A 43386-nucleotide genomic window follows, 5' to 3' on the forward strand; every position below is an offset into this window, starting at 1 on the left:
AATTCTGCCTGGGTAGCTTTCCTGTCTTCATCATTTTCGGCATAAATCAGCTCATCCTTTCCGTTCAACGCGCGGATCCGGTAGGCAGAGTTATCATTAGTGTCCTTTAGTACAGGGATATCCGTAAAGTCGGCCGTCCAGCCATTGGCTCCTGTCAGTTCTTTTCTCCGTTCTATTACATTCCACTTTCCCTGGGAGGGATTGTAGATCTGCAGCTCCACCAGTATTCTCGAGGGCTTATCAACCCAGTCTCCAACACCCCATTCCGCGGCTGCGGTATATGTTTGTCTCTTCAGAGTGTTGGTGATCGTAGTGGTCCCTTCCCCGATCACATAGGCTGCCGTATACGCTGCCTCATAGCCCGCATTTCCCTTATTAAGGATAAATGCCGCGTCGGCAGACAGGTTTTCTCCGGGGAGAACCGTCTCATTCAGGCAGTCCTTTTCAATAAACCGGTATTCAGCACCAGGTACTGAGATCATTGTGATCGACTGCGACCAGTCGTTTTCCTCATTCAGGACCAGATCTTCTTTTCTGGTCGCCCAATCCTGGCCGTTTTTCCGCTCCTGAAGGTCTACTTTCACGTCTCTGTGTGTGTAGTTCTCCCCGTTGTCCGCCCAGTTCAGCCTGACCTCAAGCGTCGTTTCCATGGTAAATTCGGCATAGACCTTTACAACAGCGGGTTCCATTATGAACGTGTACTTGCCTTCTTTATCTTTTTCTATCTCAGCGCGATAGCTTTCTTCCTGATCATCAACAAAGGCTGTAAAATACAGTCTACTGAGCACATAACCTTCCGCCGCCTGTACATCGACCGTGACACGATCACCGTTGCAGGCTTTGTCTGTTTCCTGATTATCTACAAGGAAGAAAATCCCGCCCTTACTATTGTCATAATCAGAGAGTATATTGAATTTGATTTTCTCTGTGTAAACATGGATGGTCACGTCCCCAGAGGTATTCAGGGTGAATTCGCCCTCCCGGTATCCCTCCGGGTCGCCAGCTACAGTAAACTCAGTCTCTTCACCCTGCTCAGCCTGCCAGGTGACTCTACTGATCTCATACCCGGCTTTTGGAAGAAGCTTCACTCTAATCGTTTCTCCCAGCCTGGCCTGCCCGGCTTCCTCACCATTCACATAGACAGATGATCTGAGGAGTCCCTCCGATTCCTCAACCTGGATCCCATAATAAACGGCAGCAAAAACAGCCGACACCTCCACGGGGGAGGCCGGCATCGTGAAAGTATATTCATCTGCGTTATTTCCGCCGGGACCATTCCAGGCGACTTCACTGCCATCTTCATCGGTGATTGTCAGGCTGTCCATCTGATACCCGGGCTCCGGATGTACTATCAGAATGACATTATCGCCCCACCTTGCCGTATCCTGACCGTTTGCCGTACTGATCGTACCGTTGACGACCTGCTGGTCGATCGTGATGGCATAGTCGGTCTCGTCCGGAACGAAATTTCCCCTGACCGTCATATCTCCCCACTTGATCTCGAAGGTGTTATTGACAATGTCAGGGTATTCACTCGTTCCAGAACTGTCAGTCACCGTCAAATACCAGGAATCCAGAACATACCCCGGCTCCGGCTCTGCTGTAAGTTTTACCAGATCGCCCTCTTTTCCCTCCGTTCTGTCGGCGCTGATGGTGCCATGTTCACTCTGGACAAGGATAACCTTACGGTATGGTTCCGATTTTATATAAAGCAGAACATTCTGAGCTGGCATTTCAAAAGTAAGGCTATACGTGTTTTCATTGACCTCTACCGCATGGACCGGGCCGGCGTCAACATCATAGATTGCCTCATAGAAATAAAAACCATCTTTAATAGTTACAGACACAGTCACCTGATCCCCGGCCTTCGCGGACTCAGGCCCGCTACTTTCCTCGATGCCCTCATCATTATCCAGCTCAAGCGTGTATGTTTCGGCTTCTCCATTCTGCATGGCCGGGCTGTCCGTCACTTCCTCATCCGGGTATTCCTCAACAGCCTGGTCTCCTCCTGAAGGATCATCCTCATCGGTCTGGTCTCCGCCTGAAGGATCATCCTCATCGGTCTGATCTTCTCCTGAAGGATCATCCTCAACGGCCTGTTCTCCTTCTGAAGGATCATCCTCAACAGTCTGGTCTCCTTCTGAAGGACCATCCTCCAGGGATTGGTCTTCCTCTGCAGAATCCTGCTCCTCCGCGACATCTTCCTCCCCTGCAGCCTGCATCTGAACAGACTCCGGCTCTGAGGCCATTGCTGTCATCGGCACTGATTCCGTCAGCAGCGACAGACATAAAAACATTGCAAGAGTACGAATCCATATACTTGTTTTCATTCTCATGCCCTTCCCCTCCTATTTCTTGTTTTGTAAAGTCAGAAAAACATCGGATCTTTCGCAACAAACAGCATTTTCCCTTTATAATTAAGTGACTCAAATAAACTGACAATTGCAAAAAAATCCGATAACTTGTTTGTTTATGATTGTTTATTGCTATATTTTACTTGAGCATTGCCTTTTTATCAATTGAATTATGAATGAATGATAGTTTTATTCAGTCTGTTCACACTTTACAAAAATTCGAGAAATTTTAACGCGTTTCTCAGCACTAAGACCCGAGTTTTTCTCGTTTCAGGTTTTGCAAACTGCACTTTTCGCCTGCTGCAAGAACCCGGACCAGCCTGAAAAAAGCCTCGCCGATGCAGGACCGGCGAGGCTTTTTGCCTTTTGAAGACTATTTGTAAAGACTATTTGTAAAAAACTATCTGTAAAAACTATTTGAATCAGGATAAACAGAATCAGGTAAACATAAGAAAAGACGGGCAGCTGGTCAGAAGTTATTAAAGTACAGTTCCTTACATCAGAGGGGCCAGCCACTTGAGCAGGCGTCCGAAAAACTTGTAGGAAAACTTCTCATTTTTAATGGTATCCGGAGTCACTTCCCTGCATTTTGCCAGGGTCTCCCGGAAGTCCTTCTCGATGTCCGCGATACAGTCCGTCTTATACAGATAAGTCGCGCACTCGAAGTGATGATAGAGGCTCCTGTAATCCAGGTTGATGGTGCCGACCACCGCCTTAATGTCATCACTCACGAAAACCTTTGCGTGGACAAATCCCGGAGTATACTCATAGATCCTGACACCGGCTTCATAAAGCGATTTGTAGTGGGTTTTGGCCAGGGAGTATGCCGCCTTTTTGTCCGGGATCCCCGGGAGGATCAGTTTCACATCCACTCCGCGCTGGGCGGCGAAGCGAAGAGCCGTCTCCAGCTCACCGTCCAGGATCAGGTAGGGCGACATAATATGTACATAGTCATTGGCGCGGTTCAGGATGTCCATATAGACTGACTCTCCCGCTTTATACTCATCGAGCGGGCTGTCGGCATAGGGCATTACATAGCCTTTTGACTCCTCAGACGGGCAGTCCGGGACTGAGAGGAATTCCCCGTAATCCGGATTTTCGTAAGGCATGTTCCACATCTGCAGGAACATCAGGGTAAAGCTTTTGGCTGCCGGGCCTTTGAGCATGACCGCCGTATCCTTCCAGTGGCCAAAGCGCTCCAGGCGGTTGATGTACTCATCCGCCAGGTTAATCCCTCCGTTGAAAGCGACTTTCCCGTCGATCACCAGGATTTTCCTGTGATCCCGGTAATTATAGTGAGAGGAGACGACCGGCATGATCGGCGAAAATGCTCTGGCATGGATCCCCTGCTTTTCCAGCAGCTTAAAATAGCCGGACGGCAGGGAAGACGCTTCGCACATCCCGTCATAGGTCACGCGGACATCCACCCCTTCCTTCGCTTTCCGGATCAGGATCTCCAGGATGCGGCCCCACATATAGCCCTCGGTAATGATAAAGTACTCCATGAAAATAAACTTTTCGGCCTTCTCGAGTTCTTCGATCATGGCCGCAAACTTATCCTCACCGAGGGGGAAATAAGTCACCTGTGTTTTATTGTAGATTGGAAAGCACCCGCTGAGGTTCAGGTATTTTGCAAGGTCATCTGTTCCTGAGCCGTCATCCCGGATCTCTTCGATGACATCCGGCGGCTGTTTCAGCGCCTCTTTTGTGTTGTCGATCTGCCTTTTAACCAGCTCCGCTTCTTTCCGGTGTCCGATGTTGGATTGGGTGAACAGCAGTAAAAGAGCACCTGCCGCAGGCAGTAAAGACAGGATCAGCATCCAGGACAGCTTCGCAGAAGCGTCCATGTTATTGTTGAACAGGTAGATGACCATCACAAATGTGAAGACCCAGTACAAAGCAAGCAGGGCAGGATACTTGTTTGTGGCCCAAAGCCACAGGGCAATCAAAATGACGACCTGAATCAGAAGCAGCGCTATGACCAGAAATAACCTGCTGAATATAAAACTGCCAAGCCCCTTCTTAACCGGCTTCGCCAGTCTGATCACATTTTTCTCGTTATCCACGGACACTTCTCCCACTTGTTTTTTCTCCGGCAAATCAGATCAGTGATGACAGAGCACTCTTCTTCTCCCGCAGGACGCGCTTATTTACAGATCTTGCTTTTACTCTGTTGTTTTTTCTCTGACAGATCATGTTTCTTCAGCAGCATCTCATTTACGGCGCAGTATTTATCTGCAAGACAGACAAGCACAGCTTCCCTGCTCATCGGAGGGTGCAGAAACGTCATCGGCCACATATGGCTGCGGATGATATTTGTTTCCTTTTCAGTAAGGCGGTGGCGCTTCGATGCGTTTTTCAAAGCTGTCTCCGGATGGCTTATGCCATGCCGGTAGGGACTCATCTTCGTCTCCTTGAAAGTATAGAGATAATAATCGTGGAGCATGGCGCCCCTGGCCAGCGCTTTTTCATCAATATCGATCCCCAGTTTTTCAGCAATGCGGAAACTGACATCAGCTACGTTTTCAACATGCTGAAGTGTGGTATTTCCATTGTGCATCGTGAAAGAGGCCATCTTCTGTATCTCCGGATCTTCCTTCAGGAGCCGGATCTGTTCATCAAAAATGCTTCTGTCATTGTGTACTTTAGTCTTCTTCATAAAGCTTGCTCAGCCTGTCGATCATGATCTCATCAAGTTCCTCTGCAGTCCTGATCTCGCCCTCAAATTCAATTCCCTTCACCTCCGGATGTTCCTCCAGATATTCTTTCAGGTCATAGGCAACCATGATCCTGCTGGCCTCGAGATCTTCCTGCAATTCGTCAGAAGGGTCATCCATTTTAAGGTTTAATGCCTGTATGGATGAATCGTAGTTTTCACCTTTTTCCGCAAACTCAGCATCTGTGACAAGATAATTGCCGTCCTGATCCTTCTGATGCGTAAACAGGACAACATCCTCCGAGCTGCTCACAAGCCGCAGCTGGTTTTCTTCATCCATCCTGTAATTATTCTGGATCACACAGGCAAGTCTTCTGGCCTGGTCTTCATCGATCTCTTCGTCAGCGAGACTGTTGCTTGCTACGATCTGAACATCCCCGGCTTCCATAGATCCGGCGTTGCGTTCCCTGATATAGTCATCCTCCAGATTTTTGATGCCGTCATAAACCTCTAAGTACTCATCAAGGGAAGCAAAGGGAAGAGGATCATCCTTCTCAAAGTCTGCGGACCCCAGGATCCTTTCCAGAAGCGCTTCCGCATACTCTTCGAGCGTATCCTGTTGGACATTGGGGTCAATGCTGTCATTCTGTGCCTTTTCGGCGACCTCATCCAGTACCTGTCTGATCTCCTGGTCCGCCTGGCCCATCTGTTCCCTGGAAGTACCGACCATCTCGTCAATATTTGTTCCCTCCGGGAGGACACCAAAAAGAGGACCGCCCGCTCCAAACAGGGATTTCACAGCCTCAGCGTACATATCTTCCTGCTCCGGGGAAGCTTCCTCTGTGGCAGAAGCTGCCTCTCCCGCGACGGCTTCCTGCGCTGTGGTGGCTGCCACTTCCGTGGCGGCTTCCTGTGCTGCGACGGCTGTCCCGTCCGCGGCGGCTTCCAGCGCCGCGGCAGCAGTTCCCTGCTCAGCAGTCGCTTCTTCTTCCTGCTCCGAAGATGCTTCCTCTTCCACAGGCGCTTCTTCCTGCTCCGCGGATGCCTCCGGCTCTACGGACTCTTCCTGCTTTGCCGGCGCTTTCGCATCGTTCTGTCCGCCGTTCTTTCCGGCAGACCCACAGGATACAGCCACTGTCATCATCATTATGACCGCCAGTATAGCTATTAAACGTTTCATGGATAGGCCTCCTTCCTTCAGAACCTGCAGTTAAAATATGAATTCTGTCAGTCATTTACTTATGTGAGCTTTAAAAGAATCGTTAATATTATACCACACAACCTGCCTGAACGAAAACTGGGTATCAGCCCGGAGACCGGGGAATGGAACACCTCGTTATTTAACCTCGTTATTTAATTGTTCTCTTTTTCGTTATTGCTTTCCTTATCGCTGTCTTTCTTTTTCTCTCTTCCTGAAAAAAGCTTCACCTTCAGTTCTTCCGTAAGGGAAGTCGCTCCAGTCCTGAGGAATCTGCTGATCGCGTCCCGCAGCACACGTTTATCTTTTTTATCCATCTCAAGCCAGGACTTTACCAGTTCCGGAAGAACACGGAACTGGGCTTTGCCGATTTCAGACACATTTTCCAGGCCACTGTCCCCCAGGACAGAAAAAACGATGTTGACGAAATCTTTTCTCTCTTTCATACTCAGTCCCCGAAGCCAGGTCTCGAGGGTCTTTTCCGCGACCACACTTGCCTCGGACAGGCGGGGCGCCTCTTCGAAGCGGTTGCGCCTGACTTTCCAGGACAGGGCATCGTGCTGCATGATCCCCTTCCTGCTGCTCGTCACGACCTTATAGGAAAAATTGCTCTCCAGAATCAGGCCGAACAGCGATTCCTCCGGAAGGATGCTGTGAACGAGGGGAAGGATTTTTTGATACTCTGCTGTCTCCAGCACATTTTTCAAAAAGCCCGGGCCGTCATTGGTATAGACGTCGATGATCCTGCCTGCGGCTGCTCCCTCGCAGAAAGCAGCCGCATACACAGCGAAGTTTCCACCTTTGGAGTGGCCGCCGACCCTGACCGGACAGTCCGTGTTTCTGAGGATGGAGGAAAGGTACTTCGCAGCCCTCTCCTGTCCCGCTGTTCCTGTTTTGAAAGAAAAATAAAAATCCTCCTTCCAGCCCACCAGCGTGTCATCAGTTCCCCGAAAGGATACATAGACCGTTCCGTCACTCAGAAAACAGCAGACTGCCGACATCTGTTCATTATCTGTCTCCGAGACCCTGTTTACGAAGCCCGCCAGCTGCATGTCCCGGAACCGGGCGCCGCTGCAGAGCTTTTTCAAAATAAAGGGCGATTCTCTGTAAAAGGTCCCGCTTCCCCGCACTTCTTCCTCCGTATGCTTCTCCCAGAAACGGCTGCACACGTCCCCGATTCCGATGCGGGGGAGGAAACCCGGGTCCGGGATGGAGCGCTCTTCGCAGTCCCCGTTCCGCCCGGGTCCCGGTACGATCGAATCCAGTTCTACATAAGCAAGAACGGATAAAACGAGATTGTCTACTTCATTAAACGGATCCACCTGAAAGGGAACGTCGCCCCTCCAGTCCAGATAATCAAACAGATTAGACATAAGTCAGAATCCCCCTGCTCATCCCGGCGGTTACTTTTCCGGTAACACTGCGACAATCATTTGATGAATTTTTTCCTGTTTGCCCCTGTGTTATTGTGCATGTAAATCTGTGTCATTTTTGTAGTGCCTACATATTTCTTCAGGTTTTTGTAAAAAACGGCACTGGAGACCTTTTTCCGGGAATTGCCGATATAGAAGCCCCAGTTTTCCAGTCTGTCTTCTCCCTCGTTCAAGTCCTGATGCTGGATCTCCACTGATTTTTTCCCTGTCTGCAGTTTGTAATATTCTCTGTAGAAGGGAGATCCCTCTGTAGTGGCATTTATTCTGAATATTCCTTTCTTTTTATAATAGCCTACAGGAAAGTCATAGAAATCCCCCCACTGGAGGCAGCGGAAATATCCTCCTTTGAATGTCCAGACGCCAAACCCATATCTGGTGTCGTGGAGGATAAGCTCCGGAACATCGTCAGCGTCAATATAGGCGATGCTGAATTTCACATATTTGGAAGCGCTCGAATAATACCTGATCTCACGATAGTCATCACCCATGATTTTTTTTCCCTGCGGAAGGACGCTGATCCTGCTCTTACTTAAAAGCTGCCTGTACTTCGATAAAGCGACAGATTTTGCCGAAGCCTCGCTGGGAACTGCCGGAATCACTGCCACGATCATGACCATGAGCATCAGATAGCCGACCAGAATCCTCAACCACTTGTTCTTTCTGTTTTTGGTTTTCATAAAAAGACCTCCTAAATTATGACAAGTGAAAAATGCAAAATGAAACCACATCTTTCCAAAGCAGGCATGACAATTTTCTGACCGGTTCAGGATCCTATATGGCTTGGAGCAGATTATTATCGGGACGATCGCTGTTATGTCTGCCTGCACCTGACTCTAATTATAGTACCTGATTCCTGTTCCGTCCTCAGAAAATGACAAAATACAGATTTTCCTGACGAAACTACGTTTCAGGCGGGAAAAGGAAAATGGCATGTGCTGAAAAATGGTATGTACCGGAAAATGGTATGTACCGAAAAAATCAACCGCCTCCGGAACAGGATCACTCCTGGCCAAAGGCGGTTTTCATTCAATCCAATGAAAAAGCTGTCAGACAGCCTCTCATTTGAGTCTTGCAGTCAGCTGACGAATCTTGTTGTCAGTCTGGCAAAGACATCTGTCAGCTCTTGATCATTTGAAATATCTGTCCAGCAGTCCCTTGAAGCCCTGGCCGTGTCTTGCCTCATCGCGGGCCATCTCATGGATGCTGTCATGAAGAGCATCGAGACCCATCTCTTTGCACTTCTTGGCGAAAGCGGTCTTTCCTGCGCAGGCGCCGTTCTCAGCTGCTACGCGGACAGAGAGGTTTTCTTTAGTGGAAGCGGAAACCACCTCACCGAGCATCTCGGCATAGCGGGAAGCGTGGTCAGCTTCTTCGAGAGCTGCCTGGCGGTAGAAAGCGCCGACTTCAGGATAACCTTCGCGGATGGCGGCTCTGGACATAGCCAGATACATGCCGACTTCTGTGCACTCACCTGCGAACTCGGCACGCAGGAAGTTCTTCATCTCGTCGTCAAGATCGGAAGCGATGCCGATCTTGTGCTCGGATGCCCATGAAAGCTCTGCAGACTCGTCAACAGGCTCGAATTTGGACTTGGGCTGTTTGCAGATAGGACATTTCCAGTCAGCAGGAAGATCCGCAAACTTTACGCCTTCCTTCTCTTCATCATAGATATGACCGCAGACGCCGCATTTGTATTTCATGCTATTCTCCTTTCAGATAAAATCAAAAAATTGATAAATAATAGTTAAACAGCTGTTATAAGTGAACTTCTGTTCCCCATCTATTATGCATGGGCTGACGCTGATTAGTCAATGCTAAAGCAAGGGCTTCTGTACCCGGCTGCAGTCAGCTTTTATCAGCCTCCTCCATAGCGAGCATTGCATCGATATATCCTCTGAGTCTGTTCCTGTAGTCTCTTCCGAGAGTATTGTATGCTCCGATCATCTGCCCCAGTTCAGTGTCTCTGCCCACTACATACCAGTCCGACCGGACTTTCCTGGACCCGTTTTTCTCTATGCCGGAAAGCAGCCATTCCGGTGTGACATCCAGGACCTTGCAGATCACCATGATTTTTTCCGATGTCGGATTGGTCTTCTTCTTTTTCCACTCACTGATCGTGCTCTGGAGTATGCCGGTGCTCTCTGAGAACTGTTTCTGTGTCATACCCATTTGAGCCAGCTTTTCAAAAATTCTTTCGCTGATAGTCATTTCGATTTTCCTTTCCGTCCGGAATATGATCCTCTTTAATCTGTGTATCCAAATGTGTTTTTAATGCTTCCCTTCCGGTCTGATCGCTGTACTTATAATCCTTGTGAAAGGAGATGTTCGATATTGAAATGTTGGTTATTCATTTACGTGAAATTATACAACATCTGAGCCGGTTTGGCAAACCTCATTTATATTGTTTATATAAATCGTTACTGGTCGTTACATGTGACGTTGTATCAATAACGTTGTGTTAATAAATAGTACTTTTGCGGGTGTTCTCCATGGCAATATCCGCAGACTTGGGATATAATTAAGACAGTTACACACATCTGCCTAAATTTTCCAGCATAAGAGGAGGTTTATTATGGGTTGTTTTTACTGTGATGAACATCATGAAGTCCGTGATTCGATCATGTTCAAGGTAGGCGAAATGAAGGCCGGCGTCCTGTATCTGTTCAAGGATCAGGCACACAAGGGCCGCTGCGCGCTTGCCCTGAAGGCTCATAAAAAGGAACTCTGCGAGTGTGATGAGCAGGAAAGAAATGATTTCTGCGCAGATCTGGCTGCTGCTTCCGGAGCAATCAAGAAGCTCTGGGGATGCACCAAGATCAATCTCGGGTCCTTCGGCGACACGAATCCGCACCTTCATTTCCACATTGTTCCCAAATACGAGGGAGGTTTTGAATTTGGCGGCAGTTTTGAGATCACAAATCCCAATCCTGTTTTCCTGAAGGATGAGGAGTATCAGGAGATGATCGCTGCCCTGAAGAAAGAGCTCGGCATCTGATCCTTTTATCCTGATGAAATATTCTTTTGAAATATTCTTTAGTAAAATATCAGACGTATCTTCTGTAAAGGCAAAAGATATGCCGGACAAGGCATCCCCCGCGAAGTTTTGAAGCTCCGCGGGGGATGTCAGTTTTTAATATTTTTTAGTTAATCTCAGTCTTCTTCCTCTTTTCAGACAAGCTCAATCTCCCGTCTCATCAGCCCCCGCAGGAGTGTCTGCAGGATATGAGCCCGTCCGGCCGTAGCAGCTGAAGCCGCAGGGCCGGAAGCCGATGCATTGTCTGTTTTTCCTGAGGCCTTGTCAAAGACCGTCCTGACAGGATCTGCCCCACTCAGTCTGCGGACTGTGACCTCCCTGATGACCATTTCCTCCTGACCGGAAAGAAGGGCGCCAAAGAGGTCCGATACCTTCCCGGGTGTCTCGTAAGAATCTGCAGAGCCGTGTGCCGGGAGCGCGCAGAAAGGGGAGGCCAGCCATGAGATCCAGGCATATTCCTCTTCAGAGAGGATCCTCTCATATTCCTCATTTTGTCTGAAGAATTCATTTCCTGCTGTCGCGTCTTTGTGTCGGAGGACAGTCTTTCCGTCCCGTTTTTCAAACAGATAGACATATTCCCGGGCTCCGGCGGGGTAAGCCGCCGGCGACTGGACAAAGGAGATCGAAGCAAGCTCCTTTTTATCTGCAGGATCTTGCGCGATGCAGCCTGCAGAAATCTCAGGGAGGCTGACCTTCACGACCTCTTTCCAGGGAAGGAGGAGGTCCTGGATGCGGTTTTCAATGGCTTCCTTCCAGCCGGGAAGTCTCTCCAGCTCCTCTATCCAGTTTTCACAGGGAAGTTTTTCAAAGATCTCACTTTCCAGCGGTGCGATAGTCAAGCCGTGATCCCTGGCCAGGCGCAGGTAGCGGTGAATGAAATAATGTCCGACCTTCTTGCTGGACATATCATAATAATACGACAATCCCCCGCCGGTCTCGTTGTTTACACTGTAATAGACATTGCCTGTAAACAGGTCTATTTCAAGACTGCGGACAAATTCGCCTTCTTTTTTATCCAAAATGACCAGGCATTTCCTGCTTCGTCTCCCGATCGGGACGCTGTAGCAGCCTCTATCATCCCGGTAATCCAAATAGCCTCTGCTGACTTCTGCCTGCATCTTCCGGCTCCCTTCTCCCCTCAAAAATCAGAATAAAAAATGAATCCTCTCTATTGCTTTCTCCGAGAAGCCCCATCATCTCAGGACATCTTTTCTGTCTCAAACAGCCCGGCATCCCTTTTGTCTCAACAGCCCGACATCCCTGCGGTCTCAGAACAGATCCGGCAGACCGGAAAGACCTTCTTCGGTAGACACCTCTTCTGCATCCAGAGCTTCCTGCGGGATCTCGATAGGAGCGATTTCATCATAGTCGTCAAGGGTAATATCGACAGTAAGAGTATTTGCTTCTATGGATAAATCATCCACAGGCAGGTCCTCTCCCATCTGCTCTAACAGGACCTCGATAAATTGTGTTCCGATCGTCCGGCAGTCAAGATAGATTCTGGCAGGCAGCTTATTCTCTTTATAAATATAGAACTCTGCAGGAATCAAAACAGAATCCCAGTCCATGTCCTTTGTGATCTCTGCGAATTTTACAGCGTTCTCGTTATCGAGGTTATCAAGGATCTCTTTCAAAAAGCTCCCGGGGATCTTGCAGTTGATCTTATAAGCTTCTTTGCCATTAACAGACGACAGCTCTTCTTCAAGGCTTGCATCCAGAGGATTCTCCACGGCCATTTTGAGGAGACCGCCGCCGAGCATCATAGGATCGATGCCGCTGTCAGAATCCTCCTTTTCTCCCGGAGCTTTCGTCATTTTCTTCCATTTACCGCCTTCTACTCTGGAATAAGCGATCTGGGTTCCATCCTCAAGCTTATCGGAATAGCCTTCGGTGTTGACCGTCTGCTCCTGTCCGAGGACATTGACCTTGATCACAGCTCCTGTTTTCGTGCGGTCAGGATCTTTTGTAAATTCGGAATATCCGTCGACATTCAACTGCATATCCAGACTGATATCCAGGCCCTTGGAGCCCAGGGAAAAATCAGAATCAATAATGTAATCAGCCTTGCCGGACTTTATCTTTCCGATATTCGTCAGCGCATCTTTGGTCAGGGTCAGCGCAGAGGGCTTGAAAGGGTTGAGTGAGGCACATCCTGAAAGCACAAGCACTGTGATCAGTATCGCGGCAGCTGCCGTCAGGAAAGGCCTTTTCCGGGGATTTGTGTTTCCTCTCATTGTTTCTTTCTCCTTTTCTCTTTTAATAGTCTGTTTTTTAACAGTTTTTCTCTGTTTTAAAATACGGATCAGATCATCCTGTATTCAACAAATTATTTTATCCGATATTTATGTACATTCAGTGTTTTTGAAGGTTTTTGTCTGCCAGACTGATTCAAATCCTTATTTGTAACTTTACTATGTTTTTTCTCTATGTTTTTTCTCTATGCTTCTTCTGTATGCTTCTTCTATATGCTGTTTCCAAATGATGGTTCTGGTGGAACAAAGATAATTTACTCAGACTGAGACTGATAAATCTCAGTCCCGGGAAGGCATAGAAGGCGGATCGCCAGAAGCTGCTCAAATAGTGTTTTATTGCCTACAACCAGAAGGCAGAGCCTTTCCTTCGCCCTTGAGAGTCCCTCATAGAGAAGGGGGAGTGCCATGTCCGCCGAGCTGTCCGCACACAGGCGGAGTGTCTCATCATAGTAGAACCGGCTGTCCAGGACCATGAGGACTTTGTCAAATTCCTGGCTGATGATCTCTCCCGAGCGAAAGGAATCACTGTTTTCAGGAATGAGTTTATAGCCTCTCGCCCTGCAGTAGGACGTCAGCAATTGTTCCTCATGCCGGTCGGAAGCATACAGGATGTCTATGCAGCTGTAATCACTGTGGGGCGCAGCATCCTTCTGGTAAAAAAGGGCGCGCAGGAATGAATAGATCGGGCGGTTGATCCGTATGTTACCGGAGAGTTCAAGCTGCATAGTCTCGTGTGCGGCGATCACGGCTTCCGCATCCTCCATCCGGGGGATCGCCCCCAGGATAGTGTGGGGATCATAGGAAAAAACAGCCGGGATCCTCAGACTTGCAGCCGCCTCGATCAGGCGGACTATGATTTCGGAAGGAAGCCTGTTCGCTTCATCGACAAGCAGAAAGGAATAATCCCTGAGGGCAGCCAGGGCGCCGGAATCCTGCGGCAGGCTCAGTGTCCGGTCAGTGCCGGACTGGATGCTGACCTTGTGGAGGCGGCGGTCGATCTCTCTGTGCCCTTCCCTCAGAGGACCTCCGTGCAGGAACAGGACCCTCTTCTTTCTGGAGAGTTCTACCGCCAGATCCAGCATCAGGAGGGTCTTCCCTGTACCCGCTCCTCCTGTAAGGGATACTACAGGAACTGTCTCCCTGGTTTCCGAATCATCTGATCCCTTTGACTCTTTCGATTCCTTTGAATCCTTCGATTCCTCCCAATCCTTTGAAACCTTTGGTTCCTTCGATTCCTTCAGGCTCCTCTCATAGTCCTGAAAGGTTTCCAGGATCTGCCTGCGGAATTCAAACTGCTGGTTGGTCAGAAAATACCTGCCTGTCAGGAATTTCTCCGGATTTTTGACCGGGGAGATCAGGTAATCCTGCGCCCGGAAGCACTCCCGGATGTTTTCCCCGATATAGTCCTGCAGGGCAGGCCTGCGCAGTGCCCGGGCCAGCTCATCGATGCTGCATTCCCGCAGAAAACCGCGGTCATTACAGTAGTACAGGGTATCCGTCTCCATCACATAGGTATAGGACAGGATCGTCCGGGAAATATGGGAGAGATAATACCTGTTCTGCTCCAGCTGTTTCCGGATCCGTTCCTCCTCGACAGCTTCGCTCTTTAATTCGATGTTCAGGACACAGCCGGCATCCGCGGAAAGTTTGAGCAGATCAAATTCCTTGCTGATATGCTCGATCGTATAGGAAAAATAAAAGCCGTCCAGGCACCGGATCCATTCCGCACGATAGCCGGAAGGAGCAGCGGATCCGGACCCCTGTTCTGTCAGGTCCTGCTGCCCATTCTCCTGATAGGGATGCAGGGAAAAGTGTTCATCAAGCGCATCCACCAAGGAACAGAGTGAAAGCATCTCGTGCACACTGCAGGTCCTTTTCCACGGACTCCCGGACAAGGCCTGGAGGAGGGCAGAAAAAGTCTTTGGATCTCTGGTTCTGGTAAGCGTATAGAGATTCAGTGCCTTCATTTGACTTCCTCCGGGAACAAGGTCTCATCAGGAACAGTATTTTGCCATGGACATGAAAGACGGTTCTTTTGCCTGCAAAAACCGGCAGTCAAAAGAACCGTCTCTTCTGCCTTCAGGCTTTAAAGACCAGCGGACAAAGACTGTCCCTGAATCTTTTTTGACGGATTACACCCTGGAGCCCTTGTTATAAGGCACGCCGTTGGCCCTGGGGGCATGGGCGCGTCCGACAAAGAGGATGAGGATGATGATCGTCAGGACATAGGGGAGCATGGCCAGGATCTCCGAGGGGACCGAGAAGCTTCCGCCGCCCAGGACGATCGTGAGCGCCTGCGCAAAGCCGAAAAGGAGGCAGGCGAGGTAGGCGCCGTGGGGCGTCCATTTGCCGAAGATGACAGCCGCGATGGCGATGAAGCCCTGGCCGCAGATGGCGGTGGGCATATATTGGGGTACAATGGCCAGGGTCATGGACGCGCCGCCCAGGCCTGCCAGGAAGCCGGATAGGATGACGCAGATGTAGCGGACTTTATAGACATTGATGCCGAGAGTGTCCGCCGCTCCGGGATGTTCACCGACTGCGCGCAGGTGCATGCCCCAGCTGGTCCTGTAAAAGAGGATCATCATGCAGATGGAAAGGATCAGCGCGATCAGCGTGGTCACATCGACATTGAGGTTGTTCAGGCTGCCGGAGAGCCCGCCGCGGAACAGCTTGGGGATCTTATAAGTCACCGGCAGCGACTGTGTGGCGCCGTCAAAAAAGAGGCGGCACAGAAAGAGGGCAACGCCGGGACCGACCAGGTTCATGGCAATACCGCATACCGTCTGATCCGATTTGCAGGTCACGGAAGCAAAAGCGTGGATCAGTCCGAAGAAAGCTCCGGCGAGCCCTGCACAGATAAAACCGAGCCAGGGACTTCCGGTATAATATCCGACCGTCGCGCCGGTAAAGGCTCCGACCGTCATCATGCCTTCAATACCGATATTGACGACACCGGAGACTTCGGAGATGACACTTCCCTGGGCCGCGAAGACCATGGGCGTCGAATACATGAGTGTGATTCCCAGAAGGAGCAGTATTCTGTCAGTCATTTTTCCCCTCCTTTCATTTTCTTACGCTCTTTTTTACTGCGTCTCGACGAATCCAGGCGCTCCACAAACTGAGGGATCAGATAGGACAGGGCGCAGAAAAAGACGATGATGCCGATGATGATATTGATGATCTCAGTCGGCGCCCCCACCTTGGACTGGAGGCCGGCTCCGCCATACAGGAGTCCGCCGAAAAGGAGTCCTGCAAACAAGCAGCCGATCGGAGAACTGAAGGCGATAAAGGCAACGGAAAGGCCGTTGAAACCGACGTTTTCAAAGGCGGACAGGGTCGATACCGTGTGGGGCGACTGTCCGGTGATGTAGAGGCCCGCGCCGAGTCCGCAGAGCGCGCCGGAGATCATCATGGCATGCACGATGCTCTTGTTGACATCGATACCGACGAACCTGGCGGCATCAATGTTCTGGCCGACAGCGCGCAGCTCAAAGCCCTTGCGCGTCCTGTTGAGCAGGTGGCTGATCACTAAGGCTGCTATGATGGCGACGATGATACCGGCATGGACATCGGTCCTTCCAAGCGTCTCCTGCAGAAAGGGATGCTTTGTCATAAAAGCCCTGCCCTCTTCCGTGCGTTTCCAGAAAGGAAGGATCATGGTATAGGTGCAGTCATTGACCGGATACATCCCGATCGTCCCGGGTTTGTGGAAAAATTGAAGACCGCAGATCCAGTTGGACAGATAGAGGGCGATCCAGTTGAGCATGATGCTGGTGATGACCTCATGAATACCCAGACGGGCTTTGAGCAGGCCAACAAAGCCGGCATAGAGGGCGGAAACCAGCATGGCTGACAACAGAACCATCAGGATAGCCACGGGCTTGGGGAAATCGAGCATACTGCCGACCATGGTTGCGACCACGCAGCCGATGATATACTGTCCCTCGGCACCGATGTTGAACAGGCCTGTCTTGATCGCGAAAGCGACACCCAGTCCTGTGAAGATGATCGGCGTACTCCGGATGACCACACTGGAAATGTCCTTGGGCCTGCCGATCATGCTCTCAATGAGCGTCCGGATCGATTCGACCGGAGGAAAGCCTGCGAGCAGCAGGATCAGACCCGCGACAACAAATCCGAGTATTATGGCGATCACCGTCAGGACAAAGGGATTCTTGAAAAACTTTTTCATCAAGGATTCTTCCATCTCTTTTCTCCCTTCTCCCCGCTCACTGCATCTGCGCCAGGCGCTTCTGCATATCGGCAAGGCATTTCTGCATTTGTTTGAGGTTTTCCTGCATCAGATTCAGGCTCTGCTGCATCTCCATAATGGTTTCGGGTGCTGCTGCCGCGGCAGGTGTCTCAGCGGTTGCAGTCTCTGATCCAGTCACTCCGGTCATGCCGGCTGCCGCCGCGCCGGTGACTGCTGCTGCGGACACAAGTGCGGATCCCTCTGCCGGGAAGGCAGGCGCGGGGGCAGCCTCAGGGGCTGCTTCTCCGGCGGCCTCCTGCGCTGCGCGGACGGGCCCGGCTTCCGGGCCGGAAGCTTCCTCAGCGGTATCCGGCACCTTATCATAGATGCCTTCGGAATGCATTCCGGGGACATTCTCCACTTCGCCGCCCGCCATGACACGGCCCAGGGTCCGGTTGTCCACGGTCCCGTGGGGGAAGATCTGCTGGATGTGTCCGTCATAGATCACGGCGATGCGGTCGGAGACATTCATGACCTCGTCCAGCTCATAGGAGACGAGCAGGACTGCGACTCCCTTGTCGCGCTCCCGGATCAGCATCTTGTGCACATTTTCGATCGCGCCCACGTCCAGACCGCGGGTAGGCTGGATGGCGATCAGGAGTTTGGGGTCATTGGCGATCTCACGTCCGATGATGACCTTCTGCTGATTGCCGCCGGAGAGGCCTCCGGCCTGTTTGGGCCCGCAGTCCTCAGGACGGACGTCATATTCCCTGATCAGCTCGTTGGCAAATGCTTTCATCTTTTTGCGGTTGATCTGCCCGCCGGGAGAAAACTCCTCGGTCCGGTATTTTTTCAGGATCGTATTTTCATAGACGGAAAAGGTCAGGACCAGACCGTCCTTGTGACGGTCCGCGGGGATCGTCGCCAGCCCCCGGTCGATGCCGTATTTGGGATCTTTGTTCTGGATCTCCTCTCCGCAGAGAAGGATCTTGCCCCCGGAGCACTTCCTGAGGTTATTGACCGCGTCCATCAGCTCCGTCTGTCCGTTGCCGTCGATGCCGGCGATCCCGACGATCTCTCCGGCCCTGACCTGGAGATTAAAGTCCTTTACCGCGTCGATCTTCTGTTCATTTTTGACATAGAGTCCCTGAATGTCGAGGACGACCTCACCGGGGTGCGGCGGCGTCGTATCGACGACCAGGTTAACGGAACGTCCGACCATTTTTTCCGCCAGTTCGTCCTCCGTGATCCCCTTCACAGGCACGGTGTCGATGTACTGGCCGCGGCGGATGATGGTGCACTCATCGGAGGAAGCCTGGATCTCCTTGAGCTTGTGGGTGATGATGATGATCGTCTTGCCGTCCTCGATCAGGTTTTTCATGATATGCAGGAGCTCATCGATCTCCTGCTCTGTCAGGACAGCGGTGGGCTCGTCCAGGATCAGGATCTCCGCCCCTCTGTAGAGGGCCTTCAGGATCTCGACGCGCTGCTGCATGCCGACGGAAATGTCGCTGATCAGGGCATCCGGGTCGACCTCCAGCCCGTATTTACTCACGATGTCGAGGACTCCCTGCCTGGCCTTCCTGCCATTGACAAAGATGCCGTTCCCCGGCTCACTCCCCAGAACGATATTCTGGGTGACTGTAAAATTATCGACCAGCATAAAGTGCTGGTGCACCATGCCTATGCCGTTCGCGATCGCGGCGGTCGGATTTTTGATATCCGCTTTTTTTCCATTGATGAAGATCTCGCCCTCATCCGCCTGGTACAGGCCGTAGAGGATATTCATCAGCGTGCTCTTGCCGGCGCCGTTCTCTCCGAGGATCGAGTGGATCGTCCCCTTCTTCACGTCGAGCTGAACGTCCGTCAGAGCATAGAAGGATCCGAACCGCTTCGTGATCCCGTGCATCTGCACAGCATATTCGCTGCTGACTTCTGCCGCCATTTATTTTCCTCCTTTTTTCAAAGTTTCCAGGAATACCTTCATCTCCTCCTTGTTGACAGGGGGTTTGATCTTCCTGTCCTTGATCATCTCGCCGACCTGGATCGCCGCATTGTAGATCTCGTCGGAATAGTTTTCATGATGCTCCGGGATCCCTACCGCATCTTCCGACAGACCGAAGCTCAGGGTCCTGGCGCCGAGCTTCTGGCCCAGGATGAAGCGTCTGGAAACCATGTCGACGGCAACGTTGACGTTCTTGAGAGAAGAGGTCAGGACAGCATCGGGTGCGAGGTAAGCCTGGTCGCGGTCGACACCGATGGCAAATTTACCGTGCTCCTTAGCCGACTCGATGACGCCCAGACCAGTGCCACCGGCAGCGTGGTAGACGACATCGCAGCCGTCCGTCGTAAACATCTTGTTGGCAATGCTCTTGCCCTTGGCCGCGTCGGTGAAGCTCTCCCCGTACTGGACGACTACCTTGACGTTTTTACCGAGGACACTGTTGGCATAGGCGACGCCCGCCTCGTAGCCGTACTGGAACTGGTCGATGGGATCGCTGACGATACCGCCGACAAAACCGACTTTTTCCGTCTCTGAAACAGCTGCCGCGATATAACCGACCATAAAGGAGGATTCCTGCGCACGGAACACGACACCCGTAACATTCTGGGGAGTGTGTTCATAGGAATTGTCCACGCAGGCAAAGCTGACCTCCGGATTCTTTTCCGCAGCCTCCAGGACCGCATCCGCGCAGGCAAAGCCGATTGCCCAGCAGAACTCATTGCCGTTGTCCACCAGGGTCTCCAGGTTGGTTGAGTAATCGCCGCTCTGTTTGGTCTCGATATAGGCAACCGAGGCACCGGTAGCATCCCTGAGCTGCTGCATTCCCTCCCAGGCACTCTGGTTGAAGGACTGATCGTTGATCCCGCCTACATCCGTGATCATGGCGATCTTGCGGCCGGCGCCGTTTACCCTGCTCAGGTCATTGACAGGCGCCGTCAATGCTTCTATAGATGCCTCCTGCAGCTCCAGCAGGAAATCTTCCATCTCTGTCTTGTTTCCGGGAGGATTCAGGATGCCCGCTTTGATCTTCTCTCCGATTTCAAGAGCTTCCTCATAGATCTCGTCGGAATAATTGGGGTGCTCGGGCGGGATCCCGACGGCATCGTCCGAAAGGCCGAAGACCAGGGTCTTTCCTCCGATCTCTTTGCCGAGAATATGGAGTTTGGAAACCGCCTTGACGGCGACGTTTACATTTTTAAGGGAAGAGGTCAGGACATTGTCCGGAGCCAGATAAGACTGGTCGCGGTCAACGCCGATGGCATATTTGCCGTGCTCCTTGGCCGCTTCGATAACGCCGGTCCCGGTGCCTCCCGCCGCGTGATAGACGACGTCACAGCCGTCCGCCGTGAGCATCTTGTTGGCAATGCTCTTGCCCTTTGCGGCATCGGAAAAGCTCTCCGCATACTGGACGATCACGCCGACCTTCTTGTTCAGGACTTTATTCGCATAGGCGACGCCCGCTTCAAAACCGTACTGGAACTGGTCGATGGGATCGCTGTGGATACCGCCCACAAAGCCGACTTTCTCCGTCTGGGAAACGGCCGCCGCGATATATCCGACCATGAAGGACGACTCCTGTGCCCGGAAGACGACGCCTGTCACATTCGGGGGCGTATCATCGAAGGCATTGTCCACGATGGCAAAATGGACATCCGGATTGTTGGCGGCGGACTCCAGTACAGCGTCCGAGGTCGCGAATCCGATAGCCCAGCAAAGCGAATTGCCGTTATCGATCAGGGTCTCGAAGTTGGTCGTGAAATCACCGCTTTGCTTGGACTCGATATAACCGACCTCCGCGTTCGTTTCTTCCCTGAGTTCCTGCAGGCCCTCCCAGGAGCTCTGGTTGAAGGACTGGTCATTGATCCCGCCAGTATCAGTGATCATGGCGATCTTCCAGCCTGTGCCGTCCACGTCCTCTACGTCCAGATTCATTCCGGACGACCCTGCGCCACCCACGCCGCCTGTCCGGCCGCCGGTCAATTCGCCAGGGCGGACGAACCGGCACGCGGGAAGCATCAGCGCGATGCACAGGGCAAGGACAATCAAGGCCCTTCTGCTGCACTTTCTCATAATTCCCTCCTTTTGGTGACAATCGTGACAATTGTAACAACTTTTGCAACTGTTAGCTTTGTTTAGTTATTATCCGTTTTGCTGTATATTGGAGTTTCATTTACCGTACAGTTAAAACCTTTTTATATCGTATGGCCGGAATCTTTTTGCTGTATAGTTCAGATTTTTATCCGTACAGATATAATGCGCCTCCCCCTGGCTGCAGGCATATCGTGTTCAGTGCAGGCGGCTCCGGATCAGCTCCAGAATGACCTTCATGGCCGCATCGTTTCTTCCACCCTCCGGGATGATGATATCGGCTTTCCGCTTGCTGGGTTCCACAAACTGTTCATGCATGGGTTTGACTGTCTCTCTGTACTGCCTGATGACGCTGTCCAGGGAACGCTCCCTTTCTTTGACATCCCTTTCTATCCTGCGCAGGATCCGCTCGTCGGCATCTGTGTCCACAAAGATTTTGAAATCCATGAGTTCCAGCAGAGAAGGCTCCGCAAGGATCATGATCCCCTCCAGGATGATGACCGGATTCGGAGGCACCAGGATCGTCCTGTCAGACCGGTTATGGATGGTATAATCATAAACCGGTATACGTACGCTTCTGCCCGCCTTGAGTTCGCGGATGTGTTCACACAATAGTTCCGTGTCGAAGGCATCCGGATGGTCATAATTGACCCTCGCCCTCTGGTCATAGGTCATTCCCTCCAGACGTTTATAGTAATTGTCATGACGCAGGATACTGACCTCGTCCGCTCCAAAACAACTGACCAGCTTGTCTGCCAGTGTCGTCTTGCCGCTGCCGCTTCCTCCCGCGATCCCGATCAGAATGGTATCCATACCTTTCCCCTTCCGGTTTTTTCTGAAGTGTTAAAAAAGAATGCCATACAGTACTTATTATAGCAGAACCGCCGGCCTGTGTTATGCATTTGCGACAAAAAATTCCCTGAAGTATGGGAATAATTGTGTAAAAGTTGCAGAAATATTGTGAAGAATGGAAAATCCTGTTATACTTGCTCACAGTATACAGGAAAGGACCGGTACATCTATGAACATCACCGTCTATCTGGGAGCAAGCAATGGCGTTGACAAAATGTACAGTATGGAGGCAAAGGGTCTTGGCGAATGGATCGGAAAGAGCGGACACCGTCTCATCTATGGCGGCAGCCGGACAGGTCTGATGGGTGTGCTGGCGGATGCGGTCCTGAGTACAGGCGGTGAAGTCATCGGTGTAGAGCCGGCCTTTTTTATCGAATCGGAACTGCAGCATGACTCGATCACCAGACTGATCGTCACTGAGTCCATGGCGGAACGCCGCGCAAAAATGATCGAACTCGGGGACGCCTTTATCGCTTTTCCCGGCGGGACCGGAACTCTTGAGGAGATCTCTGAAGTCATCTCTCTTGTAAAACTCGGGCACATCGATCATCCTGTCGTCTTCCTGAACCTTGAACACTACTATGACCCCATGGAAGTCATGTATCACAAAATGGTTGAAGAGGGTTTTCTTGAAAGTGTTCATCTGGAAAAAATACATTTTTCCACTTCTGTAGAGGGAACCGCATCCTATCTGGAGGGGACATGGAACCGGCTTAAAAGCGGAAAAAAAAGCGCAGCACAGATCGTCGGAACCGTGTCTTTCCCGAAATGAAAATAATGAAATCCGCGTCTTTCCGGCAGAAGGGGGGACACGGCTGTTAAACAGCACAAAGCAAAACAGAGCAAGGTAAAGCGATCCAAAGATAAACAGTACAGGGCAAACCAGTAACAAGACAGAAAAACTCCGGCCAGCATGGATCTGATCAGCTGACCGGAGTTCTTTTTTTCTATTAATTTTTCAGTTTTTCAGTTCTGATTCTGTTTTTAAGTTCTGTTTTTTGTATTTCTCAATTCTTCTGACTGCACATGATCTCACTCAGCACGGCAGATCTCACGGACCTTATAGACGCCCGGGATCTTCCGGATCCTGTCGAGGAGCTCCTGCTCCGGCGCATTGTCCAGGTCGAGCAGTGTATATTCCACTTCACCCTTGGACTTACTGGCCATGCCGGCGATATTGACTTCCGAGCTGCCGATGATGCTGGTGAGCTGGGTGATCATATTCGCGCGGTTCTCATGGAAAACACTGATCCGGTTTCCGGTCTCGCATTTTCCCAGGTCGCAGTTGGGGTAATTGACACTGTTTTTGATATTGCCGTTCTCCAGATAATCGGAGATCTCCTCAACAGCCATCACCGCGCAGTTGTCCTCTGCTTCCTCAGTAGAAGCTCCCAGATGAGGGATGGTGATGCAGCCCCTGCGTCCCGCCACTGTCGTGTTGGGGAAATCAGAGACATAGCGGCGGATCCTGCCTGCGCGCAGGGCGGCGACGACAGCATTCTCATCGACCAGAGAATCTCTCGCCATATTGATCAGAATGACGCCTGTCTTCATCATTTCAATCGCGTGCTCGTCGATCATACCCTTCGTTGAAGGCAGGGCGGGCACGTGGATCGTGATGTAATCGCACTCCTCAAAGATATCCTCGATCCGGATCACATGGTTGATACGGCTGGAAAGATGCCAGGCTGAGTCGATCGACACATAGGGATCATAACCGTAGACCTTCATGCCGAGATTGACCGCTGTATTCGCAACCTGTACGCCGATGGCGCCCAGTCCGATGATGCCCAGCTTCTTCCCCTGAAGCTCAGTGCCGGCAAATCTCTTCTTTTCTTTCTCGGCAACTTTTGCAATGTCTTCATTGTTCCAGTTGGAACGCACCCAGTCTACACCCTCGACAATATCGCGGGAAGCCAGAAGCATGCCGGCAAAGACAAGCTCCTTGACGCCGTTTGCGTTTGCTCCGGGAGTGTTAAAAACAACGACACCCTTTTTAGCCAGTTCATCGATCGGGATATTGTTGACTCCTGCCCCGGCGCGGGCGATCGCCAGCACTTCATCGGAAAGCTCCATACCATGCATGGAAGCGCTGCGCACGAGGATGCCGTTCGCCTCCTCCAGAGAATCCGTCTTCTCATACAGTGCGGAGAATTTGTCCAGTCCTTTTTGTGAAATATTGTTGAGACAAGCGTATTTAAACATTTTTCTTATTCCTGATTCCTTCCTGCTGCTTTAATTCTGGTCCTTAAAAAGAAATTTCCTTTATTTTCCGTCGTATACGAGGACACTGTCAACCCGGTAGCCCTCCAGTTTCTTTCTTCCTTCCAGACCCTTGAGTTCGATCATGACAAGAATGCCGGCAACGATTCCGCCGAGCTTTTCGATCAGCTGGGCCCCCGCTTTGACGGTGCCGCCGGTCGCCAAAAGGTCGTCGACCAGAAGACATCTCTGCCCGGGCTTGATCGCGTCCACATGGATCTCCAGAGTCGCTTTCCCGTATTCCAGATCATAATCGACGGACTCTGTCTTCCAGGGAAGTTTTCCCTTTTTACGCACAAGGACAAGGGGTTTATGGAGATTGTAGGCCATCGCAGCGCCATAGATAAATCCGCGGGATTCCGCTCCGACGATCACATCAAAATCCAGATCCTTGACCTGATCCTGCATCTGGTCGATCGCCAGCTGCATTCCTTCCGCATCCTGAAATACCGTGGTGATATCACGGAACAGAACGCCGGGCTCCGGGAAATCCGGGATCACACGGATATACTTGTCAAGATTATTCATAAGACCCTCCTGTCACTGAAAATATTTATTTTTAGCCCCCCACGCGCGGCGGGTACCTTACTATAGTTGCTTCTGCAGTTACTGCTTGCCACTGCATCGGTCAATGAGCCCCTGCGCGGACGGGTACTTTACTTTTTTCGGCGAGTACTTCGGCATAGTGGTTGGCCAGCGGGATCGCGTCCGTAAATTCCGACGCCATAAAGCACTCCGCACAGAATTCATCCAGGTTCTCAAAGCCGTCTCTGCAGGCAGAGAACAGTTTTTTTATCCTTTTATCTTTTTGGATCCCATAAACATCGGCCAGGGCATGCCCGAGTTCATGGACTGTAAGCCGCCTCAGGTTCATGCTCTCCTCCAGCTGCCGCACAGCCCAGACATCGGCAAAAAAAGGATCCTCGAGTTCGAGCCCGTTGTGGGGACCGGGTTCAATGACAGACCTCCAGTCTGTGATCCGGTCTTTCTCTTCACACTGCCCTTCCATCTCTTCAATCGGGTATACGGGATCCCGGCTGCCCGGCTTCTCCTCTTTCGCATTCAGTAAGCCGGTGTCCTGCCCGGACTTCTGTCTGAGATGTCCGGGCTGCTGCCTGAAGAAAGACACGGGAACATCTTCCTCCTCCAGGATCCTGAACACATTCTCCAGAACCGCTTCCCTGATCTGCGGAGGCGGAGTTCCCCGATTCATCAGGCTGTCCCGGATCTGTCGCGTTGAAGCTGAGATGCGCCCCGCCAGACCGTGTCCCCTGAGGATCCTGTCAAGCTCTTCCGCAGAGAGATCCACGGGCATCCGGGAGACCCGGATATGATTGAAGGAAATCGAGAGCGTCGCATTGTTAAACACCGCATGATCCCTGCAGGAAGCAAAGTCCCCATACTTTTCGCCCTCATAGGGAGAACCTTCCTCCATGCCGAAGTCCCATACCCCGTTGATCTCCAGTTCAGGATAGCGAAGCCTGTAGCTCCGGATGAGCTCCCTGATCAGACTTTGCTGCCTGTCAGAAAAGCCGTCCCCGCCGATCCGGGTAAAATAAAAATAGGTGTTTCCCCTGCCCGGCAGGGTCAGTACTTCACTCATATCTGTAATCCCCGCAGACCATTTTAACTTTACACATCTAATCAGTCAATAAAAGGTTTTGTTCGATACAAGAGACAAAAAAAGCAACCACAAAAAAGCGAAAAGGCGAATGTGTCAAACAGGTTTCACCTCTTTACACCAGCTCCAGAAACAAATCAACCGCCGTCTCGAGTATTCTGTCGTTAAAGTCGTACTCTTCTGTGTGTAATGCCGGGTATTTTTCCCCGTTTCCGATATAGACCATAGCTCCCGGGCATTCCTTCAGATACCATCCAAAATCCTCGGAAGCCCGCCACATCCTGTCCATAGGGATTGTCTGTAGGCCGGCTTTTTGTGCGGCTTCACGGATTCTGATGAGGCTCCGGCTGTCATTTCTGGTCTCCGGAAAATAGTCCCGGATGGCATAGCTGAAGCGGATCCCTAAAGGCTCACTTAATCCCCGGGCATAGTCCAGAAGGTCTTTTTCCATTCTTTTCATCTCCGCTTCGTATTCTGCGCGAAGCGTGAGGCAGAGTCTTCCTTCGCCGGGGGAAATACCGAAATCGCCGGTTCCGAGCCCGATCCCGGTCACCGTACAGAGCGCCATTCCTTCTTTTACACGACCGGCCAGGTCTCTGGCAAAGAGGACAGTTTTTGCAATGACCTCTGCGGGGTTTATACCCTCCCCTGGCGCGCTCGCGTGAGACGTTTTGCCTGAAAAATGCATCTCCAGCCCCTCCGATGCCGGCTGGGTCAGACCGTCGCGGAAGACCATGCTGCTCTCCGGAAAGCCGCCTAGATTATGAAATGCAAAGATTTCCGATATTCCCTCTTTTTTGAGCAGATCTCTGCACAACAGGGCACCCTGCCCGGTCTCCTCCCCCGGCTGGAAAATCAGGTAAACATCATTTTCTGTTTCCATCTGGTCCAGTTCCAGCGCAAGCCCGCACAGCGCCGCGCAGTGACCGTCATGCCCGCATTTGTGTGAGACACCCCTGTTCCTGGAATGGTAGGGAAGGTCGTCTTTCTCCATGATCGGAAGTGCATCCATATCCGCCCTGAAGGCAGTTTTCTTCCTGCCCTGTCTTCCGTTTTTTTCGCCGGACTGTACATAATGTACATTCAGAAGCAGACCTGAATCTGCTTTCCCGGTAGTTCCTCTTTTTGCCGCATAACACCATCCGCCGCAGTCTGCGACCTGCAGCGAGGTATTTTCTCTCAGAAACTGCCGGATGATTTTCAAGGTTCCTGACTCCTGCATGGATAATTCCGGATACATATGGAGCTCATGCCGCAGTTGAGTGATCTTTTCAAGATTTTCTTTTTTCATATCAGTTTTATTCCTTAACCTGTGAGAGTTCAGGGAAATGCTCCGCAGCAAGCCCGGGGACTGGAAGATCGGGAGACAGAGAACCGTCCTCTTCAACCCCGGAAGCCGGAAGATCAGGAGACAGAGAACCGTCCGCTTTAAACCCGGAGGCCGGAAGATCGGGAGACAGAGAACCGTTCACTTTAAACCCGGAGGCCGGAAGATCAGAAGACAGAGGACCGTCCGCTTCCTGGTCGCTTTGATGAGAAAAAGATGGCACAAAAACCGTCTCCGTGTCAACCCGCATGGATCCATGCACTTTAATTCGCTAAAAATAAATCGAAAAACCACTTGCGCTCTCGAAAAAAGAATGCTATGCTCTACTAAACCGTTGAGGGAGAGTGAGTAAGCTTTATCCCTGACTCCACAGAGAGCTGCGGATGGTGAGAGCGCAGCGGGTCATATACAGCCGAATGGACTCCTGAGGGCAAGCAGAAAGAGGCAGGGCACATTTTTAATCTTGTGTTCGTACTGTTAGTGCCTCAAGTATGTGAGACGGAGAAGGCGCTCCGTGATCAAAAGCCAGCGTATGTCAGTACGCGTTGAGTGGGTACAAGTATGTACCAAGCCGGGTGGCACCGCAGGAATTTTCAATCCTGTCCCAGCGTAATACTGGGACAGGATTTTTTTGCGTGAAGCAATGAGCCATGCACGGACGTGTAAATTGAAGGCTGACGCGTGCCCGCACGCGGGCAGACTGATATTTACACGGACGTATACGGCGAATGCCGCGACAACATCATCTCCTTCGGAGCTGAGCAAACACCCTGTGTTTGCGAATCTGTCGGCATGGCGAATTGCGGGCCTGTTTGAAAGCAGCCATGCATTTTTTCTTGTCCCGACACTGACATCCTGTTTTTTCATTTTTCGTGTAACCTATACCGGTCTGTAAAGAGCGCAGGCTGCACATAGGACGCAGAGCAGTATACAGCAGCGATCCGGAGATGAATCTGTACTGGAGATTCTGTACTGAAGATGCTGTACTGTATATTCTGTACTGCAGATTCTATACTGCAGATCACACGTTACTGATCTGGTCAAAGAGCAGGCGGAAACGATCATACTGTTCTGCCAGTCCTGCTGCCCGGCTCATTATGCTGATCCTCAGGTTACACAGCCAGGTTACACAGTTATTTTCAGAAGGGAGAAGAATCATGTACAAAGACATTCTGAGCAAGCTGACCAACGGTGTGGATCTGAACGCGGAAGAAGTAGCCAAGATCATCTCGGATATCCGTGAGGACAAACTTACAGAGGGGCAGATCTCCGGATTTCTGGTAGCCCTCGTTATGAAGGGAACAACTCTTGAGGAAACTGCCTACATCGCCCGGGCCATGCGGGAAAACTGCATCCCGATCCGTCCTGACATCTCCGTGGAGATGATGGATACCTGCGGGACCGGCGGCGGACTCTCCACCTACAATATTTCCACCGCGACAGCACTGATCGCTGCAGCCGCCGGCATTCCCGTCGCCAAGCACGGCAGCCGTTCCATCTCCAGTCTGTCCGGCAGTGCCGACGTCCTGGAGGCTCTCGGAGTCAATATCAATCTTACGCCTGAACAGGCCGCTGAACTGATCAAAGAAATCAACATCGCTTTCATCTATGCACCGCTCTTCCATCCCGTGATGGGAAAGGTCCTGCAGCCGGAAGCCGCGCTGGGGATCAAGACCATTTTCTACACCATCATCGGGCCCCTGATCAATCCCTCCTTTGCTCCCCGCCACCTGCTGGGGGTCTATAAACCCGAGCTTCTGGAGCAGGTCGCGACTGTCGCGAAAGAGATCGGCTATACACGCGCCATGTTTGTCCACGGACTGGACGGTCTGGATGAAATCTCTCTTCTCGGAAAGACCCGGATCATGGAACTCAAGGGCGGCGGGTTCTCCACTTATGAGATCGAGCCTGAGGATTTCGGTCTGCAGCGCTGCACACTGGAAGAGATCCGGACCGGTACACCGGAAGAAAACGCAGCGACGATCCGCGGTGTCTTCGACGGAAGCATCCGCGACGCACGACGCAGCGCAGTACTGCTCAACGCGGCGGGCGCCCTGATCATCGGCGACAAGGCAGGCGGATTTGCTGACGGTATTGCCAAAGTGGCAGAGATCATAGACAGCGGCAGGGCCGCCGCAAAGCTGGATGAGCTGGTCAGACGGTCCAATGCCTTCATCTCCTGAAACACGACATGGGGAACAAGGTATTTTAATCTGAGACACACTGCAGGAAAGTTTTCCTGCCCTGTACACAGTATTAGAAAATCATGCATTTTACACCCGGTAAGCAGTATCGGGAAACCATACAGTTCTGTCCATGAGGCGGGTTAAAAAGAGGATATCAACATGGATTTTCTCCAGGCATTGAAAAAAAGAAAAGCAGAGGGACCCTTTCCCGTTATACCGGACATCAAATGCTTTTCCCCGAAGGAAGGGGACCTGATCCGCGGCAGGGATCCCGCGGCTCTGGCCGCACAGCTGGAAGCTGCCGGCGCCTGTGTCCTGTCTGTCGTGACAGAACCGGATGATTTTCACGGCTCCCTGCAGATGCTGCGGGAGATCTGCAGCACAGTCCGAATCCCAGTTCTGCGCAAGGATTTCATCGGGACTAAGGAAGATCTGATCCTGACAAAAGAAGCCGGCGCCTCGGCAATTCTCCTGATTTATTCCTGCCTGGGGAAAGACCGTCTGAAAGAACTCTATGAGCAGGCACTTGGAATCGGTCTCGTCCCTTTTGTAGAAACACATACGGCACAGGAGCTGGAATGGGCGGCTGAGCTCGGTGCCCGGCTGATCGGGATCAATAACCGGGATATTCTGAAGCTCGAGCGCGACGACGGTGATGTCTCCCGTTCCGAAGACCTGATGAGATTTCGTCCCCGGCAGGCTTTTCTTGTCGCTGAGAGCGGCATGATGAGCGGAGAAGATGTCCGGCGCGCCGCCCGCTGCGGCGCGGACGCGGCTCTCGTCGGCACAGCGATCCTCCGGGAGAAAGACCCCGGTGCCATGTACCGCGCCATGACCCGCCCATGCGGCCTGAAAATCTGCGGCCTCATGGATCCGGAAGGGGTCCGGCTCTGTCTGGAACAACATGTGGATGTTCTGGGCTTTGTCACGGAATATCCCGTTCCTGTCCCCTGGAACCTGCGGAAGGACGAAGCCGCAGACCTACTCTCTTCAGCCAGAGACCTGTGCGGCAGGCTCTCCTCTCCCGCCGGGCTGTGCGTCGTTACCGGCGGAGCGCCGGACAAGGTCATCCGCCTCGCGCGGGATCTGCGGCCCGATTTTGTACAGCTCCACTATACGGAAACAGCTGAAGAGACTGTGAAGATTGCTGAAGCCCTGCACCGGGAAGGCATTCAGGTGATCCGCAGCATCCCCCAGGACAAAGAACAGAAAAACCGGATGTTCGGCACCGCCGATCCGGCTGAGATCGCCCGGAGCTTTAGTCCTGCCAGAGTCGACGCCCTCCTGCTCGATGCCAGAGATGCCGCCAACGCAACGGATGGCGGAGGTTCTATTCTGGAACATGTGGACCTGACAGCTGTTCAACAGATGCGCAGCCATTTTGCCGGAAAGATCATTCTCGGCGGCGGGCTTACGGCACAGAACATCCGCAGAGCCGCGGACCTGTTCCACCCCGACCTGGCAGATGTCATGACCGGAGTGGAGACAGGACCCGGGAAAAAATCCGAAACACTCCTTAAAGAGCTGATCAAAGGACTCGAGCAGTCATGAGCATCCGCAGCCATAAATCAAAAGCAGAGATCACCTGCAACAAGCAGCCATTACATGCAACATGCAGCTATTACATGCAACAGGCAGCCATTACATGCAACAAGCAGCTATTACATACAACAGGCAGCTATTACATGCAACAAGGCTGTCAGGATAGATGAGGTAAAAGAAATGTCAAAGGGAAGATTCGGCATACACGGCGGGCAGTATATTCCCGAAACGTTGATGCACGCAGTAGGCGAGCTGGAAAGGGCTTACCTGAAATATAAAGAGGACCCCGGCTTTCAGAAAGAACTGACGGATCTGTACAACAATTATGCCGGCAGGCCCAGCATGCTCTACTATGCGGAGCATATGACAAAGGATCTGGGCGGGGCAAAAATTTATCTGAAAAGGGAGGATCTCAACCACACGGGTGCCCACAAGATCAACAATGTACTCGGCCAGGTCCTGCTGGCCAGATATATGGGCAAGACCCGCGTGATCGCGGAGACCGGTGCCGGCCAGCACGGCGTGGCTACCGCCACGGCGGCCGCCATGATGAACATGGAGTGCGAGATCTTTATGGGAAGAGAGGACTGCGAGCGTCAGGCCCTCAATGTGTACCGCATGAAACTCCTGGGCGCGAAAGTCCATCCCGTGGACACAGGGACCAGAACCCTCAAGGACGCTGTCTCTGAAACCTTCAAGGAGTGGACGCGCAGGATCGACGACACCCACTACGTGCTGGGTTCCGTCATGGGACCCTACCCTTTCCCGGAGATGGTCCGCGATTTTCAGGCCGTGATCAGCCGTGAGATCAAAGCGCAGATCCTGGAGCGGGAAGGCAGACTTCCCGATGCAGTACTTGCCTGCGTGGGCGGCGGGTCCAATGCCATCGGCGCCTTCTATCACTTTATTGATGATCCTTCCGTCAGGCTCATCGGCTGTGAGGCGGCGGGACGCGGCGTCAGCACTTCCGATACGGCCGCCACGATAGCGACCGGGCGTCTGGGGATCTTCCACGGTATGAAATCCTATTTCTGCCAGGACGAATTCGGGCAGATCGCTCCTGTATACTCTATCTCTGCAGGTCTGGACTATCCCGGGATCGGACCTGAGCACGCGTACCTGTATGACATCGGCCGGGCCCAGTATGTTCCCGTCACCGATGATGAAGCCGTCCAGGCTTTTGAATACCTGTCCAGAACCGAAGGCATCATCCCCGCCATCGAGAGCGCACACGCCGTCTCCTACGCGATCGCCCTCGCCCAGTCCATGAGAAAAGATCAGATCATCGTCATCAATATTTCCGGCCGCGGCGACAAGGATGTGGCATCGATCGCCCGCTACAGGGGAGAAACCGATCTGTCGCTGTAATGCAGAGCAGCGATATGTTTGCTGCAATATATACAGCGGGATTCCTGCTGTAATGCGGGGCAAAGCGGAATGCCTGAATAAAGATGAGCACATTTGTGATGACCACATTCCGTGATAATCACATTCTGTTAAGAACACATTCTGTGATGGGTACATTCCGTGATGAACACATTCTGTGATGAGAATTTGAGGAGATGATTATGAGCACGATTGCAAAAGCATTTGACCACGGGAAGGCACTGATCCCGTTTATCACCTGCGGGGATCCCTCCATGGAAAAAACCGCGGAATATGTCCGTGCTGTCGTGGACGCGGGCGCCGACCTTGTGGAACTGGGCATTCCCTTCTCAGACCCCACAGCGGAGGGGGATGTCATCATGGCGGCGGACGCCCGCGCCCTGGCGGCCGGAACAACCACGAAAAAAGTCTTTGACCTGGTCCGGGAGCTCCGTCGGGATATCACAGTCCCCATGGTCTTCATGACCTATGCCAATGTTTTGTTTTCCTACGGTTCCGAGGACTTCATCAGGACCAGCAGGGACATCGGGATCGATGGTTTCATCCTTCCCGACATTCCTTATGAGGAAAAAGATGAATTTGACGGGATCTGCAAAAAATACGACAGGGATCTGATCTCTATGATCGCCCCCACCTCCAAAGAAAGGATCACCATGATCGCAAAAGAGGCCTCCGGCTTTTTGTACTGTGTCTCCTCCCTGGGAGTCACCGGTACCAGAAGCTCGATCACGACCGATGTAGGAGCCATGGTACGCACCGCCAAACAGGCCAAAGACATCCCCTGCGCAGTGGGCTTCGGAATCTCCGGTCCCGAACAGGCTGCCGCCATGGCCGCTGTCTCGGACGGCGTTATCGTGGGATCCGCGATCATGAAGATCATTGCTGCGGACAAACCGGGTACGACAGGGGAAGTTTACAGGTTTGCCAAGGAGCTTAAGGATGCTATAAAGACTTAATGAAATCAGGAAAGTCAGAATGAAATCAGGACCACCAGACTGAATGAAATCAGGAAAGCAGAATGAAATCAGGACCACCGGTTCAGCCGGTGGTCCTGTTTATGAGTACAGACTATGGGAACAGACTATTAGAATAAACTATGAAAATATACTATGAAAATATACTATGCGAACAGACTATAAGAATATGAAAAAAGGAAAGGAACTTACATCATGCAGGGTGTGAGCAGTTATCTATTCCGTGCACAGAGATTCTATTTTGACTCCGCGGTCCGGATATGAAACTGCCAGATTCTTCTTTAGTGCAGAGATCTCGTTCACAGTCATGCCGCCCGTTTTTAAATAGGTCCCGGCACATCGTGCCAGATCCACTTTACTCCAGTCGGTAATATTTTTCTGCCCGGAAATGTATATCAAATCTTCATTAACGTGCGAAACCGCCTTTTCCCACGCCTTCTCAGCACTGCAGGAATCTATATTGATATATGACCGGGCATAGTCGTTCACCATGTACTCATAAGGAGCTCCCATCAGACACTCAAGCAGCAGGATCACCAGGCCGCTGCGGTCTCTGCCAACCTCACAATGCACCAGATACGGACCCTTGTTTTTCACAAAAAATCTCAGGGCTTCCGCAACTTTGGGACAATAGGAAGGGCCTCTCCGGGTGACTCTCAGATTCGCTGTATATACACGTCCTCTGGCATACAGCGTCTTGTAATAATAAGAGGGGCTTACCATATAGTCCTTGAAAAATTTATTGAGTTTAGCGTCTGAATCTGACAGGTTCAATACGGTCAGAATGCCGTTTTCCTCTGCAAGCTCATTTGCATATAGAGATCTGACAGTCCCGTTCGCGGGATGCTGGCTCCGGAACAGATTGTTCTTCCCGATTTTTCCCGCCCTGACATTGCGAAAGTTCGCGTATGCCGCATCAGGTGAGGCGCATTCTCCGTCTGCAATCTGGTTTCTGTCTGCAATTTTATTCCCGTCTGCCGGCCGGGTCCCATCAGCTGCCTTGTCCCCGTCAGTTGCTTTATTTCCGGCCGCCGGCCGGGTCCCATCAGTTGTCTGGCTCCCGACTGCCGTCTGGTTTCTGTCTGCCGCTTTTACAACATTTAAGGAAAGACTGAACATCAAAACCGTCAGCGTCAGAAGAAAAGCCAAATATCTCAATATCGGTTTTATTTTTTCTGTCATCCGCTTTTCTCCTTCCCTCAAACTGTAAAGCTTACGGGGCTGCCGGTATTTCGGCGTCCGCCTGTTTATAGAGGACTTCCAGCATTTCCGGTGTAACCGATCCGACCCGGTTGTAAACGACTTCTCCGCGCCGGTTCAGCACGATCGTCTGCGGCAGAGTCGAGCCGCCGTTGGCAATGGTGAAAATAGTGTCTTCCTCTTCATCATCAAGGGCAAAGGGAAGTGTCCATTTATCCCATCCTTTAGATTTCACATAATCCTGCGGTTCTATTTCGCCGGTCATCGAAGAATGGACCGCGATCACGGCGACCTCTCCCTCGTGTTCATGAAGAAGTGCTTCAAAATCAGGCAGTTCCTGAACGCAGGGTGTACAATAGGTCCCCCAGAAGTTGATAAAGACGATTTTTCCTCTCGTATCGGCCAGATGGAATTCTCCGCCATCGAAGGTGGGCGTCGTGAAATCCGCTAGCTGCTGACCGATCTCATATCCTACAGGAGCACTGCTCTCAAAGCTGACGCCGGCTTTTTCAGCAGGAATCTCAGCGGATGTTCCGGCAGATGTCTCAGCAGATGTTCCGGCGGATGTTCCGGCAGATGTTCCGGCAGATGTCTCAGCAGATGTTCCGGCGGATGTTCCGGCAGATGTCTCAGCAGATGTTCCGGCAGATGTTCCGGTAGATATTTCAGCGGCTGTATTTGAAGATGCTCCGGTGGTTTTTTCAGAGGAATTCTCAGCGGCGGGAGATATTCCGTTCTCTGCTTCTCCCTCAGAAACCTCATTCATCACCTCATCCGGCGTCACGGAGGGCTTTGCGGCTGAGCGCTTTCTCACAGAAGGATCCAGGAAATTGAACCACAAGAGAGCTGCGCAGAGAAAAACAAGGGCTGCGCTCCATATGATCCTGAAGACGTGCTTCCGGTTTATATCCTGATCCCGGTTTAAAGAATCCGTTTTGTCCGCCGGTGCTTTCAGTGTGAAAGAGCCCGCCTTGATGGAGATGGCGTTCCGGGTGCAGACCTCCATGCACCTGCCGCAATTGATGCACTCGTGGTCGCCCACATGCCGCACGTCCATGCCGCAGGAACATACGCAGCTGCCACAGCCGCTGCAGCGGCTGCTGTCCACTTTCACGCCGATGACATTAAAGCTGTTGAAAAGGCCGTAGATCGCTCCCAGGGGGCAGATAAAACGGCAGAAGGTCCGGTAGCAGAACACGCACAGCAGCCCGATGAGGAGCATGATGATAAACTTCCGCGTGAACAGGATGCCCAGCATGGAAAACTTTTCCGAGTTTACCGGGTTTGCCAGGAGTCCTATGGCCCCCTCAAAAGTCCCGGCGGGGCAGATATATTTGCAGAAGCCCGGCAGAGGCATGTTGTGCCTGAGCCCATACCACAGCGGGATGGCAACTGCAAAGACCGCGAGAAGAATGTACTTCAGCCAGCTGAGGACGCGGGTAATGCGGGACTTTCTGATTTTCGGCGTGGGGATCTTGTGCAGCAGCTCCTGAATAAGGCCCAGGGGACAGAGCCAGCCGCAGATCGTGCGGCCGAGTATGACACCGTAGAGCAGGATGATACCGAGCACATACCAGCCTGCCTGATGGCCGGCGGCAGCAAGCGCGTTCTGGATCGAGCCCAGCGGGCAGGCTCCGATCGCGCCGGGGCAGGAATAGCAGTTAAAGCCCGGCACGCAGACCGTCTTTGCCCTGCCCACATAGATCTCCCCGTCTATGAAACCTCTCAGATGGGCATTGTAGAGCAGAGCGCTGTACAGCTGCACGAGCCGGCGGGTTCCGGGGCAGCAGCGCTGCCGCCAGTTCATATTTCCATTATCCAAGGCCAATACACTCCGTACAAATATTTGCAGCTTTTGTGAACACAGCTTTCGCGCTGCCGTTCATCACACCCAGAACAATAAAGACGACCGCCGCGATGGTCAGGACGATCCGGAGCGTCCGCTTCGCCTTCGGATTCCCGGCCTGCGGACAGTTTTTCGTTGAATTCTTCTCTGTCTCTGACTTTTTCTCAGTCTCCGAATCCTTCTCGATCCCGTCCGCCTTCGGCTCCGGCCGGATCCCGGATTGGCTCCCGGATTCTTTTTCCGCTTTGATCTGTGCCTGAGCGGCAGCTGTCTCTCGCAGCATGCTCTTTTCCTGCAGAACAGTGGACACTATGAGACAGCCGAATCCCAGAATGATCCAGGGAAAAATATGGGCAGCCAGAGCTGCGGCCATCTCTTCCAGACTGCCGCCGGGGAAATGCTCACCGTTTGCGACATAGATGATCACCGGCACCAGGCAGAGCAGAAACAGCACCCGGCCGACCCGGCGGAGCTTTTTCTGCCTGCGCTGCTCTTCTTTCATCTGTTCACCGGGATCCACCACACGCGCGACAATGAGATTACGGGCAAGCTCCGTATCCCTGACCGGCTTTTCAGCGTTGTCATCTTTGACGGCCAGGATCCAGCCCGCGGCTGTCAGGCCGAACGAGCCGAAAAACAGCGGAGCGATCGGCCTGAATTTTTCAGCTGCCTTTTCGGCAGTATAGATCGATTCCATCGGGTCCTCAGCCTTGCGGGCCTTACCTTCGCGGTAGATCGAGACGGCCGAAGCTGCCAGAAGGATCACCAGCAGCACGCAGACCACCGACTGGACGATCAGATACAGTTTCTTTTCTGTCATAAAAATCCACCCTTCCTGTCCGGGAATTATGATGGCCCGAAACGGTTTTTATTAGTTCGAATCTGCTTTCTGCAGGGAGATATAGATATCGCAATAGACGGTCTCGGTCTTGAATTCTTCGTTGTTCTTTTCATAACCGGAGGGAACCTTCAGCATGTGTATGGTATAGATCTGGCCTTCATCCGCTTTGAAAGAGGCTACACCGTTTTCATCGGTCTTTGCCATCATGCAGGTGCTGTCCGAGCAGAACTGTACCGCTGCGCCTTTCACCATGTTTCCCTCTGTATCGCTGACGAACACGCGGTAGACACCCGCATCGTTGGGTGCAATACTGACAGACTCAGGCTCCTTCACTTCAGGCTCGTTTCCTTTCAAAAGACTATCGATGACTTTCTCATATTCGTCCATTTTTGCAGGGGCACCCTTGAAGCTTCTGCAGAGAAGAGTTCCGTCGCTGCCGAAAAAGTAGGATGTGGGAAAGGCTCCGTCATACTCAAGGAGTTCATAGAGATCCTAAACCTGCCGGATTCCGGACTCGCTCAAAAGGGAGTTCCGTCTTATTGGTTTATTATAGCATTGAATCATCAAAGGGTGAACAGGCCCGCTGCACTTCTATAAATAACGGACAAGTCAATGATCAATGATCAGACTTGTCCGTTATTATTCAGGTCAGGTTTTCTTCCCCAAGAGCTGTATTATTATTATCCGCATCGTCCACCAGGCGGCATAAAAAGGCTGTCTTCAATACCTTACGTACTTCCCGGCAATGATAGTCCTCCACAGGGCAGGCGGCAAAGGATGTGCAGTCAGGAAGAAAAAGGCAGGTCCTGCATTTTTCCCGTGTACGATCCACCCGGCAGAATTCCCTTCGGGCATCGTCGTCCGTAACACCCTGCCAAATATCCCCGAAGCGGCTTTCCGGAGGGCAATGCTCGCAGGCATACAGGCTTCCATCCGGCCCGATCACCACGCCGCTGCCATCCGCCATGCAGTGGTTCACCCTGTATCCCGGCTTTTCTCCGAAGAGCGGACCGGTGGAAAACCCGGCAGCCTCGATCAAGGGTCTTGCTGCAGTCACTTTTCTCCAGACCGGAAGATCTCTCTCCCCCGCGCGGATCCCGTACAGAGGGGAAAGATAGCATCGCACCTTCTCCTTGCAGGGGATACCGTCTTTCAAATCCTCGAGAAAGGCGGGGATCCTGTCAAAATTGTCTTCGTCCACATTGCAGCGGATGCTGACCTCGATGCCGGCTTCGCTCAGCATCCTGATCGCTTCCAAGACACGGTGATAGTGATCCTGGTAGTTAATATACCGTTTTCGAAGGATATAATCACTTTCCGCGCCGTCCATGGAAATCTGGATCCTGTCCAGCTGCCATAGGCCAGTCATTTTTGCAAGAATCTCCGGGGTGATCAGACTGCCGTTTGAAACCATCGAAGAACGATAGTGCAATCCGGCATCACGCAATCCTTCACAGATGCGTCCGATGATATCCGGGCACATCAAAGGCTCCCCGCCAAACCAGTGCAGGCCCACGCTTTTATCTGTATGTGTGTCCACGATATAGCGGATGGTCTGCTCTACGGTTCCAGGAGCCATGGTCACCGGTTTCATGCCCTCTTCGTAGCAATAAACGCAACGGGCGTTGCAGGCGAGAGTAGGCAGAATGGTGTACCCCTTATACCCTTTACTGTCCTTCTTTTTTCCAAAGACTCGAAGCATGGACATAACAGCATTATAAAAGCCGCATTCGTCCTTGCCTTCCGGTACCAGAAAAAGCTTCCTGATCAGAGCGTCATAGCCTTCCCCGGCCCTGCACCGCCCGGGCAATTTCGTTTCCAGACATTGCCGGGTCAGCGTGTTACACACAAAATCCCTCCCTTTGTAAGCAAAGGACAGCGTGAACTGGGAAGGGACATAGACGACACCGTCAAGAAGCCGGACAGGCGGTAATACCTTTGCCAGCGTTTCATCAGGTTTTCGTATTTCTCTCATTTGATGCTTTATAATTTCTTAAAAAGATTTTGAAAATAATTCCTCCTGACGATGCAAATCATCATTAGAAAGTATGCGTGTCGGGGCCTTCATTTGTATCTGCTGTTCCCCCAACACAGAAGCTGGTCAGAATCACATCTCTATTGAGTTCCACAATTTCCATTATGGGCTTTTCGTACTTTTCCATTTTTTCCTTTCTCAGGGTTTTACCCGATTTTCAATTTTTATTATTCATTATCGGAAATGACATTTTCAGTGTTTTTCTGCCGAAGCATTATTCAGCTGTCAACATATAACAGTCAGAAAACATTTGCCATGGAAGGCTCATTATCAGCAGGGTTGCCCGAACCGCACCTTCCGCTGGTAAGGATAACCGAATCGTCTATATCAATAATCTCCATTTGAGGCTCATCATACTTTTCCATGGTTTTTCCTTCTACTTGTTTTGCCAGGGTTTCATTCCTGTCCGTGGCTGCTGCCAACGACATGCCGTCCCACAGCTTATAATATCCATCGCATGCATTATAATACAAAAAAGCATGTATAACAACGATTCATCCTCATTTATGAAGATATGCGGGATTGAATTGGTACAGTTTAGAACGCCTCAAAACCCGATGCCAGGCGTTTTTCGTAATCTTAAGCGTACTCCCCCCGGGTGGAATGGCGAAAATCCTGTCACGCAGCGATAACAAAACTTAACTTTGCAGAATGGGTTTTTGGCAAAAGTTACTGTCACACCCTCAATAGGGCGTGACAGTAACTTTCGAATACGTCCAGCTGTCAATGGGGAATCGGGACGATCATCCCGGTCACGCTGATTTCAGAAGGGCTTATTCCAGGTTATTTTCCAGGTTATTGCCCTGATTTCCTGTTCTTATCGATAAAGCAGACTGCGGATGTCCATGATGTTATTAGTCAAACGCAGCAACACGTGGCTCCTGCGGTGCCCGGCTTCATTGCGGCTGCGGTCCATGATGTTATCAATAAAACGCAGCAACTGCAGCCTGGTTGTAAAGATACAGCGCTTTGCCCAGATCGCTCACCTCCTTTTCGGCCTTTCCGGCGCAGGAGCGCGCGTAGGTCAGCACGGACATCGTGATCGTGTAGGTGTTTGTGCCGTCCGATATTGAATAGTCATTTGTATCCTGCAGATGGTTCGAATATACGCCGGTATCCAGTGCCAAGTATCTACCGACACTGTGATCTCCTGCTCAGGCTGCATGCTGACAGGATCCGCGTCTCCAATCGCCACCGACCACTCTTTAAAGACCTTGCCGGCCACTACATAGTCGCATTCGGGAAGCGGATACACGGTGTCCTTAACGGACTTCACATTTTCTATCTCACCTTCAGCGCTGTCATCACCAGGCTGGAAGTTCACAGAGCACAGATCCGGGACAGTTTCCAGAGGCACCAGCGTAACCGTTTTTTTCGGTGTCGTTGTGCTTCCTCTGAGGTATACATTATCTTTTATCGTATCCTTGAAATCGCTGTCGAACGTTGTCTTTGTACTGAAAAAACTCGTGGTAACTTTCATATCGGCTTTGCCGGACTCGGTCCAGCCGAAGTGAACGTTCATGCTTGTGGTAGGGTTGGGACCAAAGCCTCTTCCTATCCCGATGCCTACGTAGGTCGTCTTTCCGTCAGGTTCCAGGTCCATATTGCCGCCGGTGATGTTGACGTCAAAGCCGCCGGCATAGAAAGAGCTGCCGATGGAAGCCCCGGAGTCTGAACCGTTGACCGTGAGCGTACCGCCGGATATGTTGACAGTGCCTCCCGACGGGATGATATTATCCGGATCGCCTGAGACATTTACGGAAGCTGTTCCGGATACATGTATGCCTCCGCCGTTCTTTACGCAGGTGTTGTTCCGGAAGGAACCTGTTCTTTTTCCAATTCCCTCAGTCTCCGGAAAAACATCTCCTCTGTTGCCTGGTCTTCAAACCATTCTCTCCGGATCTCACCGATCCGGTTCAGACCGACTGCTTTTACCCCCTGCCGCGCCGCTTCAAACTGACTCATTGGTTTCTGCGCGGTCAGGCAGCGCGCGCCCTCCAGATCTTCATAAGCCAGAAACGCCTTGTTAAAGTCCATCAGCGGATGCAGCCGGATCGGCAGATTGGTCCGGTTATCGATCCAGAAGCCCCAGTTTCCCCAGTGCCGGTCAGTGTTCCCGATGAGATAATCGATAATGTTCATCATATGATAACCATACATGTCATACTGACCGATCAGGGCCATTCCTGTCGTATCGTGATTAGCTGCATAGATCTCCACATACTCCATCGGGACAATGCTCTTTTCCACAGAAGTTATCAGGCGGCTGGAACTGACTTTCACCCCGCTGTAGACAAAGGGCTCGTATAAAACCTGTTCAATGTCAAAACAGCGCGCGATCCGGCTGGCGAGCAGTTCCGCCTGAACATCCCTCTCCCCGCCGTCTTTCAGCAGATAAAACAATCCTCCTCTCCTGATCCAGGCCTTAGGTACTGCCCCCAGAGTGGAAACATCCCCTGCAGCATCCGCAGGCTTCAGAAGCTCCGCATTCTCCACCGTCAGGTTCCTTCCCAAAAGACTGACATCCACAAAAGCATCAGACAGGGAATGCTCATAAAGGTTCAAATCCGAAAAGGAGACCTGTTCTCCTTCCTTTCTGACCCAGAAGACATCTGTTAGCGTGACACAGTGATAGGACAAAGAGATTCCGGCACGTTCACGGTCCGTCGCCGCCTGCACAGCGCCGATAGCATTCAGCACTTCCTTTGCATAAACACGATCCAAAGTTAGTACACGGGATGCGCACCAGTAATAAAAATTGGTCAGATTATTAATACGGATGGACAGATCCTGCCCGGGATCCTCCTCCAGATAAAGATTCCAGGGAAGAAATGAAACCGCGGAAATCCTGCACGAACCATCCGAGGAAATTCGCGCCGCAACCACGTCCAGATGCATGATCTCATAAGTCCAGTCCATCCTGCACTATTCCTTTCTCAACATTTTACAACAATCCAGTCTGCCAGGCTCTGAATCCTGAGAAAATTATAACCTCTGATTGTCGGCCGGGCAAGGAAAGCGGAAGTTTCCTGCTGTCTCCTGCTGTCTGTTTTCTCAACTGGCTATTCCTATTACATGAAATAGTTTACATGAAATAGTTTACATGAAATAGTCCCGGATTACTCGAAAAACAGTATCGTATCCCAAGGGCACCTGACGCGTCTCAAAAGTCAAAATCAAATTAACGGTGGGGATATAACCATTTCGAAGATATATTCTAAGTTTTTTCAGTGTTCGTTCTAGATACTCTTCCTGGTCAACCATTCCAAAATGCTCCCATATGAATACTTTTCCTGTAGTAGGATGCCTGATTGTAAAATCAGGGTAAAAAAACTGTCCTTCGAGTCTCAGTTCACACTCATATCGATAAGGAATTCCATTATATGCAAGCCCCGAAGCAATAAGAGATTCTGATTTGGACCTCACCAAGGTCCCATCAGAAGCGCTTACCTGAAGAGCTTCCGGATAAAACGGATTTCCGGGATAATCAGCCACTCTCCACTCTTCCAATTCCTTGTTCATTAATGGCATATCAGAAATAAGCAGTTCTCTGAATCCAGAGTTCTCACTCAGGTATTGCCGTTCCGGCATCGCTGCGTTATTACTGCTGTTTAAATATCTGTTTAGTGCAAATAATTCTTTTCTACAACCAACCAATTTTCTTTTATCATAAGCTTTTCTTGCAAGCTTCTCTGCCAAAGGTCGCCCTGTTTTTTTGGAGATGTATTTGCGTTTTGCATTTTTTTCCTTTACTCTATGATCTTCTTCGTCGATGAAGTACCACCTGAAGTTTTTTCCATTCTTATGGCACCGCAGCGATCCTTTAGGAGCCTTTTCCAGTCTCATCTCCAATTCGCGAACTTCTTTTTCAAGCCTGTCTGCCTCTAATTGTATTATTTCATGTAAATTCATTCCAATACTCCTTTCCTTTTTCCCCGCAGGGGTGATTAATTGCTTTTGTCTCATTTCTGTCGCTTCGCTTTTTCACGATTTCTTCATTTGCTTTTCACGGCTTCTTCACTGCATGCGTGACCTTTTGACTGCCATGGCTTCCGGTCGCTTCGCTCCCTCTCCCGCAGTGGTGATCTTTTTCTTTTGA

General features: G+C 51.5%; 35 protein-coding genes and 2 pseudogenes. 6 read left to right on the plus strand and 31 right to left on the minus strand.

The features are described from left to right. The 8 genes and pseudogenes from BLT02_RS13470 to BLT02_RS13510 all read right to left on the minus strand — a co-directional run. Positions 1–2336, minus strand: a pseudogene (locus BLT02_RS13470) (hypothetical protein); the annotation flags it as partial. A gap of 512 nt (positions 2337–2848) precedes the next feature. After that, positions 2849–4420, minus strand: coding sequence for a cardiolipin synthase (gene cls / locus BLT02_RS13475; RefSeq protein WP_242869817.1), 1572 nt, complete (start codon positions 4418–4420; stop codon positions 2849–2851). Between the two features lie 80 nt (positions 4421–4500). Beyond that, positions 4501–5013, minus strand: coding sequence for an HD domain-containing protein (locus BLT02_RS13480; RefSeq protein ID WP_092996532.1), 513 nt, complete (start codon positions 5011–5013; stop codon positions 4501–4503). Next, the gene (locus BLT02_RS13485) at positions 5000–6190 is read right to left on the minus strand and encodes a hypothetical protein (protein WP_092996535.1); all 1191 of its coding nucleotides are present in this window, start codon (positions 6188–6190) and stop codon (positions 5000–5002) included. The genes BLT02_RS13480 and BLT02_RS13485 overlap by 14 nt, the downstream gene beginning before the upstream one ends. A 173-nt stretch (positions 6191–6363) precedes the next feature. After that, positions 6364–7581: an Mbeg1-like protein gene (locus tag BLT02_RS13490; protein WP_092996538.1), complete on the minus strand. Its 1218-nt coding sequence runs from the start codon at positions 7579–7581 to the stop codon at positions 6364–6366. A gap of 56 nt (positions 7582–7637) precedes the next feature. Next, positions 7638–8318 carry a hypothetical protein gene (locus BLT02_RS13495; protein WP_092996541.1) on the minus strand — a complete coding sequence of 227 codons (681 nt, stop codon included), beginning with the start codon at positions 8316–8318 and terminating at the stop codon, positions 7638–7640. 450 nt (positions 8319–8768) lie between these two features. After that, the gene (locus BLT02_RS13505; protein WP_092996547.1) at positions 8769–9341 is read right to left on the minus strand and encodes a ferritin family protein; all 573 of its coding nucleotides are present in this window, start codon (positions 9339–9341) and stop codon (positions 8769–8771) included. Between the two features lie 145 nt (positions 9342–9486). Continuing rightward, a complete protein-coding gene (locus tag BLT02_RS13510) occupies positions 9487–9849 on the minus strand; it encodes a helix-turn-helix domain-containing protein (protein WP_092996550.1) in 363 nt (120 codons plus the stop codon). A 364-nt stretch (positions 9850–10213) separates the two neighbouring features. Between BLT02_RS13510 and BLT02_RS13515 the strand changes: the two genes are divergently transcribed. After that, positions 10214–10636: an HIT family protein gene (locus BLT02_RS13515; protein WP_092996553.1), complete on the plus strand. Its 423-nt coding sequence runs from the start codon at positions 10214–10216 to the stop codon at positions 10634–10636. A gap of 173 nt (positions 10637–10809) precedes the next feature. Here the strand turns inward: BLT02_RS13515 and BLT02_RS13520 are convergent, their stop codons facing one another. From BLT02_RS13520 to udk, 8 genes and pseudogenes are all read right to left on the minus strand, one after another. Next, positions 10810–11793: a hypothetical protein gene (locus BLT02_RS13520; RefSeq protein ID WP_092996556.1), complete on the minus strand. Its 984-nt coding sequence runs from the start codon at positions 11791–11793 to the stop codon at positions 10810–10812. A gap of 150 nt (positions 11794–11943) precedes the next feature. Next, a complete protein-coding gene (locus tag BLT02_RS13525; protein WP_092996559.1) occupies positions 11944–12909 on the minus strand; it encodes a LolA-like protein in 966 nt (321 codons plus the stop codon). A gap of 272 nt (positions 12910–13181) precedes the next feature. Continuing rightward, a complete protein-coding gene (locus BLT02_RS13530) occupies positions 13182–14894 on the minus strand; it encodes an ATP-binding protein (protein ID WP_092996562.1) in 1713 nt (570 codons plus the stop codon). A 165-nt stretch (positions 14895–15059) separates the two neighbouring features. Then, positions 15060–15980: an ABC transporter permease gene (locus tag BLT02_RS13535; RefSeq protein ID WP_092996565.1), complete on the minus strand. Its 921-nt coding sequence runs from the start codon at positions 15978–15980 to the stop codon at positions 15060–15062. Beyond that, complete coding sequence (locus BLT02_RS13540; RefSeq protein WP_092996568.1) at positions 15977–17137, minus strand: ABC transporter permease; 1161 nt, start codon at positions 17135–17137, stop codon at positions 15977–15979. The genes BLT02_RS13535 and BLT02_RS13540 overlap by 4 nt, the downstream gene beginning before the upstream one ends. Before the next feature lie 406 nt (positions 17138–17543). Continuing rightward, a pseudogene (locus BLT02_RS13545) lies at positions 17544–19067 on the minus strand (ABC transporter ATP-binding protein); the annotation flags it as partial. Continuing rightward, positions 19068–21197 (minus strand): BMP family ABC transporter substrate-binding protein, encoded by a 2130-nt coding sequence (locus BLT02_RS18260; RefSeq protein ID WP_347474994.1) that lies wholly within the window; start codon positions 21195–21197, stop codon positions 19068–19070. 216 nt (positions 21198–21413) lie between these two features. Beyond that, on the minus strand, positions 21414–22028 hold the full coding sequence (gene udk, locus BLT02_RS13560) for a uridine kinase (protein ID WP_092996574.1): 615 nt from the start codon (positions 22026–22028) through the stop codon (positions 21414–21416). Between the two features lie 154 nt (positions 22029–22182). On the opposite strand from udk, the gene BLT02_RS13565 reads away from it, so the two are divergent. Continuing rightward, positions 22183–22839, plus strand: a complete 657-nt coding sequence (locus BLT02_RS13565; RefSeq protein WP_347474995.1) for an LOG family protein — start codon at positions 22183–22185, stop codon at positions 22837–22839. Between the two features lie 260 nt (positions 22840–23099). Here BLT02_RS13565 and BLT02_RS13570 read toward each other — a convergent pair whose 3' ends face one another. The 5 genes from BLT02_RS13570 to BLT02_RS13590 all read right to left on the minus strand — a co-directional run bounded on the left by BLT02_RS13570 (position 23100) and on the right by BLT02_RS13590 (position 27500). Beyond that, a complete protein-coding gene (locus tag BLT02_RS13570) occupies positions 23100–24272 on the minus strand; it encodes a 3-phosphoglycerate dehydrogenase family protein (protein ID WP_092996580.1) in 1173 nt (390 codons plus the stop codon). A gap of 60 nt (positions 24273–24332) precedes the next feature. Next, on the minus strand, positions 24333–24857 hold the full coding sequence (locus BLT02_RS13575; RefSeq protein WP_092996583.1) for an adenine phosphoribosyltransferase: 525 nt from the start codon (positions 24855–24857) through the stop codon (positions 24333–24335). Between the two features lie 100 nt (positions 24858–24957). Continuing rightward, complete coding sequence (locus tag BLT02_RS13580) at positions 24958–25932, minus strand: hypothetical protein (protein ID WP_092996586.1); 975 nt, start codon at positions 25930–25932, stop codon at positions 24958–24960. A gap of 133 nt (positions 25933–26065) precedes the next feature. Further along, positions 26066–27241 carry a M20 metallopeptidase family protein gene (locus tag BLT02_RS13585; RefSeq protein ID WP_092996588.1) on the minus strand — a complete coding sequence of 392 codons (1176 nt, stop codon included), beginning with the start codon at positions 27239–27241 and terminating at the stop codon, positions 26066–26068. Positions 27242–27248: 7 nt separating this feature from the next. Then, positions 27249–27500 carry a hypothetical protein gene (locus BLT02_RS13590; RefSeq protein WP_092996591.1) on the minus strand — a complete coding sequence of 84 codons (252 nt, stop codon included), beginning with the start codon at positions 27498–27500 and terminating at the stop codon, positions 27249–27251. A 934-nt stretch (positions 27501–28434) separates the two neighbouring features. Here BLT02_RS13590 and trpD point away from each other — a divergent pair. The 4 genes from trpD (at position 28435) to trpA (ending at position 33347) form a co-directional block, all read left to right on the plus strand. Further along, positions 28435–29460, plus strand: a complete 1026-nt coding sequence (gene trpD / locus BLT02_RS13595) for an anthranilate phosphoribosyltransferase (RefSeq protein WP_092996594.1) — start codon at positions 28435–28437, stop codon at positions 29458–29460. A 162-nt stretch (positions 29461–29622) separates the two neighbouring features. Beyond that, positions 29623–31014, plus strand: coding sequence for a bifunctional indole-3-glycerol phosphate synthase/phosphoribosylanthranilate isomerase (locus BLT02_RS13600; RefSeq protein WP_092996597.1), 1392 nt, complete (start codon positions 29623–29625; stop codon positions 31012–31014). Between the two features lie 171 nt (positions 31015–31185). Further along, positions 31186–32373 (plus strand): tryptophan synthase subunit beta, encoded by a 1188-nt coding sequence (gene trpB / locus BLT02_RS13605; RefSeq protein WP_092996600.1) that lies wholly within the window; start codon positions 31186–31188, stop codon positions 32371–32373. Positions 32374–32573: 200 nt separating this feature from the next. Beyond that, positions 32574–33347, plus strand: a complete 774-nt coding sequence (gene trpA / locus BLT02_RS13610) for a tryptophan synthase subunit alpha (RefSeq protein ID WP_092996603.1) — start codon at positions 32574–32576, stop codon at positions 33345–33347. Positions 33348–33581: 234 nt separating this feature from the next. Here the strand turns inward: trpA and BLT02_RS13615 are convergent, their stop codons facing one another. The 10 genes from BLT02_RS13615 to BLT02_RS13655 form a co-directional block, all read right to left on the minus strand. After that, a complete protein-coding gene (locus tag BLT02_RS13615) occupies positions 33582–34547 on the minus strand; it encodes a tyrosine-protein phosphatase (RefSeq protein ID WP_092996606.1) in 966 nt (321 codons plus the stop codon). Between the two features lie 31 nt (positions 34548–34578). Next, entirely contained in the window at positions 34579–36387 is a 1809-nt protein-coding gene (locus BLT02_RS13620) for a 4Fe-4S binding protein (protein ID WP_092996609.1), read from the minus strand. Next, entirely contained in the window at positions 36380–37231 is an 852-nt protein-coding gene (locus BLT02_RS13625) for a CD1871A family CXXC motif-containing protein (RefSeq protein ID WP_092996612.1), read from the minus strand. The genes BLT02_RS13620 and BLT02_RS13625 overlap by 8 nt, the downstream gene beginning before the upstream one ends. Positions 37232–37282: 51 nt before the next feature. Continuing rightward, on the minus strand, positions 37283–37639 hold the full coding sequence (locus tag BLT02_RS13630; RefSeq protein WP_092996615.1) for an Ig-like domain-containing protein: 357 nt from the start codon (positions 37637–37639) through the stop codon (positions 37283–37285). Between the two features lie 256 nt (positions 37640–37895). Then, a complete protein-coding gene (locus tag BLT02_RS13635; RefSeq protein WP_092996618.1) occupies positions 37896–39227 on the minus strand; it encodes a radical SAM/SPASM domain-containing protein in 1332 nt (443 codons plus the stop codon). Between the two features lie 64 nt (positions 39228–39291). Next, entirely contained in the window at positions 39292–39414 is a 123-nt protein-coding gene (locus tag BLT02_RS18135) for a hypothetical protein (RefSeq protein WP_278277415.1), read from the minus strand. A gap of 112 nt (positions 39415–39526) precedes the next feature. Beyond that, complete coding sequence (locus BLT02_RS18140) at positions 39527–39652, minus strand: hypothetical protein (RefSeq protein WP_278277416.1); 126 nt, start codon at positions 39650–39652, stop codon at positions 39527–39529. Between the two features lie 659 nt (positions 39653–40311). Then, the gene (locus BLT02_RS13645) at positions 40312–40890 is read right to left on the minus strand and encodes a hypothetical protein (RefSeq protein ID WP_242869818.1); all 579 of its coding nucleotides are present in this window, start codon (positions 40888–40890) and stop codon (positions 40312–40314) included. 194 nt (positions 40891–41084) lie between these two features. Further along, entirely contained in the window at positions 41085–42206 is a 1122-nt protein-coding gene (locus BLT02_RS13650) for a hypothetical protein (RefSeq protein WP_092996624.1), read from the minus strand. A 180-nt stretch (positions 42207–42386) separates the two neighbouring features. Then, complete coding sequence (locus BLT02_RS13655; protein WP_139187631.1) at positions 42387–43199, minus strand: hypothetical protein; 813 nt, start codon at positions 43197–43199, stop codon at positions 42387–42389. Positions 43200–43386: the final 187 nt, after the last annotated feature.

Source organism: Sarcina sp. DSM 11001 (assembly GCF_900101015.1).
Lineage (GTDB): Bacteria > Bacillota > Clostridia > Lachnospirales > Lachnospiraceae > CAG-791.

Coding starts and splice junctions, on each gene's coding strand:
- BLT02_RS13490 (WP_092996538.1), bottom strand. CDS start 7,581: ATGTCTAATCTGTTTGATTATCTGGACTGGAGGGGCGACGTTCCCTTT.
- trpD (WP_092996594.1), top strand. CDS start 28,435: ATGTACAAAGACATTCTGAGCAAGCTGACCAACGGTGTGGATCTGAAC.
- BLT02_RS13515 (WP_092996553.1), top strand. CDS start 10,214: ATGGGTTGTTTTTACTGTGATGAACATCATGAAGTCCGTGATTCGATC.
- BLT02_RS13540 (WP_092996568.1), bottom strand. CDS start 17,137: ATGGAAGAATCCTTGATGAAAAAGTTTTTCAAGAATCCCTTTGTCCTG.
- BLT02_RS13525 (WP_092996559.1), bottom strand. CDS start 12,909: ATGAGAGGAAACACAAATCCCCGGAAAAGGCCTTTCCTGACGGCAGCT.
- BLT02_RS13655 (WP_139187631.1), bottom strand. CDS start 43,199: ATGAATTTACATGAAATAATACAATTAGAGGCAGACAGGCTTGAAAAA.
- BLT02_RS13530 (WP_092996562.1), bottom strand. CDS start 14,894: ATGAAGGCACTGAATCTCTATACGCTTACCAGAACCAGAGATCCAAAG.
- BLT02_RS13635 (WP_092996618.1), bottom strand. CDS start 39,227: ATGAGAGAAATACGAAAACCTGATGAAACGCTGGCAAAGGTATTACCG.
- udk (WP_092996574.1), bottom strand. CDS start 22,028: ATGGATACCATTCTGATCGGGATCGCGGGAGGAAGCGGCAGCGGCAAG.
- BLT02_RS13645 (WP_242869818.1), bottom strand. CDS start 40,890: ATGGACCTGGAACCTGACGGAAAGACGACCTACGTAGGCATCGGGATA.
- BLT02_RS13575 (WP_092996583.1), bottom strand. CDS start 24,857: ATGAATAATCTTGACAAGTATATCCGTGTGATCCCGGATTTCCCGGAG.
- trpB (WP_092996600.1), top strand. CDS start 31,186: ATGTCAAAGGGAAGATTCGGCATACACGGCGGGCAGTATATTCCCGAA.
- BLT02_RS13495 (WP_092996541.1), bottom strand. CDS start 8,318: ATGAAAACCAAAAACAGAAAGAACAAGTGGTTGAGGATTCTGGTCGGC.
- BLT02_RS13520 (WP_092996556.1), bottom strand. CDS start 11,793: ATGCAGGCAGAAGTCAGCAGAGGCTATTTGGATTACCGGGATGATAGA.
- BLT02_RS13480 (WP_092996532.1), bottom strand. CDS start 5,013: ATGAAGAAGACTAAAGTACACAATGACAGAAGCATTTTTGATGAACAG.
- BLT02_RS13625 (WP_092996612.1), bottom strand. CDS start 37,231: ATGACAGAAAAGAAACTGTATCTGATCGTCCAGTCGGTGGTCTGCGTG.
- BLT02_RS18135 (WP_278277415.1), bottom strand. CDS start 39,414: ATGGAAAAGTACGAAAAGCCCATAATGGAAATTGTGGAACTCAATAGA.
- BLT02_RS13585 (WP_092996588.1), bottom strand. CDS start 27,241: ATGAAAAAAGAAAATCTTGAAAAGATCACTCAACTGCGGCATGAGCTC.
- BLT02_RS13630 (WP_092996615.1), bottom strand. CDS start 37,639: ATGGACGAATATGAGAAAGTCATCGATAGTCTTTTGAAAGGAAACGAG.
- trpA (WP_092996603.1), top strand. CDS start 32,574: ATGAGCACGATTGCAAAAGCATTTGACCACGGGAAGGCACTGATCCCG.
- BLT02_RS13650 (WP_092996624.1), bottom strand. CDS start 42,206: ATGGACTGGACTTATGAGATCATGCATCTGGACGTGGTTGCGGCGCGA.
- BLT02_RS13615 (WP_092996606.1), bottom strand. CDS start 34,547: ATGACAGAAAAAATAAAACCGATATTGAGATATTTGGCTTTTCTTCTG.
- BLT02_RS13505 (WP_092996547.1), bottom strand. CDS start 9,341: ATGAAATACAAATGCGGCGTCTGCGGTCATATCTATGATGAAGAGAAG.
- BLT02_RS13570 (WP_092996580.1), bottom strand. CDS start 24,272: ATGTTTAAATACGCTTGTCTCAACAATATTTCACAAAAAGGACTGGAC.
- BLT02_RS13485 (WP_092996535.1), bottom strand. CDS start 6,190: ATGAAACGTTTAATAGCTATACTGGCGGTCATAATGATGATGACAGTG.
- BLT02_RS13580 (WP_092996586.1), bottom strand. CDS start 25,932: ATGAGTGAAGTACTGACCCTGCCGGGCAGGGGAAACACCTATTTTTAT.
- BLT02_RS13535 (WP_092996565.1), bottom strand. CDS start 15,980: ATGACTGACAGAATACTGCTCCTTCTGGGAATCACACTCATGTATTCG.
- BLT02_RS13565 (WP_347474995.1), top strand. CDS start 22,183: ATGGAAAATCCTGTTATACTTGCTCACAGTATACAGGAAAGGACCGGT.
- BLT02_RS13600 (WP_092996597.1), top strand. CDS start 29,623: ATGGATTTTCTCCAGGCATTGAAAAAAAGAAAAGCAGAGGGACCCTTT.
- BLT02_RS18260 (WP_347474994.1), bottom strand. CDS start 21,197: ATGAGAAAGTGCAGCAGAAGGGCCTTGATTGTCCTTGCCCTGTGCATC.
- BLT02_RS13510 (WP_092996550.1), bottom strand. CDS start 9,849: ATGACTATCAGCGAAAGAATTTTTGAAAAGCTGGCTCAAATGGGTATG.
- BLT02_RS18140 (WP_278277416.1), bottom strand. CDS start 39,652: ATGGAAAAGTATGATGAGCCTCAAATGGAGATTATTGATATAGACGAT.